49 protein-coding genes and 2 pseudogenes (2 of these 51 cut by a window edge) are annotated in these 57,671 nt (G+C 51.0%); 39 read left to right on the top strand and 12 right to left on the bottom strand.

Annotated features, from left to right (window positions below; translation table 11 throughout):
- The 18 genes from FCN80_RS12825 to FCN80_RS12740 form a co-directional block, all read left to right on the top strand.
- Positions 1 to 861, top strand: partial view of a YbfB/YjiJ family MFS transporter gene (locus tag FCN80_RS12825; RefSeq protein ID WP_136990552.1) — the 3' portion only. 261 nt of this gene lie to the left of the window's left edge; 861 of the gene's 1,122 nt are visible here — the last part of the coding sequence; the start codon falls outside the window, past its left edge; its stop codon occupies positions 859 to 861.
- 134 nt (positions 862 to 995) lie between these two features.
- Complete coding sequence (gene folE, locus FCN80_RS12820; RefSeq protein ID WP_136990551.1) at positions 996 to 1,661, top strand: GTP cyclohydrolase I FolE; 666 nt, start codon at positions 996 to 998, stop codon at positions 1,659 to 1,661.
- 69 nt (positions 1,662 to 1,730) lie between these two features.
- Positions 1,731 to 2,891 (top strand): DUF418 domain-containing protein YeiB, encoded by a 1,161-nt coding sequence (yeiB, locus tag FCN80_RS12815; RefSeq protein ID WP_136990550.1) that lies wholly within the window; start codon positions 1,731 to 1,733, stop codon positions 2,889 to 2,891.
- A 46-nt stretch (positions 2,892 to 2,937) separates the two neighbouring features.
- Complete coding sequence (gene eptA, locus FCN80_RS12810) at positions 2,938 to 4,590, top strand: phosphoethanolamine transferase EptA (RefSeq protein WP_306767879.1); 1,653 nt, start codon at positions 2,938 to 2,940, stop codon at positions 4,588 to 4,590.
- Positions 4,587 to 5,258, top strand: coding sequence for a two-component system response regulator PmrA (pmrA, locus tag FCN80_RS12805; RefSeq protein WP_136990549.1), 672 nt, complete (start codon positions 4,587 to 4,589; stop codon positions 5,256 to 5,258). Before eptA ends, pmrA begins: the two co-directional genes overlap by 4 nt.
- Before the next feature lie 2 nt (positions 5,259 to 5,260).
- Positions 5,261 to 6,346, top strand: a complete 1,086-nt coding sequence (gene pmrB / locus FCN80_RS12800; protein WP_136990548.1) for a two-component system sensor histidine kinase PmrB — start codon at positions 5,261 to 5,263, stop codon at positions 6,344 to 6,346.
- Between the two features lie 300 nt (positions 6,347 to 6,646).
- Positions 6,647 to 7,687 carry an HTH-type transcriptional regulator GalS gene (galS, locus tag FCN80_RS12795; protein ID WP_136990547.1) on the top strand — a complete coding sequence of 347 codons (1,041 nt, stop codon included), beginning with the start codon at positions 6,647 to 6,649 and terminating at the stop codon, positions 7,685 to 7,687.
- A gap of 233 nt (positions 7,688 to 7,920) precedes the next feature.
- Positions 7,921 to 8,922, top strand: a complete 1,002-nt coding sequence (gene mglB / locus FCN80_RS12790) for a galactose/glucose ABC transporter substrate-binding protein MglB (protein ID WP_136990546.1) — start codon at positions 7,921 to 7,923, stop codon at positions 8,920 to 8,922.
- 67 nt (positions 8,923 to 8,989) lie between these two features.
- Positions 8,990 to 10,510: a galactose/methyl galactoside ABC transporter ATP-binding protein MglA gene (mglA, locus tag FCN80_RS12785; protein ID WP_136990545.1), complete on the top strand. Its 1,521-nt coding sequence runs from the start codon at positions 8,990 to 8,992 to the stop codon at positions 10,508 to 10,510.
- 17 nt (positions 10,511 to 10,527) lie between these two features.
- Positions 10,528 to 11,538, top strand: coding sequence for a galactose/methyl galactoside ABC transporter permease MglC (gene mglC, locus FCN80_RS12780; protein ID WP_136990544.1), 1,011 nt, complete (start codon positions 10,528 to 10,530; stop codon positions 11,536 to 11,538).
- A 330-nt stretch (positions 11,539 to 11,868) separates the two neighbouring features.
- Positions 11,869 to 12,966, top strand: coding sequence for an ABC transporter ATP-binding protein (locus FCN80_RS12775; protein WP_136990543.1), 1,098 nt, complete (start codon positions 11,869 to 11,871; stop codon positions 12,964 to 12,966).
- The gene (locus tag FCN80_RS12770; protein ID WP_230492650.1) at positions 12,963 to 13,616 is read left to right on the top strand and encodes an ABC transporter permease; all 654 of its coding nucleotides are present in this window, start codon (positions 12,963 to 12,965) and stop codon (positions 13,614 to 13,616) included. Before FCN80_RS12775 ends, FCN80_RS12770 begins: the two co-directional genes overlap by 4 nt.
- Positions 13,613 to 14,359, top strand: coding sequence for an ABC transporter permease (locus FCN80_RS12765; RefSeq protein WP_136990542.1), 747 nt, complete (start codon positions 13,613 to 13,615; stop codon positions 14,357 to 14,359). Before FCN80_RS12770 ends, FCN80_RS12765 begins: the two co-directional genes overlap by 4 nt.
- A 3-nt stretch (positions 14,360 to 14,362) precedes the next feature.
- Entirely contained in the window at positions 14,363 to 15,244 is an 882-nt protein-coding gene (locus FCN80_RS12760; RefSeq protein WP_136990541.1) for an ABC transporter substrate-binding protein, read from the top strand.
- A 10-nt stretch (positions 15,245 to 15,254) separates the two neighbouring features.
- Positions 15,255 to 16,805 carry an HAL/PAL/TAL family ammonia-lyase gene (locus FCN80_RS12755; protein ID WP_230492649.1) on the top strand — a complete coding sequence of 517 codons (1,551 nt, stop codon included), beginning with the start codon at positions 15,255 to 15,257 and terminating at the stop codon, positions 16,803 to 16,805.
- Positions 16,784 to 17,989 carry a CaiB/BaiF CoA transferase family protein gene (locus tag FCN80_RS12750; RefSeq protein ID WP_136990539.1) on the top strand — a complete coding sequence of 402 codons (1,206 nt, stop codon included), beginning with the start codon at positions 16,784 to 16,786 and terminating at the stop codon, positions 17,987 to 17,989. The genes FCN80_RS12755 and FCN80_RS12750 overlap by 22 nt, the downstream gene beginning before the upstream one ends.
- A 5-nt stretch (positions 17,990 to 17,994) precedes the next feature.
- Entirely contained in the window at positions 17,995 to 18,888 is an 894-nt protein-coding gene (locus FCN80_RS12745; protein ID WP_230492648.1) for a 3-hydroxyacyl-CoA dehydrogenase family protein, read from the top strand.
- On the top strand, positions 18,885 to 19,655 hold the full coding sequence (locus tag FCN80_RS12740) for an enoyl-CoA hydratase/isomerase family protein (RefSeq protein ID WP_136990538.1): 771 nt from the start codon (positions 18,885 to 18,887) through the stop codon (positions 19,653 to 19,655). The genes FCN80_RS12745 and FCN80_RS12740 overlap by 4 nt, the downstream gene beginning before the upstream one ends.
- Positions 19,656 to 19,666: 11 nt before the next feature.
- On the opposite strand, the gene sanA is transcribed toward FCN80_RS12740, so the two are convergent.
- The 4 genes from sanA to FCN80_RS12720 all read right to left on the bottom strand — a co-directional run bounded on the left by sanA (position 19,667) and on the right by FCN80_RS12720 (position 22,781).
- Positions 19,667 to 20,452, bottom strand: coding sequence for an outer membrane permeability protein SanA (gene sanA, locus FCN80_RS12735; RefSeq protein WP_230492647.1), 786 nt, complete (start codon positions 20,450 to 20,452; stop codon positions 19,667 to 19,669).
- A 142-nt stretch (positions 20,453 to 20,594) separates the two neighbouring features.
- The gene (gene cdd, locus FCN80_RS12730) at positions 20,595 to 21,599 is read right to left on the bottom strand and encodes a cytidine deaminase (RefSeq protein WP_136990537.1); all 1,005 of its coding nucleotides are present in this window, start codon (positions 21,597 to 21,599) and stop codon (positions 20,595 to 20,597) included.
- 82 nt (positions 21,600 to 21,681) lie between these two features.
- Positions 21,682 to 22,380: a CidB/LrgB family autolysis modulator gene (locus FCN80_RS12725; protein ID WP_230492646.1), complete on the bottom strand. Its 699-nt coding sequence runs from the start codon at positions 22,378 to 22,380 to the stop codon at positions 21,682 to 21,684.
- Complete coding sequence (locus FCN80_RS12720) at positions 22,377 to 22,781, bottom strand: CidA/LrgA family protein (protein ID WP_136990535.1); 405 nt, start codon at positions 22,779 to 22,781, stop codon at positions 22,377 to 22,379. The genes FCN80_RS12725 and FCN80_RS12720 overlap by 4 nt, the downstream gene beginning before the upstream one ends.
- Positions 22,782 to 23,000: 219 nt before the next feature.
- Here FCN80_RS12720 and FCN80_RS12715 point away from each other — a divergent pair, with 219 nt between their 5' ends.
- Both FCN80_RS12715 and FCN80_RS12710 read left to right on the top strand, forming a co-directional pair.
- The gene (locus FCN80_RS12715; protein ID WP_136990534.1) at positions 23,001 to 23,627 is read left to right on the top strand and encodes a dual specificity protein phosphatase family protein; all 627 of its coding nucleotides are present in this window, start codon (positions 23,001 to 23,003) and stop codon (positions 23,625 to 23,627) included.
- Between the two features lie 138 nt (positions 23,628 to 23,765).
- A complete protein-coding gene (locus FCN80_RS12710; protein WP_136990533.1) occupies positions 23,766 to 24,671 on the top strand; it encodes a dihydrodipicolinate synthase family protein in 906 nt (301 codons plus the stop codon).
- A 69-nt stretch (positions 24,672 to 24,740) separates the two neighbouring features.
- Here the strand turns inward: FCN80_RS12710 and FCN80_RS12705 are convergent, their stop codons facing one another.
- Positions 24,741 to 25,964, bottom strand: a complete 1,224-nt coding sequence (locus FCN80_RS12705; RefSeq protein WP_136990532.1) for an MFS transporter — start codon at positions 25,962 to 25,964, stop codon at positions 24,741 to 24,743.
- 71 nt (positions 25,965 to 26,035) lie between these two features.
- Positions 26,036 to 28,066, bottom strand: coding sequence for a methionine--tRNA ligase (gene metG / locus FCN80_RS12700; RefSeq protein ID WP_136990531.1), 2,031 nt, complete (start codon positions 28,064 to 28,066; stop codon positions 26,036 to 26,038).
- 134 nt (positions 28,067 to 28,200) lie between these two features.
- Between metG and apbC the strand changes: the two genes are divergently transcribed.
- Positions 28,201 to 29,313 (top strand): iron-sulfur cluster carrier protein ApbC, encoded by a 1,113-nt coding sequence (gene apbC, locus FCN80_RS12695; protein ID WP_136990530.1) that lies wholly within the window; start codon positions 28,201 to 28,203, stop codon positions 29,311 to 29,313.
- A 23-nt stretch (positions 29,314 to 29,336) separates the two neighbouring features.
- Here apbC and FCN80_RS12690 read toward each other — a convergent pair whose 3' ends face one another.
- Positions 29,337 to 30,335: a sugar kinase gene (locus tag FCN80_RS12690; protein WP_136990529.1), complete on the bottom strand. Its 999-nt coding sequence runs from the start codon at positions 30,333 to 30,335 to the stop codon at positions 29,337 to 29,339.
- A gap of 395 nt (positions 30,336 to 30,730) precedes the next feature.
- On the opposite strand from FCN80_RS12690, the gene FCN80_RS12685 reads away from it, so the two are divergent.
- The gene (locus tag FCN80_RS12685) at positions 30,731 to 31,840 is read left to right on the top strand and encodes an AI-2E family transporter (protein WP_136990528.1); all 1,110 of its coding nucleotides are present in this window, start codon (positions 30,731 to 30,733) and stop codon (positions 31,838 to 31,840) included.
- 58 nt (positions 31,841 to 31,898) lie between these two features.
- Here the strand turns inward: FCN80_RS12685 and FCN80_RS12680 are convergent, their stop codons facing one another.
- From FCN80_RS12680 to FCN80_RS12670, 3 genes are all read right to left on the bottom strand, one after another.
- On the bottom strand, positions 31,899 to 32,861 hold the full coding sequence (locus tag FCN80_RS12680; protein ID WP_136990527.1) for an Rpn family recombination-promoting nuclease/putative transposase: 963 nt from the start codon (positions 32,859 to 32,861) through the stop codon (positions 31,899 to 31,901).
- Between the two features lie 163 nt (positions 32,862 to 33,024).
- Positions 33,025 to 33,201 carry a transposase gene (locus FCN80_RS12675; RefSeq protein ID WP_136990526.1) on the bottom strand — a complete coding sequence of 59 codons (177 nt, stop codon included), beginning with the start codon at positions 33,199 to 33,201 and terminating at the stop codon, positions 33,025 to 33,027.
- A gap of 77 nt (positions 33,202 to 33,278) precedes the next feature.
- A complete protein-coding gene (locus tag FCN80_RS12670) occupies positions 33,279 to 34,205 on the bottom strand; it encodes an Rpn family recombination-promoting nuclease/putative transposase (RefSeq protein ID WP_136990525.1) in 927 nt (308 codons plus the stop codon).
- A 310-nt stretch (positions 34,206 to 34,515) separates the two neighbouring features.
- Here FCN80_RS12670 and FCN80_RS12665 point away from each other — a divergent pair, with 310 nt between their 5' ends.
- Positions 34,516 to 34,998, top strand: a complete 483-nt coding sequence (locus tag FCN80_RS12665; RefSeq protein ID WP_136990524.1) for a hypothetical protein — start codon at positions 34,516 to 34,518, stop codon at positions 34,996 to 34,998.
- 108 nt (positions 34,999 to 35,106) lie between these two features.
- Here the strand turns inward: FCN80_RS12665 and FCN80_RS12660 are convergent, their stop codons facing one another.
- Positions 35,107 to 35,772, bottom strand: coding sequence for a phosphatase PAP2 family protein (locus tag FCN80_RS12660; RefSeq protein ID WP_136990523.1), 666 nt, complete (start codon positions 35,770 to 35,772; stop codon positions 35,107 to 35,109).
- A 282-nt stretch (positions 35,773 to 36,054) separates the two neighbouring features.
- Here FCN80_RS12660 and udk point away from each other — a divergent pair, with 282 nt between their 5' ends.
- The 3 genes from udk to asmA all read left to right on the top strand — a co-directional run bounded on the left by udk (position 36,055) and on the right by asmA (position 39,234).
- Positions 36,055 to 36,696 (top strand): uridine kinase, encoded by a 642-nt coding sequence (gene udk, locus FCN80_RS12655; protein WP_136990522.1) that lies wholly within the window; start codon positions 36,055 to 36,057, stop codon positions 36,694 to 36,696.
- 73 nt (positions 36,697 to 36,769) lie between these two features.
- Complete coding sequence (dcd, locus tag FCN80_RS12650; RefSeq protein WP_136990521.1) at positions 36,770 to 37,351, top strand: dCTP deaminase; 582 nt, start codon at positions 36,770 to 36,772, stop codon at positions 37,349 to 37,351.
- A gap of 41 nt (positions 37,352 to 37,392) precedes the next feature.
- Positions 37,393 to 39,234, top strand: a complete 1,842-nt coding sequence (gene asmA / locus FCN80_RS12645; protein ID WP_136990520.1) for an outer membrane assembly protein AsmA — start codon at positions 37,393 to 37,395, stop codon at positions 39,232 to 39,234.
- A gap of 66 nt (positions 39,235 to 39,300) precedes the next feature.
- Here asmA and FCN80_RS12640 read toward each other — a convergent pair whose 3' ends face one another.
- Positions 39,301 to 40,881: a TerC family protein gene (locus FCN80_RS12640; protein ID WP_136990519.1), complete on the bottom strand. Its 1,581-nt coding sequence runs from the start codon at positions 40,879 to 40,881 to the stop codon at positions 39,301 to 39,303.
- Positions 40,882 to 42,090: 1,209 nt separating this feature from the next.
- Between FCN80_RS12640 and FCN80_RS12635 the strand changes: the two genes are divergently transcribed.
- The 13 genes and pseudogenes from FCN80_RS12635 to FCN80_RS12575 form a co-directional block, all read left to right on the top strand.
- Positions 42,091 to 43,227, top strand: a complete 1,137-nt coding sequence (locus FCN80_RS12635; protein ID WP_136990518.1) for a polysaccharide export protein — start codon at positions 42,091 to 42,093, stop codon at positions 43,225 to 43,227.
- A 1-nt stretch (position 43,228) separates the two neighbouring features.
- Positions 43,229 to 43,666, top strand: a complete 438-nt coding sequence (locus FCN80_RS12630) for an arsenate reductase/protein-tyrosine-phosphatase family protein (protein ID WP_136990517.1) — start codon at positions 43,229 to 43,231, stop codon at positions 43,664 to 43,666.
- A gap of 16 nt (positions 43,667 to 43,682) precedes the next feature.
- On the top strand, positions 43,683 to 45,863 hold the full coding sequence (locus FCN80_RS12625) for a polysaccharide biosynthesis tyrosine autokinase (protein WP_136990516.1): 2,181 nt from the start codon (positions 43,683 to 43,685) through the stop codon (positions 45,861 to 45,863).
- Positions 45,864 to 45,901: 38 nt separating this feature from the next.
- Positions 45,902 to 47,185 carry a colanic acid biosynthesis pyruvyl transferase WcaK gene (gene wcaK / locus FCN80_RS12620; RefSeq protein ID WP_136990515.1) on the top strand — a complete coding sequence of 428 codons (1,284 nt, stop codon included), beginning with the start codon at positions 45,902 to 45,904 and terminating at the stop codon, positions 47,183 to 47,185.
- Positions 47,182 to 48,420, top strand: a complete 1,239-nt coding sequence (locus FCN80_RS12615; protein WP_136990514.1) for a glycosyltransferase — start codon at positions 47,182 to 47,184, stop codon at positions 48,418 to 48,420. The genes wcaK and FCN80_RS12615 overlap by 4 nt, the downstream gene beginning before the upstream one ends.
- Complete coding sequence (locus FCN80_RS12610; protein WP_136990513.1) at positions 48,413 to 49,738, top strand: lipopolysaccharide biosynthesis protein; 1,326 nt, start codon at positions 48,413 to 48,415, stop codon at positions 49,736 to 49,738. Before FCN80_RS12615 ends, FCN80_RS12610 begins: the two co-directional genes overlap by 8 nt.
- 56 nt (positions 49,739 to 49,794) lie before the next feature.
- Complete coding sequence (locus FCN80_RS12605; protein ID WP_170975387.1) at positions 49,795 to 50,634, top strand: glycosyltransferase; 840 nt, start codon at positions 49,795 to 49,797, stop codon at positions 50,632 to 50,634.
- A gap of 209 nt (positions 50,635 to 50,843) precedes the next feature.
- Positions 50,844 to 51,552, top strand: a pseudogene (locus FCN80_RS12600) (IS110 family transposase); the annotation flags it as partial.
- Between the two features lie 821 nt (positions 51,553 to 52,373).
- Positions 52,374 to 53,441, top strand: coding sequence for a glycosyltransferase family 4 protein (locus FCN80_RS12595; protein ID WP_136990511.1), 1,068 nt, complete (start codon positions 52,374 to 52,376; stop codon positions 53,439 to 53,441).
- Between the two features lie 415 nt (positions 53,442 to 53,856).
- Positions 53,857 to 54,678 (top strand): O-antigen ligase family protein, encoded by an 822-nt coding sequence (locus FCN80_RS12590; protein WP_230492645.1) that lies wholly within the window; start codon positions 53,857 to 53,859, stop codon positions 54,676 to 54,678.
- The gene (locus FCN80_RS12585; protein ID WP_230492644.1) at positions 54,671 to 55,672 is read left to right on the top strand and encodes a glycosyltransferase family 4 protein; all 1,002 of its coding nucleotides are present in this window, start codon (positions 54,671 to 54,673) and stop codon (positions 55,670 to 55,672) included. The genes FCN80_RS12590 and FCN80_RS12585 overlap by 8 nt, the downstream gene beginning before the upstream one ends.
- Positions 55,672 to 56,823, top strand: coding sequence for a glycosyltransferase family 4 protein (locus FCN80_RS12580; protein WP_136990509.1), 1,152 nt, complete (start codon positions 55,672 to 55,674; stop codon positions 56,821 to 56,823). Before FCN80_RS12585 ends, FCN80_RS12580 begins: the two co-directional genes overlap by 1 nt.
- 369 nt (positions 56,824 to 57,192) lie before the next feature.
- A pseudogene (locus FCN80_RS12575) lies at positions 57,193 to 57,671 on the top strand (IS5 family transposase) (it continues 366 nt past the right edge of the window).

Here is a 57,671-nt window from a genome sequence, read left to right as displayed (position 1 = left end):
ATCCACGACCCATGGTCGCACGGCGTGGTGCGAACGGCGGCCGGCATCGCCAGCGGCTGGTCCATGGTATTGGTCTCCGCCTGGACCCACGATCTGCTGCTTCGCCTGCGACGGCCGGCGCTCGGGGCGGCGGTGTTCGCCGGGCCGGGCAGCGGCATTTTCTTAAGCGGCCTGTTGGCGGTGATTATGGGGCATTATGGCATCGGCGCCAGCGAGGCCTGGCGGCTGTACGGTCTTGCCGCCTTGCTGCCCATCGCGGTGATAAGCTTCTTCCTTCCCCGGCGGGGGGCGTTGGCCCATCGGGCGGATATCGCCGCCACGCCCCATCTCGGCCGGCCGCTGAAAAAACTGGTTTGGAGTTACTCCCTGGCCGGTTTCGGCTATATCCTGCCGGCGACCTTTTTGTCGCAAATGGCGGCGCAACGGTTCCCCGACAGCGCTTTCGCGCCCTGGGTCTGGCCGGTGTTCGGCGCCGCCGGCGTGACCGGGATCGGCATAGGCATCCTGACCCGGCATTGCCTGTCGCCGGGCCGGCGGTTGGCCATTACCTTGTGGGCGCAAGGGCTGGGCGTGGCGCTGATGATAGGTTTGCCGGGGGTGGCCAGCCTGATTACCGGGGCCTTGCTTACCGGCGGCGGTTTTCTCAATGTGGTGCAATTGACGCTGGAATGCAGCCGCCGTCAGGCGCCGGAGCATACCCGCTATATGGCCGGCCTGCTGACCTGCGGTTACGGCATAGGCCAATTGACAGGTCCGGTTTTATCGGCCTTATCCACGTGGACGGTAGGGAGGCTGGAGCCGGCGCTGGCGGCGGCCCTGGCGGCGTTGTTGCTGGCCGGCGGGTTGGTCTGGCGGCAATAGCGGCGGCAACCTGTGATAATTTCATTTGCCATGCAAGACAATCACTGGATAATCGTCGCGCTCTCCTCTAGAGTGGGGAGCGCCGCTTGACGCGGCGGAGGTTAACAGCCGATATGCCTGCCGGAGAAAAAAACATGGTATCGCTGACGAAAGAAGCCCTATTGGTGCACGAGGCCTTAATGGCCCGCGGGCTGGAAACGCCGCAAAGCGGCGAAGTCCTGGAAGCCGAGACCCGCAAGCGCCTCATTGCCGAGCATATGGCCGGGATAATGAAGCTGCTTAATCTCGATCTGACCGACGACAGTCTGGCGGAAACGCCCCATCGCATCGCCAAGATGTATGTGGACGAAATCTTTTCCGGTCTCGATTACGCCAACTTCCCGAAAATCACCCTGATTGAAAACAAGATGAAAGTGGACGAAATGGTGGCGGTGCGCAATATCACCCTGACCAGCACCTGCGAGCATCATTTTGTCATCATCGACGGCAAGGCCACCGTGGCCTATATCCCGAAAGACAGTGTTATCGGCTTGTCGAAAATCAACCGTATCGTGCAGTTTTTCGCCCAACGTCCCCAGGTCCAGGAGCGGCTTACCCAGCAAATCCTGATTGCCCTGCAAACCCTGCTTGGCACCAACAATGTGGCGGTATCCATCGACGCGGTGCACTATTGCGTCAAGGCGCGCGGCGTCAAGGATGCCACCAGCGCCACCACCACCACGTCGCTGGGCGGCCTGTTCAAATCCAGCCAGAACACCCGCCAGGAGTTTTTGCGCGCGGTGCGCCATCACGGCGATTAAGCCGGAGTGCGAGGCTTTCGCCTGAAAAGCGCCTGACGCCAACCGACAACTGTTGATAAGAGGTCGCCTATGCGCGAGCGCATCGCCATGCTGGACGGCGCCCGGGGATTGGCTATCCTGGGCATCCTGCTGATGAATATCACCGCCTTTGGTTTGCCCAGCGCGGCGTATCTCAATCCCGCCTATGCGGGAAAACCCTCCGTCGCCGATGCCTGGAGCTGGGCCGCGATGGATTTGCTGGCGCAAGTGAAATTTCTGACCCTGTTCGCCATGCTGTTCGGCGCCGGCCTACAGATGCTTTTACCGCGCGGCAATCGCTGGATTCGCTCCCGGCTATGCTGGCTAATGGTGTTCGGGTTGATCCATGGGGTGTTTTTCTGGGATGGCGATATTCTGCTGGATTACGGTCTGGTGGGGCTGCTGTGCCTTGGGTTAATCCGGCAGGTGGACAGCTGGCGCGGCTTGCTGCTCGCCGGCGCCACGCTGTACCTTTTGGGCCTGGCCATCCTGCTGGCGCTGCAACATCTGTTGGCCTCTTCGCCGCCGGGCAACTTCTGGCAACCGGATCTCGCCGAACGGATTTACGAATATTACTGGCATACCACCGGCGGTCCCGAAGCCTGGCGGATCCGCCTGGGACTGGTACATAACAGCCTGGTCTCGCTGCTGTCGCAATACGGCTGGCTGATGGCCGGCGCCATGCTTATCGGCGCCGGGCTGATGCGCCACGGCTGGCTGGCCGGCGCGCTGCCCGCGGCCCATTACCGCAAAATGGCGTTGATCCTGCTGCCGCTGGGGGTGGCCATCAACCTGCCCGGCGTGATACTGCAATGGCACCTGCAATGGGATTATCGCTGGAGCGGTTTCTTGTTGCAGATCCCCCGCGAGCTTGGCGCGCCCTTTCAGGCGTTGGGGTATGTGGCCGTTTGTTACGGCTGGTGGCCGGTGTTGTCACGATGGCCGCTGGGCCGCTGGCTCGGCAATGTGGGGCGGATGGCATTGACCAATTATTTGCTGCAAACGCTTATCTGCACGACGATATTTGATCATTTCCAACAATTTATGGTTTACGACCGTAGCCATTTACTGTTGTTCGTCCCGCTGGTCTGGCTGGTGAATATTCTCTTTTCCGGGTTTTGGCTGCGCCTGTTTAGCCAAGGCCCTATGGAATGGCTATGGCGCAGGCTCACCCGTCTGACTGGCGGCAAGCTTAATGTTCAATTAATGTAGCATTGTTAATCTTTGGCCAGTTTTTCAGCATGGCCAACGCATTGAAATGTTCATGACGTCGTTTACCCGTTTCCGGCCCATGGTTCGTCCATGGGTTTTTACTATTTTTATTGCGCTGATTATCACAGCCTTTCAAAATTTCGTTTTCTTCAACAAAATACTGGGCCTCATAGACATCTCGTCGCCGCATAACCTGCTGTTTTTTGCCAGTATGCCCATTACGTTGTTTTTTGCGCTGAACATCCTGCTCAGTGTTATTCTCCTGCCTTATTTGCGTAAGCCAATCGTTATCGCGCTTTTCCTTCTCAATGCCGCGGCGCAATATTTCATGCAATCCTATGGGATATTGATTGACCGCGGTATGGTGCAAAATATCCTGGAGACCACACCGGCCGAATCCTTCGCGCTATTCTCGCCGGAACTGATATATTATCTGCTGATATTAGGCGTGCTGCCGTCACTGCTGGCGCTATGGATACAGGTTAAACCGGTGGTGATAGGGTGGCAAAACGCCGGTTTCTTTCTGCTGAACCTGTTATTTTCTTTATGTGTTATCGCGCTGGTGGCCACCTTTTTTTATAAAGATTATGCATCTTTAATGCGCAATAATCAGCAATTGATAAAAAGCCTGGTGCCCAGCAACATGGTCATGGGCGGCTATTCGTATTATAAGCATGACGTCAGCAGGAACATGCCGTTTGTACCTATCGGCCTGGACGCGCATAAATTGCCGCCCTCAGCGGATAACGGCCGGAAAAATCTGGTGATCCTGGTGGTCGGCGAAACTTCCCGGGCGCAGGATTTCTCGCTGGGCGGTTATGACCGGCCCACTAATCCGCTATTGGCGCGGGACAACGTGGTGTATTTCCCCCATACGGTTTCCTGCGGCACCGCCACGGCGGTATCGGTTCCCTGCATGTTTTCCGATAAGGGCCGCCGGCAGTTCAGCGGCGATGTCGCGGCGCATCGGGATAATGTGTTGGATATCCTCCAGCGCGCCGGGGTCAATGTGCTGTGGCGGGAAAACGACGGCGGCTGTAAAGGGGTTTGCGCCAGGGTGCCCAGCGAGGATCTCTCCCGCTGGCGCGACCTGCCGCAGCTGTGCGCCAAGGGCGTTTGCCGGGATGAAGCCTTGTTGTATCGCTTAAACGATTATATCGAAAAGCGCACGGGCGATACCCTGATCGTCTTGCACACCATCGGCAGTCACGGCCCAACCTATTATCAGCGCTACGGCGCCCGGCAGGCGGTCTTTACCCCAACCTGCGATACCAACGAAATACAGACCTGTTCCAATCGCGCGCTGGTCAATACCTATGACAACACCATCATCTATAGTGATTATGTGCTCGATATGACTGTAAAATTGTTGCAGTCCCATCAAGATAGGTTTAATACCGCATTGGTTTATTTGTCGGATCATGGCGAATCCCTGGGGGAAAATGGGTTGTATCTGCACGGTATGCCTTATGCCGTGGCGCCTGAGCAACAAACCCATATCCCCATGCTGATGTGGCTGTCTCCCGCCTATATCCGTGCGCAGGGCATAGCGGAGACATGTCTGCGCGACCGGGCGCGGACCGGGGATTATTCCCAGGATAATCTGTTTTCGACGTTGCTGGGTATGCTGAATGTCGGTACCGCGCTTTATCGGCCCGATTTGGATATACTTCACCCCTGTAGGATGACGCGGCCATGAAAATATTGATCATCGAAGATGATAAATTATTGCAGCAAGGCTTGCAGCTGGCGCTGCAACAGGAAGGGTACGCCAGCGATTGCGCCGGCGGTTTTCGCGAGGCGGACAATTTGATGGAAACGTCGCCCTACAGCCTGGCTATCCTGGATTTGGGCCTGCCGGACGGCGATGGCATGTCGTTACTGACCAAATGGCGAAAAAAAGGCATTGATGTGCCGGTACTGATTCTGACCGCCCGCGACGGTATCGAGGAGCGGGTCAGCGGCCTGGATTACGGCGCGGACGATTATCTTATCAAGCCCTTCGCGCTGACCGAGCTGATGGCGCGGGTGCGGGCCGTAATCCGGCGGCATCAAGGGGTAAGCAACAACCAATTGCGGGTGGAGAACATCTCGCTGGATCTCACCAGCCATGAAGTCACGGTGGACGGCAAACCCATTGATATCACGCCAAAGGAATTCGCCATTCTTTCCCGTCTGATGTTGCGCGCCGGTCATCGTATCCATCGGGAAATCCTGCATCAGGATCTGTACAACTGGGACGACGACCCCTCATCCAATTCCCTGGAGGTGCATATTCATAATCTGCGGCAGAAAATAGGCAAGGATCGTATCCGGACGCTGCGCGGTTTCGGCTACCTGTTAACCACCGGGGAAGAGGGGGAATAACCATGCGCAAACCAGACCGGCCCGCGCTGGTCAGTATGCGCTGGCGTCTCATTGTGGTGCTCGGCATCATCTTGCTGTGCTGCCAATTTATCACCGTCATTTGGTTGTGGCACGAAAGCAAAGAGCAAATTGATTTGCTGGTGAACCGCACCCTGGCGGAAAGCGTGCGCAACGACCATGTCAACCAGGAGATCCGGGAGGCCATCGCCGCCTTGAGTGTGCCGGCCCTGATGATGGTGATCGTGACATTGCTGTTTTGCGTCCAGGCGGTGAGCTGGGTGACGCAGCCATTGTCCCGACTGCAAAACGCCCTGGAAAAGCGTAGCGCCGAAGATTTCGCCCCTTTGCCGGAGCAAAGCAATATTCAGGAGGTCATCGCCGTGACCCGCAGCCTGAACCAATTGCTGGCCAGGCTCAATGATACGCTGCAACAAGACCGGCAGTTCACCGCCGACGTGGCCCACGAACTGCGTACTCCCCTGGCGGGCATCAGGCTGCATCTGGAGTTGCAGCAAAAACAGGCCGGGGTCGATAACGGACCGCTGATTGAGCGGGTGGACAATATGACCTTTACCGTTGAGCAATTGCTGATGCTCGCGCGCATCCGGCATGATTTCACCTCCGGGCACTACCAGACGGTGAAGCTGAAGGCGGATGTGGTGATGGCGCTTCGCGAGGAACTGGAGGAAATGGCGGCCGCGCACCGGCAGCGTCTGATATGGCGTCTGCCCGAGCGGGAACTGACGTTGCTTGGCAACGCGATCCTGATCCGGTTGCTGCTGCGCAATTTGGTGGAAAACGCCCATCGTTACAGCCCCAATGACAGCCGCATCGAAATCCGGCTATCGGAGAATGCCGGCGGCGTCCTTCTCCTTGAAGTGGTCGATGAGGGGCCGGGCATCGATCCCGATAAAGCGGTGGAATTAACCCGTAAATTCGTGCGGATGGACCAGCGCTATAACGGCATCGGGCTGGGATTGAGTATTGTGACCCGTATTACCCAGTTACATGACGGCCAATTCGAGCTGCTCAACCGGCAGGATGGGCCGGGCACCATAGCGAGGGTGACGTTGCCGTCTTCCGCCTGACGCCAATGTTAACACTGTCGACACGCTCGCAAAATTCCCACCCTGTTGATGTAAGCGCTTTCTGACCTGTGAGCTGTTTCACGCCGTATGGCCGATAATGTGGCTAATATGATCTTTTGCGTTTCCGGCGCGCCAGGCGCGCCGGGGCATCGGCGACGCCTCTGCCCAGCGCATTTCACCTGCCTTTACAATAAACATCCTGGAATGCCTGACAGCGCTCCGGCGCAAAAGATAAAGATGATGGGCAAGATGGGCAAGCCCGGGCGCTTTGGGGTTTACGGGATAACAACAGGGGACGACATGATCACCATACGTGATGTGGCGCGGTTGGCCGGGGTCTCGGTGGCGACCGTTTCTCGGGTATTGAATGACAGTGCCATTGCCAGCAAGGACGCCCGCGATCGGGTGATGAAGGCGGTGGATGAGCTCGGCTATCGGCCCAACGCCAACGCGCAGGCGCTCGCCACGCAAATCAGCGATACCATCGGCGTCGTGGTGATGGATGTCTCGGATCCGTTTTTCGGCGCGCTGGTTAAAGCGGTGGATACCGTGGCGCAGCGGCACAAGAAAAACGTGCTGATAAGCAACAGTTATCACCAGGCCGATAAAGAACGGCACGCCATCGAGGTGCTTATCCGCCAGCGCTGTAGCGCGCTGGTGGTTCATGCCAAGATCCTCACCGATGAAGAACTTATCCCCATCATGGCGCGCGAGCCGGGCATGGTGCTTATCAACCGGATCATCCCCGGCTATGAGCATCGCTGCGTGGGACTGGACAATATCACCGGCGCGCTGATGGCCACCCGCACGCTGCTTAAGCTGGGGCATCGCCATATCGGCTACATCGGATCCAACCATCCCATCGAGGATGAGCGCCAGCGGCGCCAGGGCTATCTACAGGCGATGCGGGAAGAGGGCATCGTGCCGCCGCAAAGCTGGCAGGTGGCGTTTTCGCCGGATTTGCAGGGCGGCGAAATGGCCATGGTGGAACTCCTCGGACGTAACCAGCAACTCTCGGCGGTGTTTGTTTATAACGACGCCATGGGGGTGGGCGCGCTGGCCACGCTGCGGGAAAACGGCATTGCCGTGCCGGCCCAGTTTTCCGTGGTGGGGTTCGATGATATCCCCATGTCGCGCTATACCTGCCCGCATTTAACCACGATCCGTTATCCCATCTTCGCCATGGCGGTGGCGGCCACCGAACTCGCCTTGCAGGGCACGGCGGGGCGGCTGAACGAAGAGCAATCCCATCTTTTCATGCCGACCGTGGTGCGTCGGCATTCGGTGGCGCCGTGGCGAAATGCGACCAGTGCCGCTTCTTCAACACAGGACGAGATGTAACCGCTTTCAAAGTGTGAGACTATTCACAGATTATTAACATTCAAATCTCTATGCTAGCGATGTTTTACGCCTGACATGGACAAATGGCTTGTTCAACCGGACGTTGAGTCATTTCGCTCCGCTTGGGCGATAACGTCGTTCGTCTGACCGGAGTGTGAGTTTTTGGAAAATCGTTTCGCCACGGATGGAAAGACCGCCTATGCGTAACCCTACATAATCTTCCGGAGAATCTAATGAATAAGAAGGCACTGACTCTCACCGCAATCACCGCCGGCCTGTTGTTTTCCGTCGCTGTCCGCGCCGCGGATACCCGCATTGGTGTGACAATCTATAAATATGACGACAACTTCATGTCGGAGGTGCGTAAAGCATTGGAAGGCGACGCCAAGCAAGTGGGCGGCGTGCAACTGCTGATGAACGATTCCCAGAACGATCAGTCCAAACAAAACGACCAGATTGACGTGCTGATCGCCAAGGGCGTGAAAGCGCTGGCGGTCAACCTGGTGGACCCGGCCGCCGCGCCGGTGGTAATCTCCAAGGCCCGCAGCGCCGATATCCCGGTGGTGTTCTTTAACAAGGAACCCAGCCGCCAGGCTATGGACAGCTATGACAAGGCCTATTATGTCGGCACGGATTCCAAAGAGGCCGGCGTTATTCAGGGCGAGTTGATAGCCAAACACTGGCGCGCCAATCCGCAATGGGATTTGAACAAAGACGGCGTGATCCAGTATGTGCTGCTTAAGGGCGAACCGGGCCATCCCGATGCCGAAGCCCGCACCACCTATGTTATCAAAACGTTAAACGATAAAGAAAAGATCAAGACCCAGCAATTGGCGCTGGATACCGCGATGTGGGATACCGCCCAAGCCAAGGACAAGACCGACGCCTGGCTTTCCGGCCCCAACGCCGACAAGATCGAAGTCGTGATTTCCAATAACGACGCCATGGCCATGGGCGCGGTGGAAGCGTTGAAAGCGCACAACAAAACCAAAATTCCGGTATTCGGCGTGGACGCCCTGCCCGAGGCCCTGGCGCTGATCAAATCCGGCGCTATGGCGGGCACCGTGCTCAATGACGCCAACAATCAGGCCAGAGCCACATTCGATCTGGCGAAAAACCTGGCCGCGGGCAAACCCGCCGCCGCCGGCACCCACTGGAAACTCGAAGACAAGATCGTGCGTATTCCCTATGTGGGCGTGGATAAAGATAATTTAGCGCAATTTACCAAAGAGTAATCCTGACTCCCCCCGGCATATTCCCATGCCGGGGATTTTTTTGTATCCATCCTAGCCGGGTATCATTATGGCCGAGATTACGACCGAACAGCCCAGTGAGTGGCTGCTGGAAATGACGGGGATCAGTAAATCATTTCCCGGCGTCAAAGCATTGGATAATGTGAACCTCAAGGTTCGCGCGCATTCCGTTCATGCATTAATGGGAGAAAACGGCGCGGGAAAATCCACTTTATTAAAATGCCTGTTTGGTATTTACAGCAAGGATGCGGGCAGCATTGTATTTCAAGGTAAAGAAATCAATTTTAAAAGCGCCAAGGAAGCATTGGAGCATGGTGTTTCCATGGTTCATCAGGAGCTGAACCTGGTATTGCAGCGCACGGTAATGGATAATATGTGGTTGGGCCGTTATCCGAAAAAAGGGCTTTTTGTCGATCAGAAGAAAATGTATCGCGATACCAAAGCGATTTTCGAAGAATTGGATATCGACATTGATCCCAACGAAAAAGTCGCCAATCTGTCGGTATCGCAGATGCAAATGATTGAAATCGCCAAAGCCTTTTCCTACGACGCCAAGATAGTCATTATGGATGAACCGACGTCGTCGTTAACCGAAAAAGAAGTCAATCATCTTTTCAGCATTATCCGCAAGCTGAAAGCCAAGGGATGCGGCATTGTCTATATTTCCCATAAGCTGGAGGAAATTTTTCAGCTATGTGACGAAGTCACTATCCTGCGCGATGGGCAATGGATCGCGACCCAGCCGGTGGAAGGCCTGACCATGGAGCAAATCATCGCCATGATGGTCGGACGCGAATTGAGCCAGCGATTCCCCGATAAGGAAGGCGAAACGGGCGAGATTATACTTAAGGTGCAAAATCTGACTTCGCTGCGCCAACCCTCCATTCGCGACATCAGTTTTGACCTCCATAAAGGGGAAATTCTCGGCATCGCGGGCCTGGTGGGCGCCAAACGCACCGACATCGTGGAAACCCTGTTCGGCATCCGCGAGCGATCCAGCGGGACTATTATGCTGCATGGCAAAATCGTCAAAAACGCTAACGCCAACGAGGCCATCAACAACGGTTTCGCCCTGGTTACCGAAGAGCGACGCGCCACGGGTATTTATGCCTACCTGGATGTGGGGTTTAATTCATTAATCTCCAATATCCGCAATTATAAAAACAAGCTCGGATTGTTGAATAACACGCGCATGAAGAGCGATGTCCAATGGGTTATCGATTCGATGCGGGTGAAAACACCCGGCCACAAAACCGCCATTGGTTCCTTGTCCGGTGGTAATCAGCAAAAAGTGATCATCGGCCGCTGGTTATTGACGCAGCCGGAAATTCTGCTGATGGACGAACCGACCCGCGGTATCGATGTCGGCGCTAAATTTGAGATATATCAATTAATTATTGAACTGGCCAAGCGGGGTAAAGGCATTATTATTATCTCGTCTGAGATGCCGGAGTTATTGGGAATAACCGACCGGATACTCGTCATGAGCAATGGTCTGATGGCGGGAATTGTCAACACCAAAGAGACCTCCCAAAACGAAATCCTACGTCTTGCCTCCGTGCATCTTTAATTTTAAGGGTTCTTATTATGAATGCGTTAAATAAGAAAAGCCTGCTCACTTATCTCAAAGAGGGCGGTATTTATCTGGTACTGCTGGTTTTGCTGCTGCTGATTATCTCGCAGGATTCCACATTTTTAAGTCTGCTCAATTTAAGTAATATTCTGACCCAATCCTCTGTCCGGGTGATCATCGCGCTCGGCATGGCCGGGCTTATCGTGACCCAGGGCACCGACTTGTCGGCGGGACGCCAGGTGGGCCTGTCGGCGGTGATCGCCGCCACGCTGCTGCAATCCATGGATAACGTCAACAAAGTCTTCCCCCATCTGCAAACCATGCCGATTCCGGTGGTGGTGGTGATTGTGTGCGTGGTGGGCGCGATCCTCGGCCTGGTGAACGGGTTGATCATCGCCTATCTGCGCGTCACGCCCTTTATTACCACCCTGGGCACCATGACCATCGTCTATGGCATCAACTCGTTGTATTACAACCTGGTCGGCGCATCGCCCATTGCCGGGTTCGACAACCATTTCTCCACCTTTACCCAGGGATATTTGCGGTTCGGCGAGTTTAAACTGTCGTATATTACCTTCTACGCGGCGATAGCCACCGTCATTGTCTGGATCCTGTGGAATAAGACCCGGTTTGGCAAAAACATTTTCGCCATCGGCGGCAACCCGGAAGCGGCCAAGGTATCAGGGGTCAACGTGCCGTTAAACCTGATCCTGGTCTATGCCTTGTCCGGGGCGTTTTACGCTTTCGGCGGCATGCTGGAGGCCGGCCGCATCGGCAGCGCCACCAACAACCTGGGCTTTATGTACGAACTGGACGCCATCGCGGCCTGCGTGGTGGGCGGCGTGTCTTTTTCCGGCGGCGTGGGCACCATCGCCGGCGTGGTGACCGGGGTCATTATCTTCACCCTGATCAACTATGGGCTGACCTATATCGGCGTTAACCCGTATTGGCAATATATCATCAAGGGAACCATCATCATTTTCGCCGTGGCGCTGGACTCGCTGAAGTACGCGAAGAAAAAATAATCCGGCCAACCAAGCGGCAACCTAAAGCATGCCGCTCACAGAACGCCCCGGCCGAAAGGCGGGGGCGTCCATCGCTGTAATTCCCCCTGTTGGCGTATCCGTTTCATCATCAATGTTACCCGCGATTCCCCCCTTTGCCTGGGTTCGGGGCACAGAGCCTCGTTTTGGTGCATTGCCCGCCGACATTAACGCAACCCGGCCGCCATTGCCCTGGTGTCCACCGTTGCGCATCGCTATGGCATGAACATTGCTTAATCTTATCTATCAACTCATCTATACAAGATTATACATTACATCGCATGTACCAGCGGCCAATGCATAGGACCGGGAATGATCTCTTTTGACAATGTGACCAAACATTATGAAGACGGAACGGTAGTGGTGGACGGCCTGTCGTTCGTCGCGCCAACCGGTAAATTGACCATTCTGGTCGGCCCGTCGGGATGCGGTAAAACCACCACCTTGCGCATGATCAATCGGCTGATCGAACCCTCCTCGGGGGGGATTTTTCTCAACGGCCAATCGGCCGCCGAAATGGATGTGGTGCAATTGCGGCGGCGCATCGGCTATGTCATCCAGAATGCCGGGCTCTTTCCGCATAAAACCATTGTTGATAACGTCGCGGTCACGGCCAGATTGAACGGCGCCGCTAAAACGGCGGCGCGCAAAACCGCCATGGCCCTGCTGGAGCGGGTCGGTCTCTCGCCGGCGTTGGCGCTACGCTACCCCTGGCAACTGTCGGGAGGCCAGCAACAGCGGGTCGGCGTGGCCAGGGCCTTGGCGGCCGACCCGGAATTCATGCTGATGGACGAGCCGTTCAGCGCGGTGGATCCTGTGGTTCGTGAGCAGTTACAGGAAGAGTTTCTCCGCCTGCAACGGGATATCGGTAAGACCATCATCATGGTCACCCATGATATTGATGAGGCCATGAAATTGGGGGATCAGGTGGCGGTGATGCGACCCGGCGGCAAACTGGCGCAGATAGCCGCGCCGGCCGAACTGCTGCGCGCGCCGAAAGATCACTTTGTCGCTGATTTTATAGGCCGGGACCGCGGCTACCGTCAGTTGAGTTTCAGCGCCATCCATCCGCAACTGACGGTGCGCCATGAGCCCAGCGCGGCCCTTTCAACGCCTATTGAGCAGGCGCGAGCTCTCGCCCAGGGCGATTGGCTGCTGGTGACCGAGGACAGCAGACCCTTGGGATGGGCGAATCTGACGCTGGTTCGCGATGTCCTCACCCACGCCGACGTCAATTTAGGCAGTACCTTCGCGCCGCTGTCAGGCACGCTGCGGCAATTAACCGATGCGGTGTTAAGTTCGCCCTGCCAGCGCGGCGCCGTGGTGGACGAGGAGGGAAAGCTTCGCGGGTCGGTGACGTTTGACGCGGTACTCGCCGCGTTGCGCGAGCGCAAGGAGGACAGACCGTGATCCGTTTTGACTGGCTGGCGCAACAGGCTCCGCAAATTCTAAGCCTGTTTGGCTGGCATCTGTACCTGTCGGTAGTACCGGTGCTGCTGGGGCTGGCGATCGCGATTCCCATCGGCGGACTGCTGCATCGCTGTGAGAAAATCAAGCCTTTTGCCCTCAACGTGTTCGGCCTGCTGTACACCATACCCTCACTGGCATTGTTCGTGCTATTGCCCGGGATCCTGGGCACCAAAATTCTCGATACCCTCAATGTAGTGGCGGCGTTGACCATTTATGCCGTTTCGTTACTGGTACGCACCGTCTGCGACGGTCTGGACGCCGTTTCGCCGGAAACCCGCCAGGCGGCCGAGGCGCTCGGCTACCATCCGTGGCAACGGTTCGTGCAGGTGGAATTACTGGTGGCCATCCCGGTTATCGCCGACGGGCTGCGGGTCGTGGTCGTCGCCAATGTCAGCATTGTCTCCATTGCCGCGCTGGTCGGCACGCCGCAACTTGGCAGCTTATTCACGCAGGGATTTCAACTGCATTTCCTGACGCCGATCTTTGCCGGCATCATCCTGTGCATCGCGCTGGCGCTGGCGCTGGATGGCCTGGTGCTGCTGCTGTCGCGCCGGCTTACCGCCTGGCGGCCGCAACGGAGCCGCTTATGATTGACTGGATAATGGACAGCCGTCATTGGCTGGGGGACGATGGCGCGATAACCCTTATCGTCCAGCATCTGACCTACAGCGCCATTGCGCTGGCCATGGCGCTACTGATCGCCTTCCCGGTGGGATGTTACGTTGGACATACCGGCCGCGGCAAAGTGGCGCTGGTGGGAATGGCCAATGCGTTTCGCGCGCTGCCGTCATTGGGGTTGATTATTCTGCTGGTAATTTTGTTCGGCCCGCTATTCGAGTCCGATCTCGCCTTTATTCTACCCTGCCTGATTGTGCTGATGGTACTGGCGCTGCCGCCCATCATGATTGGCGTGTATTCCGGGATCACCGCCATTGACCCGGCGGTGATCGATGCCGCCATCGGCATGGGGTATTCCCCCTGGCGCAGGTTGTTCCAGGTCGAGATCCCGTGCGCGCTGCCATTGATTTTGTCCGGCGTGCGCAGCGCCCTGCTACAAATTATCTCCACGGCGACCATTGCCGCCTATGTCTCGCTGGGGGGGCTGGGACGTCTGATTATCGATGGACGCGCCCAGAATGATTACGGGCAAATGGTGGCCGGCGCCGTCCTGGTGGCGTTGCTGGCGTTATTCACCGATTGCCTTTTTTCCGTACTTATCCGCCTGTTGGTCTCGCCGGGCCTGCGTCGCCGCGCCGCGAGAAAAACGGGACGGAAAAAAGCATGGCTTAACACCCAAGGTCCTTCCTCAATACACAACGTTCGGGAAAATTGAAAAATGAAAGTCGCCCAATTGCTTATCGCATCACTGTTCGCTACCGCATTGAGCCAGGCGCCGCAAGCGCTGTCGGCGGAAACCGGCACCATCATCGTCGGCTCCGCCGATTTTCCGGAAAGCCAGCTGTTGGCGACGTTGTATGCCGAAGCGCTGGCCGATAAACATATCAAAGTGGAAAAGAAACTGAATATCGGCAGCCGTGAAGTCTATATGCCGGCGTTACTGGACGGTTCCATTAACCTTATTCCGGAGTACAGCGGCGCCACATTAAGTTATCTGGATGAAAAGAGCCAAGCGCACAGCAGCGAGGATGTGGCGGCGGCGTTGGCCAAGGCGCTGCCCGCCAAAATCAAGATGCTGGATATTTCGCCGGCGCAAGACAGCGATGTCCTGGCGGTGACGGCCAAAACCGCCAAAAAATATCATCTGAAATCCATTGCCGATTTGAAACCCGTGGCGGGACAACTGGTGCTGGGCGGTCCGGCGGAATGGAAAACCCGCCGTGAAGGCGTCCGCGGGCTTGAAGACGTTTACGGTTTGAAGTTCAAATCGTTCAAAGTGCTTGATGTCGCCGGTCCGCTGACCTTGTCGGCGCTGGTAAACAACCAGATCCAGGCGGCGGACATGACATCCACCGATCCCGCCATGCACGCCAACCATCTGGTGGCGCTGGAAGATCCGTCGCACCTGTTCCCGGCGCAGAATATTGTGCCGCTGGTGGCCGCCGACAAACTGAGTCCCGAGCTGGAAAACACCCTTAATGCCATCTCCAAGACGCTCACCACCGAAGATCTAATTGAAATGAACGGCAAGCTGGCCAATTTCGCCAGCATTGATCAAGTGGCCCATGACTGGCTGGTACAGCATAAGTTGATTAAATAAGATGACGGCATTGAACGCTTTACCCCGGGTGACGCTGGGTAAGGGCGACACGTCATTGCGGGAAATCGTCGCCATTGCCGATGGCGCCCAGGTTGAACTGGCGCAAGACGCGCTGGCGGGCATGGCCGCTCTCCAGACGTTGATTCGCCAGGCCATTGATCAGGGCAACGTCATCTATGGCTTGACCACCGGGGTGGGGGATTTGGTGACGGCGCGCCTGGGGGCCGCCGATGTGGCGGCGATGCAACTCAACATGCTGAAAAGCCACGCGTGCGGTATGGGGGCGCCGCTGGCGCAACGGGAAGTCCGCGCGATGATGGCGGTGATGATCGTCTCGTTGCTGCAAGGCCACAGCGGCGTCGGTCCCGAGCTGGTGACAACCCTGGCGCGCATGCTGAATCAAGGCGTGATACCGTGGTCGCCCTCAAAGGGATCGGTGGGCTATCTTATCGCCACCGCCCATATCGGCCTGGCGGTGTTCGGCCACGGCCAGTGCGGGTATCAGGGAGCGCTGCTGCCTTCCGACCAGGCCCTTGCCCGCGCCGGCATTCCCTTGCGTTTACCGGGGCCGCGCGAAGGCCATGCGCTGGTGAGCGGCACCTACGAAATCACGGCGTTGGGGTGTTTGGCGGTTGCCGATTTCGCCGCTTTATTGCCGCTGGCCGATGCGGCGGGGGCGATGAGTCTGGAAGCGTTAAAGGGCAATACCCGAGGCTATGACGCGCGCCTGCACGCCTTGCGCCCCCATGCCGGCCAGCAAACCACCGCGCGGATCTTGCGCCGGTTGCTGACCGACAGCGATATTCTGGATAAATACCGTGATTATCGTGTGCAAGACGCGCTCAGCCTGCGCTGTATCCCACAGATTCACGGCGCGGTGCGCGACCAATTGGCTTTCTGCCATCAGGTCGTCCATACAGAGCTCAATTCCGTCACCGATAATCCGGTCTTTTTCATTGAAGACGGCCAATTGACGGTTTTGCCCGGCGGCAATGGCCACGGCGCGCCAATCGCACTGAGTCTCGATGCGCTGGCGATTGCCATTGCGGCGTTGAGCACCGCTTCCCAGGCCCGATCCGACCGGTTAACCAACAGCCACCTCAGCGGCCTGCCGCCCTTTCTCATAAACGCGGCGGGAGGCTATTCGGGGCTCATGATCCCGCCTTACGCGGCGGCGGCGCTGGCCGGGGAAAACCGCAGCCTGGCCGCGCCCGCCAGCGTGCATACCGTCACCACCTGCGCCGGCCAGGAAGATCATATCAGTCAAGGGGTAAACGCCGCGCGCAAATCCCTGGATGCCATTGCCAACGCGGTGGATATCGTGGCGATTGAAATACTTTGCGCGGCGCAGGCGCTGGATTTCCATCAACCGCTGCGGGCGTCCGCCGGCTCCCGGGCCGTCTTGTCGGTCGTTCGGCCCCATGTGCCGTTTTTAACGGAAGATCGTGAACTGTGGCGTGATCTTGCCGCCTTGCGTCAGCTTATTGTCGACGGCTCGCTAGGCGAAGCCTTGCGGCCCATTCTCGGGGAGGACGGTGAATGCCACTGGGAAGTCCGTTAACCGGCGTTAAGGTGCTGGATTTGTCCCGCGTGCTCGCGGGGCCTTATTGCGCCTCGCTGTTGGCCGATTTGGGGGCGGAGGTCATCAAGGTGGAAATGCCGGAGGGCGGGGATGATTCCCGCGCCTTCACACCCCATCTCGGCGGCGAAAGCACCTATTTCATGCTGCTTAACCACGGCAAGCAAAGTCTGACGTTGAACCTGAAACACCCTGAAGGGCGTGACCTGTTCTTGCGGTTGGTGGAACAGGCCGATGTGGTGGTGGAAAATTTTCGTCCCGGCGTAACGCAACGTTTGGGTATCGATTATGCGACGCTCAACGCCATTAACCCGCGCCTGGTCTACGCCAGTATTTCCGGTTTCGGCCAGCAGGGGCCTTTGGCCCACAAAGCCGCCTATGATCATGTGATTCAGGCCATGGCGGGGATCATGCAGGTGACGGGGCGCCCCGAGGGCGAACCGACGCGCGTCGGCGACGCCATCGGCGACGTGGTGGCCGGTTTGTATGGCGCCTGGGGCGTGCTGGCCGCGCTGTTGCAACGCGGCGTCAGCGGTTGCGGACAACATATCGATGTGGCGATGCTTGATACCATGATGGCGCTGCAAATGGTTTCGCTGACCCAGTGGATGGGCGGCAAGCCCTCGGCGGGCCGTATTGGCAACGCGCATCCCATCAGCGCGCCGATGGACAGCTACCGCGCCGACGACGGCTATGTGGTGATCGCCGTTGCCAATGACCGGCTATTCGCCCGCCTTGCGCAGGCGCTGGACGCCGTCGATCTGCCCAGCGATCCCCGTTTCGCAACGGATCCGCAACGGCTGGCGCATCAGAACGCGTTACGGGAACGGATTGAACATTGGCTTTGCGGTAAAACCGTCGCTCAGGCCGTGGCGTTACTGGATGAGGCCGGGGTTCCCGCCGCGCCGGTGTGGACATTGGAAGCGGCATTGGCAAGCCCCCATGCCCAGGCGCGTCAATTGCTCAAGCCTATCAAACATCCCACCGCCGGGGATATCGCCATTTTTACACAACCGGTGAAAATGAGCGGTATGGCGCCGCCCACGGACCTTCAGCCGCCCACATTAGGGCAACATACCCGGCAGATTTTGACCCAGAAACTGCAACTCAGCCAACAGGAACTTGAACGGTTGCAACAACAAGGCGTCATCGGAAAACAGGAGTGAGCATCATGTCCATTTCCCCGCAGCGGGTGGCCGTTATCGGCGCCGGTACCATGGGGGCGCGTATCGCCGCCGTTTTTGCCGCTAAAGGCTTCGCTACCCGCCTTTATTCCCGAAGCGAGGCCTCTTTGGCCAAAGCCCGCGTTCTGGTCCAATCCCTGGCGCCCGAGGCGGACATCGCATTCACCACATCGCTGGAAGAATGTCTGCAGGGGGCGGATATGCTCTCGGAAAATATTGCCGAACAAGTGGAGGTGAAACAAACGCTATTCCGGCAGATTGAAGAGCGGGTAAGGGAAGACTGCCTGTTGACGACCAATACGTCGAGCGTCCCGATAGGCGCATTGGCCTCCGTGCTGCATCGTCCCCAGCGGTTGATTGGCCTGCATTGGTTTAATCCGGCCGATGTCATGCCGATGGTGGAGGTCATTCGCGGCCCGCAAACCGACGAACACACGGTCGCCCGCACCCTGGCATTGTGCCAACGGCTGGATAAAACGCCGGTCAACGTCAATCAGGATGTGCCGGGATTTATTGTGAACCGCTTGCAATATGCGCTCTTGCGGGAAGCGCTGCATCTGGTGACGCAAGGCGTGGCGACGATTGACGATGTGGATCGCGCCGTGCAGTCGACGCTGGCCCCGCGCTGGTCGGCGATGGGACCGTTGAAACTGATGGATTGCGCGGGACTGGACACGGTCAGAAATGTGGCGGCAATCTTGCTGCCCGCCCTGTGCAACGACACGGGGTTGCCGGATTGGTTGCTTGATAAAGTGGCTCAGGGGCAACTCGGCATTAAAAGCGGTAGCGGTTTCTACCCGTGGGAAAGCGAGGACATCGCCCGCGCGCTGGGGCGCCGCGATGAGATTGTGCGTTTGCTAACGGAGAGGGCGCCGCGATGAGCCAGGAGATCTTGTGCCGGCAACAAGGCCCGGTGCTGCATATCACGTTGAATCGGCCGGAAAAACACAATGCGCTCAGCATTGGGATGTTGGATCAGATGATCGATGCCCTCGACCGGGCGGAGCGGGATGCGTCAATCCGCGCGACGGTGATTTCCGGCCAGCCGCGGGCGTTTTCCGCCGGCGCGGATCTCGGCGCCCTGGCGGCGGTTTCCGCCGTGGAACTTTACACCAGCGGTTTTAGTGAAAAATGGGACCGCATCGCCGGCATGGAAAAACCTCTTATCGCGGCGCTCTCCGGCTATACCCTGGGCGGGGGGCTGGAACTGGCGCTGCTTTGCGACATCGCCGTTGCGGATGATACGCTCGCCCTTGGATTGCCGGAAACGCATATCGGTATTATACCGGGTGCCGGTGGTACCCAGCGGTTGGTCAAGGCCGTGGGGAAATCGCTGGCCATGGAAATGCTGTTGACCGCCCGTCGTCTGACGGCGCAAGAAGCGCTGGCGGCGGGGATCGTCAGTCACGTCACCACCGCTGATCGCTTACTGCCCACCTGCCTGGCTATCGCCGATAAAATAGCGCGCGCGGCCCCGCTGGCGGCGCTAATGGTGAAACAGGCGGTGTCGGCGAGCTTCGAGATGCCCTTAAGCGCCGGCATACGCTACGAGCGGAGTTTGTCGGCGCTTATCGCCTCAAGCGAGGATCGACGCATCGGTTTGCGGGCGCTGAAGGGAAAAAATAAGCCGGAATTTACCGGCCGGTAGCGGTGAAGCGATTACCGCATATCCTGTAGCGCGTCGTCGGCCGGCTTGTCCTGTTTGGGTTGAAGTTGCAGCAATTGTTCCGGAGAGACCGCCGGATAGCCCTGGGTGCCTTCCGGAATTTCCCTGTGGGAGGGTATGGGAATCTGCGGGCCGAGAAAGCGGGGCTCCCGCTTCAAATAATACAAATCGAACAGGGCGCTGAGTCTGGCGCCCACTTCGCGCAGACGAACCGAGAAGATATTTTTCGGCGCGGGCACCGCGTAGCATTGCGCCTGAATACCCATATGCATGGCGATAAAAAGCGCCCGTTCGCAATGAAAGCGCTGGGTAATAATGGTGAAATCATTGGTATCAAAAACTTTCCGGGTGCGGATAATGGAATCCAGGGTGCGGAAACCGGCGTAATCCAGAACGATATCCCCGGCGGGCATACCGCGGGCAAGCAGATCCCGTCGCATGGTGACCGGCTCGTTATAGCTTTGCAGGGCGTTATCGCCGCTCAGCAGCAGGTAATCGGCTTTGCCGCTGTTATAAACGTTCAGGGCGCCCTGTATACGGTAGAGATAATATTCGTTGATGACGCCGGTGCGGATATATTTGGCCGTACCCAGCACCACTCCGACCTGACGGTGCGGTAAGAGACGCAAGTCTTCATAGATATACGGAGCGGTTTTCCAACTGATCCAGCGGTCCAGGCCCAGCGCCGCAAGCAGCAACACGCCCGCAATACCGATCAGGGAATATACCAGGCGCTTCCACATGCCGTAAGCCTTAATCGTATCCTGCTGCGATTTCATGCACTAAGGCTACTGTACCTCAACAGCCGACGCAAGGCGCGTAACCAATTGAAAGGCTTGGTGTCGGCATTTTGCGCAACCGGTCACGAAGGCGGCGGACCACCGCCTTGGCGCGGGACGGGGCGACCGGCGTCGCCGGCGCCTACTGCGCCAGAATGCCGCGATAGATTTGCCGGCAACCCAACGCGCGCAGGGTCGCCCTCGTGGCGTCCCAGAGAGATATCGGCGCATCGTCCCGTTCCGCCAGAATTGCGCGCCGGATTTCCCGGCTGGCGCCGCCGGCCATGTTCATCAGGATCAAGGCGGCCTGTAGCGGCGGCAAGCTGGGGTTGAAGGCGGCGTTTTCGGCATAGCGGCCGGCAAATATCCTGCCATCCGCCATTTGTAATGCCACGCCGCAATGCGCCTGGCTGTATGGCGCATGGCTTTGGTTGGCCGCCTGCAGCGCCTGTAGACAAAGCGGCGCGTCCGCCGGCAGGCTCTCTGCCGGCGGCGCATCCCAAGGCGGCGTCGTGGGTCCGGCGTGCAGCGACGGCATGGCGGGGCCGGCGCCGGACGGGGTCAAGTCCGCGGCCGCTTCCACCCGCGTCAGCCGATAGCCGTGACAGACTTTATCCATCAGCAAGCCTTCAATCCCCAGATCGCGCGGCCCGAACGCGTCGGGCAGATAGTGTCCCAGCGGCGTCGGGGAACGGCCGGGCAACTGGATGATCAGGTCGGCGCCGCTGTTAAGTTCATGCATAAACTGCCGGCAATGGCCGCAGGGCGTGTAATTGACCGTAATACGGGTCAGCCGGCGTTCGCCGCGCAGCCAGGCGTGGGTAATGGCGCTTTGTTCCGCGTGAACGGTTTGCGACAACGCCACACCGGCAAATTCCATGTTCGCGCCGAAATACAGGTTTCCGCTTTCGCCCTGAACGATGGCCCCGACCGGGAAGTGTGAAACACCGGCCTGGGCGCACGCGGCGGCCAGCGGCAGCAGGGCAAGGCACAAGCCATCAATGTCCAGTCCGCTGGCGGCGCACATTTTCGTCGCCTCGGACGCGCTGAATACGCCCTCGAAGCCGGAGTTGGCGAGCAAAGGGGACAAAGCCGCCCGCAGCCCCGGCGCCAGGGCCGCCAGCGGTGATGCTAAACGTGATTGCATGATGATTCTCCAGAGGCGCGTGGGGAACTCATTCTAATCGGTCAATGGAAAAATAATATGATCAATCTCTTATCGCGTTATATCAGTGAAAAACCGCCAGCAGAACGGGAAACAGAAAGGGCGCGAGCAGCGAGGTAATAATCCCGCAGATGACCAGCGCCAGCGAGCTAAAAGCGCCTTCCTGAAAATCCAGCTCGGCGCAACGGGCGGTACCGAGCGCGTGGGACGCGGTACCCATGGCCAACCCGCGCGACGCCTTGGTGGTGATTCCCAGGCGGTTAAGCAGACTGTGTCCCAGCACGGCGCCGAGTATGCCGACAAAAATCACGCAAACCGCGCTGATGGCCGGAATGCCGCCGATGGATTGCGATACCGCCATGGCGATGGGGGTGGTGACGGATTTAGGCAGCACCGAGGCGGCGATATCCGGCGTAGCGCCCATAAGCAACGCCAAGGCGGTACCGGTGGTCATGGCGGTCAAACTGCCCACCAGGCAAATACCGATAATGGATTTCCAGCGCGCGCGAATCTGATGCAGTTGTTCATAAAGCGGAAACGCCAGCGCCACCACCGCCGGTTGCAGCAGATCGTTGAGTACCCGGCTGCCGGCGAAATAGCGGGAGTAGGGTATGCCGGTTGCCAGCAGGAATGGGATAAGCACCACCATGGACACCAGCAACGGATTGAGCAGCGGCGAATGGAAACGGGCCGCCAATCGGCGGGCGGCGAAAAACACCAGCAGGGTCAACGGCAGGGACCACCAGATATTGGCTAACATCATTCATCCTCGCGCGGATGCGGGCGACCCACCACGGGGCGTTCGCGATGGATAAAATGGGAGCTATAACCCACCACCAGCATCACAATAAAGGTGCTCACCAAACATGACACCACGATCGGGCCGAATTGCGAGGATAATTCGTGGTAATAATTCATGACGCCGACGCCTATGGGCACAAAAAGCAGCGCCATATAGCGAATGAGCAGGTGGCAACCGGGTTTAAGCCATAACGGCGGGAGGATTTGCAGGGAAAGCAGGACAAACAAAATCAGCATTCCGAGGATACTGCCGGGGATCGTGATCGGCAACAACGCCGAGAGCGCGTTACCGATGAACAGACAAAGATAAATCAAGGCGAAAGCCCGGACCAGGGCCCAGCCATTCAACAACATATTACGCATTGTCGCAACCTTATTACTGACCGCATTCATCATACAATTAAACCGCGTCTGGCGCCACCGGGTACTGGGGGGTATCACGACATTGTCATGGATCATGGCTAAGGTGAACCGGCCGCCAGGCACGATGATTGCTGCCATACTATACCCTGACTGTGAATGTTCCGACCGTGAATGTTCGTCGGCGGAAATCCCGCCCCACCCTAGCCCCATGAGGTTCCTATGAAGATGAGACCGGCTCCGCTCCCGGAAAAGTGTATCACGCCGGCGTCCGTCGTTACGACCGGGCAAAGCGAAGATCATCCGCCGCGGCTGTGGCTGGTGGAGCGGCATGTGGGACCTTATGACGCCACGCTGTATATCGGCAACGGGCAGGCCGCCCGCGACGGCGCGCTGCTGGGCGCCCACGGTATCACCAGCGCGCTGAATGTGGCGGTCAATCTGCCGCCGTCGCCGGTAACGCTGCCGGATGGCATGCTGGTGCGGCACAGTCATGTGGGCCTGATTGAAGGCAGCGGCAACACGTTGCCGCATCTGATGGCGGCCATTCTGGCGCTGGGCGGCCTTTTGACGCAGGCCAGCCCGGGGCCGGCGGATTACCCTGACCATCGGCCGGGCAATATTCTGGTGCATTGTCTGGCCGGCCGCTGCCGGTCGGTAACGGTGGTGGCGCTGTTTCTGCATCTGGCGTTAAGCGATCGTTATCCGACCCTCAAGCATGCCTTTGATCATTTACGCGCCATTCGCGGGCAGGGCGGCGAATTGCCGTGCGGACCGCTGTGGCAGTTGGCCGTGCAGTGTCTGGGCAGCAATCTGGGGCATTGTCTGAAAGCTGCCTTGCCGGCTTGATACCGGGGTGCTTGCGTCCGGCAAAACTCTGCGCTGGCGCACGAAAAAAACCAGGCGAATCTGTTAACAAAGAAGACCTCATCTATTCCGGTAGATTTGCCGACCGGAGGATTTTAGCCGTCAGGAGAATGACTTCTTATGCCTACAACACGTTTTTATGGCGTTATACCGCCGGTACCCACCCTGTTCACCGCCGATGAAAAACTGGATGAAGCCAGTATGGCCCACTTGCTGGACAGCTTGTTGGACTCGGCGGTCAATGGATTGTTTTTTCTGGGCAGCGCCGGCGAATTCGCCCATATGTCGGAGGCGTTGCGTCTGCAAACCGCCGAATTTTGCGTCAACTATGTCAATAAACGCAAACCGGTCTTAATAGGCATTGCCCATTCCGGCACCCGGGAAACCATCCGTTACGGTCTGCATGCGCAAAAAATCGGAGCGGATGGGGTGGTGGCGGTCAATCCCTACTACAATCCCCTCAGCGAAAACAACCTTTTCCTGCATTACAAACACCTGGCCGACGCGGTCAGCCTGCCGATCCTGATGTACAACTTCCCCGCGCTTACCGGGCAAAATATTCCGGTGCCGGTGATTCGCCGCCTGGCGGAGGCGTGCCCGAACATCGTCGGCCTTAAAGACACCGTGGATACGTTAAGCCATATTCGCGAGACCCTTCACGAAGTCAAACCAGCGCGCCCGGATTTCGCGGTCTTCGCCGGTTATGACGAATATTTGTTCGGCACCCTGATCCTGGGCGGCGACGGCAGCATCCCGGCCAGCGCCAACTTCGCGCCCCAGCTTACCTGCGGTATCTACCAGGCCTGGCGGCGCCAGGATTACGCCGAAGCGGTGCGCTTGCAGCAGCGGTTGTCCTTTATTCCCGAGCTTTATACCTACGATGCGCCATTTTACAATGTCGTGAAATACGCCATCCAACTGGTGGGCGTGGATATCTCGGTGAATGCCCTGCAACCCGCCTCGCCGCTGAGGGAGGACGTGAAAGAAAACATCAGGGCGGCATTGCGGCGCAGCGGGGTGATTTAACGTAACGGCCGGGCAGGGCGGAAAGCGCGGCCAAGGCCGGACTCCGCCGATGCGGTGGCGTCGGGCCGGCTATGCGTCCGGCCGGGCGAAACGGAAACCGCGATAAAACAGCCCGAGACTCAGCAAAATGGCCACGATCAGCACGACGAACAAGGTATCCGGCGGTGCCCAGGTCAACAGGAAGCCGGTGACCACCGGGTTGGCCGCGCCGCCCAGGTTGGCCAGGTTTTGCATGCCGTAATAACTGCCTTTCAGATGCGGCGGCGCGATAAAATCGATAAACAGATATTCTACCGGGATGGTAATGATCTCGCCCAGGGAAAATATCGCCACGCCGATTATCCACAACGGCAGCGAGTGCTGCGCCAGCATAAAGCCCAGTAAGCCGACAATGAAAAACACATTGCCGGCCACCAGCCACGACAGCAACGCTTCCTGTTTGATTCTGCGGCTCAGGAGATACTGCAGGGTAATGACCACGGTGGCGTTGACCGGGAGAATGATGCCCACGACCCGATAGGCGAACGCATTGTCGAACGACACCATGAGATATTGCGAGAGACAATTGGCGAACTGGCTGAACACCATGCTGCCCAGCAATCCGCCCAGGGTAAAGTAAATGAGCCGCTTGTCATGACGCAGCAAGCTCAGGGTCTGGCGGAAATTGATCTTTTGCGCGGCGGACGGGGCATCGCCGCCGCTCATTTCGGCCGGCGGGCGCCCGAAACGGGACAGCAGCCACACCATAACGGCGGTGGCCAGCGCGCCGATGGCGCCGGAAAGATAAAACGGTATCACCGGGCCGATGGCGGCAGCCATCACGCCCAGCGGCGGTCCCACCGCCCAGCCGATATTCACCAGGGTATAATTCAGGGAGAATGCCCTGACGCGCGCGGCCACCGGCAACCATTCGGCAATGATCGCCTTAAGGGTGATGCTGAACTGGGAATAGGCGGTAATGATAAGCGCTTGCAGTAAAACCAGGCTCGGCCAGGTGCGACATTGCGGCAAAACAAAAAATGACAGGGTAAACAGGGACATGGCCGCGGCAATGACCGTTCTCTTATTGAACCGGTCCACCAAATAGCCGCCGTATAAACTGAAAATGATGCCCAGAGCCAGGCCGGCGCCCAGCACCAGGCCTATCCTGCCCGGCGTCAGCCCCAGTTGATCCGAGAGATACAAGGCCAGAAACGGCAACGACAGGCCGCGTCCGACAGTCAACGCGATAGAAGCCAGAAACAGTGCTTTGATGATGGGCGGAAATCCCTTCGCCAGCGGTACAGCGTCCATAATAAAACCCTTCCGGTTACCTGCTTACCTAATCCACAACATTGTCTGTATTCGGCCCGCCGCGCCGACGCTTACCTGACCGCCATGCCGGGCAGGGCGCCGGCGTCCGGGCTGAGCAGGAAAATATCCTTGCCGCCCGGTCCCGCCGCCAGCACCATGCCCTGCGATACCCCAAAGCGCATCTTGCGCGGCGCCAGATTAGCCACCATTACCGTCAATCGGCCAATCAGCACGGCAGGATCCGGATAGGCCGCGCGGATGCCGGAGAACACCTGGCGGGTTTCGCCGCCCAGCTCCAGCGTCAGCCGCAGAAGCTTATCGGAACCCTCGACGATCTCGGCGTGTTTGATGGCCGCGATACGCAGGTCCACTTTGGCGAAATCATCGAAGGCTATCGTCTCCAGCAGCGGCTCATCCGTCAGGGGGCCGGACGCCGGCGCGGCCGAGGCCGCCGCGTCTTCCCGGGATTCGGCCACCATGGCCGCCACCTGGGCCGGATCGATACGGCTAAACAGCGCCTTGAAGGCGTTGACGGTATGCCCGGTCAACGGCTCGGCAACGCCGTTCCATGTCAGTTCGGTGCTCAGGAAAGCTTCGGCGCGCTGTGCCAGGGACGGCAGCACCGGCTTCAGATAGGTCATCAGGACACGGAACAGATTGATGCCCATTGAGCAGATATCCTGTAGCTTCCGCTCGGCGCCTTCCTGCTTCGCCACCACCCAGGGCGCCTGCTCGTCCACATAGCGGTTGGCCAAATCGGCCAATGCCGTGATTTCCCGAATGGCCCGCCCGGATTCGCGGCTGTCGAACGCCTCGGCGATGCCGGCCGCCGCATCGGTAAAGGCGCGGTACAAAGCGGGATCGGCCACGGTATCGGATAACCGCCCGGCAAACCGTTTATTGATGAAACCGGCGTTGCGGGAAGCCAGGTTCACCACTTTGTTGACGATATCCGCGTTGACCCGCTGGACGAAGTCTTCCAGGTTCAAGTCGATATCGTCGATGTGGGACGACAGTTTGGCGGCATAATAATACCGCAGGCAATCCGCATCCAAGTGCTTAAGGTAGGTCGCGGCCTTGATGAAGGTGCCGCGGGATTTGGACATCTTGGCGCCGTTGACCGTCACATAGCCGTGAACGAACAGATTGGTGGGTTTACGAAAACCGCTGCCCTCCAGCATGGCCGGCCAGAACAGACTATGAAAATAAACGATATCCTTACCGATAAAATGATACAGCTCCGCATCGGAACCCGGCCGCCAGTAATCGTCGAAATCGATGTCGCCGCGTTTGACGCACAGATTTTTAAACGACCCCATATAGCCGATGGGCGCATCAAGCCACACGTAGAAGTACTTGCCCGGCGCGTCGGGAACTTCAAAACCGAAGTAGGGCGCGTCGCGGGAAATATCCCATTGCTGCAAACCGGCGTCGAACCATTCCTGCATTTTATTGGCGACTTGCTCTTGTAGCGCGCCGGAGCGGGTCCAGGCGTGAAGCATATCGCTGAACGCCGGTAAATCGAAAAAGAAATGCTCCGAATCCCGCATGACCGGGGTGGCGCCGGATACCGCCGATTTGGGATCGATAAGTTCAGTGGGGCTATAAGTGGCGCCGCACACCTCGCAATTATCGCCGTACTGATCGGGCGATTTGCAGCGGGGGCACGTACCCTTAACGAACCGATCGGGCAGAAACATGGCCTTTTGCGGATCGTAGAGCTGTGAAATGATGCGGGTCTTGATATAGCCGCCGGCCTTGAGCCGCTGATAAATCAGATTCGACAGCGCCCGGTTTTCGTCGCTATGGGTGGAGTGGTAATTGTCGAAGCTGACGCCAAAACCAGTGAAATCCGCCAAATGCTCCCGGTTCATTTCATCAATCATTTTTTCCGGGGCAATACCCAGTTGTTGCGCCTTGAGCATAATCGGCGTGCCATGGGCGTCGTCGGCGCAGATGAAATAAACCCGATTGCCGCGCATTCGCTGAAAACGGACCCAAATATCCGCCTGGATATGCTCCAGCATGTGGCCTAAATGGATTGAACCGTTAGCGTAAGGTAACGCACAGGTTACCAGTATTTTTTTCGCGACTTGAGTCATGGTGGAAATGCGCTTTTTCAGATGAAATAAAGAGTTTCTGATGGTAACCGATAGCCATGCCCGCCGTAAACAAGCTCGGCGGGATCTGTTATGCTATGTCCAACGGGTAAATACACCAAATTTAAGGAGCCGGGATGAATCCTCCATCACCCGAACATTCCACACCGGACGTACTGCGCGCCCAGGTGACCCAGGTCCTGGCGGCCTGGCGGCATCCAACCCTCAAACAGGGTCTGGACGAACTGAAGGCGCTGACGCACTGCGCCTTGCTGGACGGGGCGTTGCACATTGAGTTGACGTTGCCGTTCGCCTGGCGTAGCGCTTTTGATGAGCTGAAAGACACGGTCAGCGCCGAGTTGCTGAGTGTGACCGGCGCCGGCGCCATTGACTGGACGCTAAACCACAATATCGCCACCCTGCGGCGGGTCAAGGATTCGCCGGGGGTGAAGAACATTCGTAACCTGATTGCGGTCAGCTCCGGCAAAGGGGGCGTCGGCAAATCCAGCACGGCGGTCAACCTGGCGCTGGCGCTGGCGGCCGAAGGGGGACGCGTCGGCCTGCTGGACGCGGATATCTACGGCCCGTCCATTCCCGCCATGCTGGGCGCGGCGCACGAACGCCCCACCTCGCCGGACGGACAACATATGGCGCCCATCATGGCCCATGGTCTCGCCACGAACTCCATCGGCTACATGGTGACCGACGATAACGCCATGGTCTGGCGCGGCCCCATGGCCAGCAAGGCGTTACTGCAATTATTGCAGGATACCCTGTGGCCGGAGCTGGATTACCTGGTGCTGGACATGCCGCCTGGCACCGGCGATATCCAACTTACCCTGGCGCAGAATATCCCCGTCACCGGCGCGCTGGTGGTGACCACCCCGCAGGACATCGCCTTGGCGGACGCCCGTAAAGGCATCATCATGTTCGAAAAGGTCGGGGTACCCGTGCTGGGCATCGTTGAGAACATGAGCGTGCATATTTGCAGCCATTGCGGCCATCTGGAAGCCATTTTCGGCACCGGCGGCGCGCAAAAACTGGCGGAGCAATACCATTGCGCGCTGTTGGGCCAATTGCCGCTGCACATCAGTCTGCGGGAAGATCTTGATCGGGGCGAACCGACGGTCATCAGTCGTCCCGATAGCGAATTCACCGAACTTTATCGGCAATTGGCCGGCCAGGTGGCGGCCCAGTTGTACTGGCAGGGCGAGGTGATTCCCACTGAAATCGCCTTCAAGGCGCTGTAAGCGCGGCGGCGGCCTCGCCGGCATCATATCGACGAGGCAAGGCGCTCGCCGGCCATGGCCGCGGCCAGTTCCGCCCGATTGGGCAAGCCTTCGCTGTCGCCGGCCGCCTGAATGACCAGCGCGCCGATATGGTTGCCGCGCGTTACCGCCTCTGCCAGCGACAGCCCTTCCAACAGCGCGCTGATGACGCCAACCGCGAAACCATCTCCGGCGCCCACCGTATCCACCACCCGCTTGACCGGCACCGCCGGCACCATCCCTTGCCGGCCGTCGGCGGCTTGATAATAGGCCCCCTCGGCGCCGGTTTTAATCACCACCACATCGACGCCCCGCGACAGATAAAAGTCGGCGATGGCCGACGGCCGCCGATGGCCGGTCAAAATTTCGGCCTCCTTGATGCCCGGTAATACCCAATTCGCCTGGAAGGCCAGTTTATTCAACCGCGCGACCATCTCCCGCTCCGAACGCCAAAGCACCGGCCGCAGATTAGGGTCGAAAGATACGGTTTTACCTTGCCGCCGCATCCAGCCCGCGGCATAGTCGGCCAAAGCATAGGACTCATCCGACAGCGCCGCCCCGACACCGCTCAAATGCAGATGGCGCGCGGCGGCAAAATCTTCTGGATTAAAATCCTGGCGCGAAAGGTGGCTGGCCGCCGTCCCCTTGCGGAAATATTCTACGAGGGGATCGGTTCCATCGTCAGCGCGGGATTTGAGCTGAAAACCGCTGGGATAACGCGCATCGACCGTGACCGCCCGCCTATCGATATGTTCGTTGTCCAGGGTATCGAGAATAAACCGGCCGAATGAATCATCCCCAACCCGGCTTACCCATGCGGTACGCACCCCCAACCGCGACAGCCCTGTGGCGACATTAAGCTCGGCGCCCGCCGCCCGGCGGGAAAAAACATCGACTTGATGCAAGGGACCCGGTTGCTGGGCGACAAACATGGCCATGGCCTCGCCGAGGGTGATAACATCCAGTTTTGTCCCGGCAGCGCCGGGCGGGGATGATTCAGGCATACTCACTCCTTATCTCTTTTTTTGGGCGCGCGCCACACGTTAGTCGTTAGTCTCAGGCCGCTTAGGCCGTCACCCATAAGCCACACGTCAGAGTCCGCCGTTGAGGTTTCGCAAAACGCCAACCCAAACAGTGAAAAACATCATGAGGATATGAGTATGGAATCGGTTCCATATCACGACCATTATCGGAGATGAATTATTTGAGCGTGATCACATAAATAGTCCCTCACAGCGGGGGGATGTAAAGCCCTAACACGACGACGGCAGGACTTCCGCTCAGAGAAGCATTCACTTTCGTAAATCTTCAGACATACTTAGAGATGACCAGGGGCTATATGGCGGGATTAAAAAAATGACGTTTAAGCGTTAAACGGGGATGTTTCCGAGGAAAACATATGCGATTCAAAGGTCTTACAAAAGGATTTTTCATCCTGATTTTACTGATTGCGACTCTGGCTTTCCTGGATGTCCTGGCGCCGTATTCATCAGCGCTGTTATGGTCTGCCATCCTCGCCATCATTTTCCATCCGCTGTATGTCCGGCTCAGGTCGTGGCTTGGCGACCGCAATGGCCTGGCCTCCTTGCTCACGGTGGCGGTCATTTGCCTTATCGTGTTCGTTCCATTGGCCGTTATCCTGTCTTCGTTGGCGGTGGAATTCAACGCGGTGTATGGCAAGTTGCAGGGCAATTCCACTGTGATGCCCGGCATTGTGGCGGATGTTATGGGGCATTTACCCCACTGGCTACGTCATTTTCTTGTCCGGCACGGCATGGCCAACGCCGCCGAAATCCAGCAACAGCTATCGGATCTGGCCATGCGCGGCGGCCAATATCTGGCGGGCAGTGTTTTCCTTATCGGCAGGGGGACCTTCAGATTTGTTCTGGGGTTCGGCATTATGCTGTATTTATTGTTTTTCCTGCTTAAGGATGGCGCCTATCTGGTGGGGTTGATTCTAGAGGCGTTACCCCTGTCACGCTTCGTGAAACATCACTTGTTGATGAAGTTTGCCGCGGTATCCCGGGCCACGGTCAAAGGCACGGTCGTGGTGGCCGTGGTGCAAGGGGCATTGGGAGGATTGGCGTTTTCCCTGACCGGTATCGAAGGCAGCCTGCTGTGGGGATCGTTGATGGCGTTTTTGTCGCTGATACCCGCCGTCGGTTCGGCCATTATCTGGGTGCCGGCCGCCATTTATCTGTTCGCCTCCGGTATGTTGTGGCAAGCCATCTTCCTGGTGGCGTTCTTTGTGGTGGTGATAGGCCTTATTGATAATTTTCTGCGCCCGCTGCTGGTGGGGAAGGATACCAAGATGCCGGATTACCTGATTCTTATCGCCACGTTAGGTGGCATGGAGGTTTACGGTATCAATGGTTTTGTGATCGGGCCGCTTATCGCCGCGTTATTTATCGCCTGCTGGAATCTGTTGTCGGGGCGGGATAATGAGGGCAACGCGGAGGAGATTGCCGAAGAATTCATTGAAGAGGGCAAACATCGCCATGACGGCTGAGTTATGCCGCCTATGCCGATAAAGCGAAGCCCCCTACCCGAAAAAGGCTGTGGTAAAACTATGCCGTCAGATCCTTGATCTCCTGATCGGACAAGCCGGTGGCATCTTTAACTTTTTGGCGATCGATGCCCATGGACAATAAATCGCGGGCAATTTCCTGATTGCGCTCATGCCGACCTTGTTGCAAACCTTGGTGAATACCCTGTTGCATGCCTTGTTGCAAGCCTTGCTGTAGCCCTTGTTGCAAGCCTTGTTGTACACCTTGATGCCGCCACTGTTCCGCCAGGGTCATAATATCCTCCTTAAATTCCGGCGTCTTTTCCGTCAGAGTACGGATAAATGCCTCGCTGTCAAGGTGCTGGCCTTCCTGGGCAAGGTAGTGCAGCAGCGCCATCACCAGCGGTTTTTCCAGTTGGGCTTTGACCACGAGCCGGACGATATCCTGCAGGCGCTGGTTCAAATCCCGTGAGCGGATATGCTTTTGCACCAGCGCCAGCAGGCCCGCCTTGGGGTGGCGGTGAAATTCCTCATCCGGTATCACGGTGACATCCACTAGTGGGAAGGGCTGCCTATACAGCGTTTCGGCCCGCTCGCGGTCCTGTTCCCGGAAACAGTCCAGCCAACCGGTCTTGTGAGGATAGGGGCTATGCTCGCCGTGGTAAAACAACAAGGGGATAACCAGCGGCAGACGCTTGTGGCCGCGCTCCAGGTGCTGCTGCATGACCAGCAGGGCATAGCGCATCAAGCGGAACCCCATTAATCTATCGGGTGTCGACTGATGCTCGATAAGGCAGTAGATATAGGCTTGGCCCGAATCCATGCGCAGGCTGTAGAGCATATCGGAGATGCGGGCGCGGAGGTCCTCCTCCACAAAAGAGCTGTTGTGCCTGAGCAGGGTGGAGAAATCGCATTGTCGGCGCAACTCCTCGGGCAGGTGGTGTTGGAGAAATTCCCGTGCGACGCCGACATCGGCGAGGAATTTCCGAAACAAGGAGTCATGGGGCGTGAGAACAGTTGTCATGGCGCCACGATAACGGCGGGTGATTCCACGGGAGGTAAACCGCCGAATGCCGGCCAAGGAAACGGCACGTCTTTTGGTAAGAAATGGAATGCGCATCCCATTTCATTCAGTCGTGTTGTTTAATCGCTTCTTCGTTGAAGAAAAAATTACTTTTTAGCCCACATCAAGCTGATAACGCCTTTAACTCGAGCTCAGAAAGTCCGGTGGCGTCTTTGATTTTTTGGCGATCGATGCCCATGGACAATAAATCGCGGGCAATTTCCTGATTGCGCTCATGCCGACCCTGTTGCATGCCTTGCTGCATGCCTTGCTGCCGCCACTGTTCCGCCAGGGTCATCATATCCTCCTTAAATTCCGGCGTCTTTTCCGTCAGAGTACGGATAAATGATCCCAAAGTAAGTTATAAAAAAAGTTATATCAATAAGATAACGCCTTTAACTCGAGATCGGAAAGCCCGGTGGCGTCTTTGATTTTTTGGCGATCGATGCCCATGGACAGTAAATTGCGGGCAATTTCCTGATTGCGCTCATGCCGACCCTGTTGCAAGCCTTGTTGCATGCCTTGTTGCATGCCTTGATGCAGGCCTTGGTGCCGCCACTGTTCCGCCAGGGTCATAATATCCTCCTTAAATTCCGGCGTCTTTTCCGTCAGAGTACGGATAAATGCCTCGCTGTCAAGGTGCTGGCCTTCCTGGGCGAGGTAGTGCAGCAGCGCCATCACCAGCGGTTTTTCCAGTTGGGCTTTGACCACGAGCCGAACGATATCCTGCAGGCGCTGGTTCAAATCCCGTGAGCGGATATGCTTTTGCACCAGCGCCAGCAGGCCCGCCTTGGGATGGCGGTGAAATTCCTCATCCGGTATCACGGTGACATCCACTAATGGGAAGGGCTGCCTATACAGCGTCTCGGCCCGCTCGCGGTCCTGGTCCCGGAAACAGTCCAGCCAGCCGGTCTTGTAAGGATAGGGGGTGTGCTCGCCATGGTAAAACAACAAGGGGATAACCAGCGGCAGACGCTTGTGGCCGCGCTCCAGGTGCTGCTGCATGACCAGCAGGGCATAGCGCATCAAGCGGAACCCCATTAATCTATCGGGTGTCGATTGATGCTCGATATGGCAGTAAATATAGGCTTGGCCCGAATCCATGCGCAGGCTGTAGAGCATATCGGAGATGCGGACGCGGAGGTCTTCCTCCACAAAAGAGCTGTTGTGCCTGAGCAGGGTGGAGAAATCGCATTGTCGGCGCAACTCCTCCGGCAGGTGGTGTTGGAGAAATTCCCGGGCGACGCCGATATCGGCGAGGAATTTCCGAAACAAGGAATCATGGGGCGTGAGAACAGTTGTCATGGCGCCACGATAACGGCGGGTGATTCCACGGGAGGTAAACCGCCGAATGCCGGCCAAGGAAACGGCATGCCTTTGGGTAAGAAATGGAATGCGTTTCACAAGTGCTATGAAAGGGTTGCATTCCACCCCCAGCCACGTTGTCCGGCCCCGGCTAAGCAGGGCGGAAGGGGTTGCAGTTCACCGCCGTTAACGGTATTGTTGGTCTGCGCCTGCAAAATCAGGCGTGGGATTGGTCTCCCAAAAAACTTAGTGGCGGCATATGACGCACTTGCGTCTTTATTCACAACAACACTTAGTGGAGGCTGCCCCTTTGGCTACGACCCCGACTTCCGTTCACGCATTACTTTCCCATGCTATCCGTTCCACCACGGATTTCATCACACTGGCCGAACATTGCGACAGGCTTTCCGAGGCACTGCTGGAATGCCATGATGACGCGCTGTGTCAGGCGTTGCTCACACGGCTCTCTCAAGGACTGGCATTGTTGCGGCCCGCCCTGGATGCTCCCCTCCCGCCCAATCTGATTGAAAGCCTGACAGTGGATGAACTGCCGACGACCGCGCCTTGCTTTGAACCAGACTCCGACCTGCTTTGCGAATATTGTCAAATACTGGCGCAACTCTTGGAGGAGAAGGATTACAGGCCGGAAAGGGAGCCGCTTTTCAAGGGATTGCTGTTTGAACTCATGAACTACTTATCCGGCGAACTGCGGGCGCCGCGCTGGATACGGACCGCCGATGGGGTAAAAATTCTTGAAGAAGTGCTGTCGGCGGAGGAAGACAGGATGCCCTGAAAATGTCAACCCGCCTTCGGGCGGGTTGACCGGGGGCGCCCCTGTTCGTGCGGAACATCGGCGGGATAGCATTGACTCGTTTGCGGTCAACTACTGTGGTGTATTGGGCTACTGCGGTGTAATGGTCACGCCATCCCGGCCATGGTAGCCAACATCGCCCCGATGCAGGTAAGCGCGCGTATAAACATGTTGCACCGGCGCGATAGTCAGGGCGATCTGCTCCAGCAGACTCTGGGTCGGCGCTTTTTTGCCCTGCATCACCAACAGCAGCGGCAATATCAGCACGGCGGTCAACTGCCCGAGCGACAAGCGACGGATACGGGTGCCGCGGGAATATTGCAGCAGCAGAAACGACGCGCTGATGGTATAGCCGAGCGTCAGACCCGCCACCACTTCCGAGACGGAATGGGCATGCAAAATCACCCGTGAAATGCCGATAAGCAGCGCCAGCGCATAACCGCCGGCCACCGCGGCGATACGCGCGGCCCTCGGGGCGCGGCCGGTCAAAATCCAAAACATCACCGGCCAGATACTGGCCGACAACGCTGAATGACCGCTAAATCCGGTAAAATCGTAAGTCCGGCTGCCGATGCCCCAGCCCATAAAGGCCAATTTGGAGGCGACAACGATCGCGCCGGCGCCGCCGAAAAACAGCAACCACTGCCAGCAGGTGCGACGGGTGTCGGCTTTCCAGAGCAGCAACGCCACGATAATCACCGAGCAGGGCAACAGCAGCGTGCTATCGCCGAAAAATGTCAGCCAGCGCCAATTCATTCAGTTAACCGAATCCGCCATCATAAACCCAGGAAAACGCCGACATCATGGTCGGCGCGTGTCGTGGGCACCTGTGCCCAAAGCGATACTCTACGCAATCGCCAGGCGAGGCTCTAGCGTGATTTATCTTAAATTTGTGATACACCTATCAAATAGTACGCCATGTTGTGGGAGATTTACCTTGCCTCAACCGCTGGCATCAAGGGAACCGGCACTTTATAATTGCCGGCGACGTTTGCGTACGCCACGCAATTCCCTTCTTTTTATCAGGCCATTTACTGTATGACTGAGAAGTCCCACCCATGCGTCATCATTGGCATTGCCGGCGCGTCCGCGTCCGGCAAAAGCCTGATTGCCAGCACATTGTACCAGGAACTCTGCGAGCAGGTCGGCGATCAGCACATCGGCATCATCCCGGAGGACAGCTACTACCTGGACCAGAGTCATATGGTCATGAGCGAGCGGGTCAAAACCAATTACGATCATCCCAGCGCCATGGATCATAATCTGTTGTTCCAGCATTTACAGACGCTCAAGTCCGGTTCGTCCATTGAAATGCCGGTGTACAGCTATGTGGAGCATACCCGGCGGCCGGAAACCATTACCATGCCGCCGAAAAAAGTGATTATTCTTGAAGGTATCCTGCTGCTGACCGACGTGCGGCTGCGGGAAGCGATGAATTTTTCCATTTTCGTCGATACGCCGCTCGATATCTGCCTGCTGCGCCGGATGCGGCGCGATGTCAACGAGCGCGGCCGGGCAATGGAATCGGTGATGGAGCAGTATCAAAAGACCGTGCGTCCCATGTTTCTGCAATTTATCGAGCCTTCCAAGCAATACGCCGATATTATTGTGCCGCGCGGCGGTAAAAACCGGATCGCCATTGATATTCTTAAGGCGAAAATCAGTCAATTTCTGGAATAATGCGCCTCGCCCGCGGCGAGCGTCCCGCGGGCCTCGGCCGCTTACCATTCCGCGTTTTATGGAGAAACACGCGATGAGACTCTGCGATCGTGACATCGAAGCCTGGCTGGACGACGGCCGGCTGGAAATCAACCCGCGTCCCCCGGTGGAGCGCATCAACGGAGCGACGGTGGATGTCCGGCTGGGCAACCAGTTCCGGGTGTTTCAGGGCCATAACGCCGCGTTTATCGATTTAAGCGGCCCCAAGGACGATGTCACCGCCGCTCTGGACCGGGTGATGAGCGACGAGATCGTGTTGCCGGAAGGCGGCGCGTTTTTCCTGCATCCCGCCGAGCTGGCGCTGGCGGTCACTTATGAGTCGGTCCGACTGCCGGATAACCTGGTGGGTTGGCTGGACGGACGCTCCTCGCTGGCCCGGCTAGGGCTGATGGTGCATGTCACCGCCCATCGCATTGATCCCGGTTGGCAAGGTAGAATTGTGCTGGAGTTCTATAATTCAGGGAAACTGCCGTTGGCATTGCGTCCCGGCATGTTGATAGGCGCCCTGAGCTTCGAGCCGCTGAGCGGTCCGGCCGCGCGGCCCTATAACCGCCGCGTGGACGCCAAATATCGCAACCAGCAGGGAGCCGTCGCCAGCCGTATTGATAAAGATTGAGCACGCCGACGCAGGTTGCGCGAAAGATAAATGGGGACTGCATGAGAAGATTATTGACGACGCTGGTGATATTGCTGGCGGTCCTGTTGGTCGGCGTCACCGCGTTGGTGATGCTCATTAATCCCAACGAATTTCGTCATTACATGGTGGCCAAAGTAAAACAGCGCAGCGGCTATGATCTGGTGCTGGACGGCAATTTGCGCTGGCATGTCTGGCCGCAACTGAGCATCCTGGCCGGCCGGACGACGCTGACCGCCCCTGGCGCCAAACTGCCGGTGGTCAGCGCCGAGAATATGCGGCTGGATGTGGAGCTTTGGCCGCTGCTGTCCCACCAGTTGTCGGTGAAGCAGGTGATGCTCAAAGGCGCGGTGATTACCCTGACGCCGGACAGCGCCGAGCGCAAGCCGAAAAACGCCCCCATCGCGCCGCCGGCCGGCACGCTGGCGCCGGAACTCCGGGCCGGCTGGTCCTATGACATTGCCAGCCTGAAACTCACCGACAGTTTGCTGGTCTGGCAAAAGCAGCCCAACGAGCAGATCAATTTTCGCGATCTCAACCTGGACATCGAACAGAACGGCCACCGCCAGGGCGACATCACCTTCTCCAGCCGAATTAACCGCGATCAGCGCGATCTCACCTTGTCCCTTGGCGGCAAAATCGATATGAGCCGCTACCCGCGGCAGATCACCGCCCGCCTGAACAATGTCAGCTATCAGTTGCGGGGGACCGGCTTTCCGGCCGGCGGCATCAAGGGCGAGGGCGCGTTCAGCGCCGATTATTCACAGACTAACCGGACGCTTGATATCACCAATTTGTCCCTTAGCGCCAACGACAGCCATATCACCGGCCAGGCCAGCGCCAAACTGGATAGCATACCGGTATATCAACTGGACCTGAACGCCCAGCATCTGAACTTTGATGCCTTAACCGGCTATTCAGCGGACAATAGCGCCGGCAGCGGCGGCGATGCGGGCGGCTCCCGCGGCAGCCGGCCGATTATCATTTCCGCCGTGGACGATCGTTCGCCCTCGTTTCTTAACGGGTTTGACGGCCAGTTGAATCTGACCGCCGATCAGGTGACCTATCGGGGATTGAACATCACCGATTTCCAAGCCAGGGCCGATAACCGGCGCGGCCACCTGGTCGTCAACGCCCTGGACGGCAAAATGGGCGCGGGACGGTTTAGCTTGCCAGGTACCTTCGATAGCACCGGGCCGCAACCCACCTTCACGCTGCATCCGGATATCCACCAGGTGGCGCTGGGCCCCCTGTTGCAAGCCTTTTCCCTGCCGCAAACCCTGACCGGACAACTCTCGGTGCAAGGCGACATCACCGGCCGTTCGCTGACTGCCCGGGATTTCGCGGAAAACTGGCGGGGCGACGGCCGAATGGTCTTGGATCATGCCCGTCTGGAGGGGTTGAATATCTCGCAATTGATTCAGCGGGCGGTGGCGCGCAGCAACAACGGCATCGGCGCCGAGGAACAAAGCGAAAACTATTCCGAGGTCAAACAACTGACCGCTCAGGCCAGCTTACGGCAGGGCAATCTGCAATTAAGCGATCTGGCCGGCGAATCCGATCTGCTGGCCCTGACCGGCAACGGCACGCTTAACCTGCCGCAACGGCAATGCGACGTTAATCTCGATATCCGGGTGCTCAAGGGTTGGCAAGGCCCCCCGGACCGCGTGGCCGCGTTGATAAATACCCCTATCCCGTTACGGGTTTACGGGCCCTGGGATGCGCTGGGGTACGAGTTGCACGTGGATCAGTTGATGCGCCGGCAACTGGAAGATGAAATCCGGCGCCGGCTGAACGACTGGGCGCAAAAACACCAGAACTCCACGCGAAACAAAGAAGTGCAAAAACTGCTGGATAAGCTATGACGCCGTTTGGGGCCGAGGATGTCATGGGGGAGGGCGCCCTGGCATTCGCCCATTCGCAAGAGCGGTTTACACTTCGTAGTCCGCTTCGGCCAAAGGCGTTATCCGTACCTTGACTATACGGTGGCCGTCCATGGCGACGATAGTGAACCGATAATCGCCTATGGCGAGTTGCTCCCCCACGCTTGGGATGGTTTGGCTGTGTTCCATGATCAACCCGGCCAGGGTATGATAATCGCGATGCTCGTCCAATGGGAGGGTGATATAGCTCGCCAGATCTTCCAGCGGCAGATAACCATTGACCAGCAAGGTGCCGTCGGCGTTTTTCTGGATATCATGGCGCGGGTCGGCGTCCTCGTTTTCCAGGGGTAATTGTCCGGCGATGGTTTCCATGATATCGCTTAGAGTGATAATACCTTCCACCGAACCGAATTCATCCACCACAAAGGCGAAATGGGTGTGGGCCTCGCGGAACTGTTCCAGGGCGAGCAATAAAGACAGCTGTTCCGGGAATACCAGCGGCTGGCGGATAAGCGCGCGGATATCCAGCGGTTCGCCGCGCAGTTGCTGATTGAGTAAATCAATCACATGCACCACGCCCAATGGTTCATTGGCGGACGTATCTTCGGTGATAACCAGCCGGGTATGCTGGTTTTCGGTCAGTAATCGGGTAATGGCGTCCGGAGGATCGCGCAAATCGATATGCTCAATATCGTGACGCGAGGTCATCACGCTACTGACGGCGCGCTGGGCCAGTCCCAGTACCCGCTCGATCATCCGCCGCTCCTGCTCATTGAACACCTCCCGCCCCGCGCCTTCGTTATCGGCGACCATGGCGGAGGTATCGCTATCCAGTTCCGCTTCCTCGTGTTTGCCGCTCAGCAACCGCAGCACCGCCTCGGCGGTGCGCTTGCGCAGCGGCACGGAACCGGCCAGGAAGCGGCGGCGATTGAATTGCGCCAACTGGTTCAGGCACTCGATCATCACCGAGAACCCAATGGCGGCATACAGATACCCCTTGGGAATGGTAAAGCCGAAGCCGTCCGCCACCAGGCTAAAGCCTATCATCAACAAAAAGCTCAGGCAGAGGATAACGATGGTGGGATGGGCGTTGATAAACCGCGTTAGCGGCTTGCTGGCCCACATCATCAAGCCGATGGCCACCACCACCGCCGCCATCATGACCGCCAGGTGATCCACCATGCCGACGGCGGTAATGATGGAATCCAGGGAAAATACCGCATCCAGGATCACGATTTGCGTCACCACCGCCCAGAACCGCGCGCCCCTGCGTTGGGATTCCTGCTCCTCGTCCTTGCCTTCCAGCCGGTCATTGAGTTCCAGGGTGGCCTTGAACAGCAAAAACACGCCGCCCGCCAGCATGATGAGATCCCGCGGGCTGAAGGGATGCTGTAATACGCTAAAAAGCGGCGTGGTAAGCGATACCAGCCAGGACATGGATGCCAGCAGCACCAACCGCATGATCAGCGCCAGCGCCAGCCCCACCAGCCGAGCCCGGTTACGCTGCGTCGCCGGCAGCTTTTCCGCCAAGATGGCGATAAACACTAAATTATCGATGCCCAGCACCAGCTCCAGCACAATTAATGTCGCCAGCCCGGCCCAGATTGTCGGATCCGCAATCCACTCCATTGTAGAGGTATACCTTAGTTAAGTACGCATGATGTCACAAATCATGAAAGGTAATAGGGGAAAAGGCAATGTTGTTCATGTCGCCGAGCGTCAAGGGATAGGGAAACGGGCTTGTGTTACTAAAAAATGACGAAAATGCGAAATTTCACTATCGCAATTATAACTATGCAAATTAAATATTTTTTATTGATTTGAAGATTGTGGTTTGTAAAGGAACAAATCGATGAAAAATTGCCCGTTCATCGGCGAAAACGGCGAAAGGGTCAGAAAATAAGATTTTGTTATTTCTCAGCAAGATCCGGTGAAAAATCCACCGCTTAGCCGGGCGTATCGCGCACGGGGCCAATGGCAAAAAACTGAAATGGGTAGTCTTATTCCTAAAACGTGACGCAGCCGACAGGGAAACCTTGTAAAGAGATAATTAATAATTAGTATAACAACGAAGAGGCATATGTTGTGCCAATAGTGTCTTTTTTGGATAAAAAACGAGCGGTGAAATCTGGATTTGTGACTGAGCTAACACTCAGCGGCACGTAGCGGCGGGCCTTGGAAACCCCGGAATGTACATATTTTAAGCGTCAGCGATAGAGTACATTGGTAGCTACAAGCCAAGGGCGGTAGCGTGTTTTGAGAAAACTCAACGCGCACACTTCCCCAGCACAATTTATGCACCGCTTAAAAAATGACCTTGTCGACAGGCCGTATCCAACAATCCTAACCGGCAGCATCCGCGCCGGTCCATCTATGAATCGATACCGATTAAATGGTGGTATTTCCTTTTCTTGTGTTATCTCCACTGCATTCATCCACCCGTACTATCGGCGCGGCGACGACGGACTTTAGTGTAAAAAGATTTTTTTCCGCCTGATAGGTTAATTTTTGAGCGTCGGTTGCCGGGATCCACTAGGCGCGCCATACGTCGAGTGCCCACAACCGGCCAGCGCAGATAGGTTTAAGAGAGAATCATTGTAATGATAAGTTTAACAGTTGAATTTTTCAGCTATATTTGCTCAAGTAGTCCTATCTTTACGGTGAATGACAATCGATGAGATGCCAGGCGATGAGCGCGGACCACCAACACCAAGGACGTACTTTGCGGCACTGTACATTATTTTGGGGCTTTTTTGGCGTTAACACCCTATCGGAAGGCGGTATCAAAGACATGGATACGCTTTTTGGCCGAGCAACGACGAGAGTGATGAAAACTCAATGATGAAAACAAAACTTAAGTTGATGCCGCTTTTGGTGTCGGTAATGTTGGTTAGTGGTTGTACGGTGGTTCCGGGTATGAATATGTCCACAAGTGGGAAAACTATCATCAAAGAGGATGATTCAGATTTTGATATCGGTAAGTATGTAAATGTCTATAAGCTCACCCCAGCTGTCCTAGAACAGCTGAGGCCAGAGGTAAATGTTGCTAGAAATAATAAAACATTAGAAGAAGAAATATCAAAATACCAATATAGGGTCGGTATAGGTGATGTATTAAATATTACGGTCTATGAGCATCCAGAACTAACTACACCTGCAGGTACTTATCGTAGCGCTTCTGATTCTGGGAACTGGGTCCAAGCGGATGGAACAATCTATTACCCATATATAGGTAAAGTATATGTTGCGGGTCATACAATAAATGAAATAAGAGAAGAAATAAGTAAAAGACTTGCGCAATATATAGAGTCACCACAAGTTGACGTTAGTGTGGCCGCATTTAGATCGCAGAAAGCTTATGTTACTGGCGAAGTGAATAAATCGGGTGAACAAGCAATTTCGAATGTTCCATTAACTATTTTAGATGCAATTAATAATGCTGGTGGTTTAGGTACCAATGCGGATTGGAAAAATGTAATATTAACCCATAACGGGAAAGAAGAAATGATTTCTTTACAAGCACTAATGCAAGATGGTGATTTAGAACAGAACCACCTCTTATATGCTGGAGATATCTTATATATTCCAAGAAACGATGAACTGAAAGTCTTTGTCATGGGAGAAGTTACAAAACAAGCAACATTGAAAATGGATCGAAGTGGGATGACTTTGACAGAAGCGTTAGGAAATGCTGAAGGAATAAATCAAACAACATCAGATGCTACGGGTATCTTTGTTATCCGTCCTATATCTAAGAACAACAAATCAAATAAATTAGCAAATGTTTATATGCTAGATCTCTCAGATGCTACGTCCCTTATTCTGGCAACAGAATTTAAACTTAAACCATATGATATTGTATACGTCACTACTGCACCAATAACTCGCTGGAATAGAGTTATCAGTCAATTGGTGCCTACAATCAGTGGAGCTCGCAATATATCTGAAAGTGCTCAAGATGTGCATGATTGGTAAGATGAAACAGTTAAAAATACTTGTTGTTTGTACAGGGAATATCTGTCGATCCCCATTGGGAGAATGGTTACTAAAGTATTATACACATAATAATGAAATCATTTCTGCAGGAATTATTGCATTGAATAACATAACAGCAGATCCATATGCAATAGAAATTGCTAGACGACATAATCTAGACATTAGCGGCCATCATCCTCAAAAAATCACTTATGAATTGTGTAATAAATGTGAATTGATTTTGGTTATGGAAAGAAAGCATATAAATGAAATTTGCAAAATTGCACCATTAACCAGAGGGAAAATTTTGCTATTTGGTCATTGGAGCGGGAAGAGAAATATACCAGATCCATATAGGAAAAGTAAAGAAACCTTTGAATATATCTTTAAACTACTTGATGAAGATGCCCAAAATTGGGCTAGAGCATTAACTTATTGAATAATCAAGGATTAGAATGTCTGAAAAAGATATGATTTCACGAACAACTGGTGAAAGTAAGGATGAGCTCGATCTCGCCCGGATAATTGGGTTATTACTTGATTATAAGTGGGTAATTATCAGTATAATTTCCTTATTTGCGATAGCTGGTATATTATATTGTCTATTTGCGACGCCTATCTATAAGGCCGACGCATTAGTACAAGTAGAACCCACGATCGAAAATGATTTAATGAACGATCTAGCAAGCGTTTTACCGACTGCAAAACCAAGTTCGGATGCTGAAATCGAACTCATTAAGTCAAGGTTAGTTCTGGGGAAAACCGTTCATGATTTAAATTTAAATATTACCGCGGAACAAAAATTTGTTCCTATAATAGGGGCTGGATGGGCACGATTAATAGGTGAAACTACAGCAAAAATACTTATAACAAAATTAAACATCCCCGACGATTTAATTGGTGAAGAGCTTGAATTAGAATCTCTTAAGAATAACGAATATATACTATCGTATAACGATAATATACTATTAAGATGTAAAATTGGGCAATTCTGTAGTAAAAATGGTATAACAGACTACGTAGAAAGTATAATAGCAAAACCAGGCACTAAGTTTGCAGTTAAGAAAACCAGGCCATTAACGGCCATTAATAATTTAAACAAAGAGCTTTCCGTTTTAGATGCAGGGAAAGATACTGGAGTATTAACTTTAACACTAACCGGCGATGATAAAGTTAAAATTAAAAACATATTAAATAGTATAGCATTTAATTATCTCCAGCAGAATATTGAAAGAAAATCTGAAGAAGCAAATAAAAGTTTGCTCTTTTTAAAATCTCAATTACCTAAAGTAAGATCTTCTTTAGATCAAGCTGAAGATAGATTAAATAAATATCGGCAAGAACATGATTCAGTAGATTTATCTTTAGAAGCAAGATCACTTCTTGAACAGATGGTAAATATTGAAAATGAAATTAATCAATTGACAATAAAAGAAGCTGAAGTTTCTAAATTATATACTAAAAAACATCCTTCATATAAAACTTTACTGGATCAAAAGAAAGTTTTAGAACAGCAAAAAAATCAATTAAATCAGCAAATTAATACAATGCCAAAAACTCAGCAGGAGATATTACGATTAACAAGAGATGCTCAATCTGATCAATCTATATATATAGAACTTTTAAATAAACAACAAGAATTAAATATTTCTAAAGCTAGTACAATTGGTAATGTAAGAATTGTAGATAATGCCGTAACTCAGCCACAAGTAGTTGAACCACAAAAAATACTAATAATGCTTATTTCTGTGATTCTAGGTGCTATCGTCTCAACAGTCTATGTGGTAATCAAAAATCTCTTACATAGGGGAATAGAAGACCCTGCAGTATTAGAAGAGAATGGTATCACAGTTTATGCAAGTATACCATTATCAACTTGGCAAGTACAAAAGGATGCAGAATATATAAAAAAATATCAGAATAGAAAAAGCAATAAAGAAGCTATACGAAAGGAACTCCTTACAATAGGAAACCCAACTGACATAGCCATCGAAGCTATGAGAAGTCTTAGAACAAGTCTGCATTTTGCTATGTTGGAAGCAAAAAATAATGTGCTAATGATATCTGGAGCTAGTCCATCAATAGGGAAGACATTCGTCTGCACAAATATTGCCGCGGTATTCGCGCAAGCAGGAAATAATGTTCTTTTGATCGATGCTGATATGCGAAAAGGATATTTACACGAAATATTTGGATTAAATAATAATAAGGGCCTATCAGAAATTATATCAGACCAAATTTCGATTAATGAGGCTATCAAAAGTAATATAATTACTAACTTGAGTGTTATAACAAGAGGAAAAGCACCACCAAATCCCTCAGAATTACTTTTAAATGATAAGCTTGAGAAAATACTCACATGGGCGAAAAATGTTTATGATATTATTTTGATAGATACACCTCCCATTTTGGCCGTAACTGATGCTGCCATAGTCGGCCGTCATGCCGGAACTTCACTATTAATTACACGATATGGTATTAATACTTTGAAAGAAATTAAATTGAGCATAAATAGACTTGAACAAAATGGTGTTTATATAAAAGGGGCTATAATTAATTCTGTAATCAAAAAATCAAGTAATTATTATAATGATTATGGCTATTATGATTATGATTATAAATCAATAGACAGCTAACTATGAGCACAACATTTCTGTGAAGGGTGTAAAACAACATGAAATTGCTATTGGTTGGTAATCATACATGCGGGAACCGAGGTGATGGTGCAATTTTACGAGGACTTATTTCATCAATAAAGAGTATTAATGCTGAAATTGAGATAGATGTCATAAGTAGATATCCAATAAGTTCTACTTACCTTTTAGGTAGAAGAGTAGATAAAGATTTTTTATTTAATTCGGTAAAAAATAATAATAAAACAATTTTTAGAAAAATAAAATCAAAAATATTTGAAAATAAGGATTTTTATGATCTTTTCGATGAAGTAAAGAAAAATAGAACATTTGACAAAAAAACAGATATAAGCTCTATATATAAAAAGCTTATTGAGAAAATGCAAGATTATGATGCAATTATACAAGTGGGGGGGTCTTTTTTTGTCGATTTATATGGCGTACGTCAATTTGAACACGCACTTTGCGCGATGGCTGCAAAAAAACCCCTTTTTATGATTGGGCATAGCGTTGGGCCATTTACTAATGAAAAATTTAACCATGTTGCTGATTATGTATTTGAGAATGTAAATAAACTTATTTTGCGGGAAAATATAAGTTTTGAATTAATGAAAAGGAGTAAAATTTCTGTAAGTAAGGTCTTAGAAGGAACCGATACAGCATGGTTGGTTAATCCTGAAGATTGTGAGCGTGATGATTTGCGGAATAATATATCTCCAAAGTTGTTTAATATACTTTCTTCTGGGAAAGCAAAAATAGCAATAACCTTAAGAGAATTAGCTCCGTTTGATATAAGACTTAAAGTTACGCAAGAGCAATATGAAATTGCATTCGCTAATTTAGTAAAAAAAATTATTAAATTAGGATATCAAGTGATTGCTGTATCAACTTGTACAGGTATTGAAAGTTATAATAAGGATGATCGTATGGTAGGGTTACGTATAGGAGATAATATCAACGACGAAAATTATTATGTAGTAATGGATGAGGTGAATGATATTCAACTGGGACAAATATTGCAGTTTTGTAAGTTAACAATTGGCACCAGATTACATTCGGCTATTATTTCAATGAATTTTGGTACACCAGCAATCGCAATAAATTATGAGCATAAGTCTTTAGGAATTCTAAAAAATATTGGTTTAGAAGAACTTTCCATAGATATTAAAGAATTGATTGAGGGAAAACTTATTTCGCATATATCAAATATATTGGATAACATTTCAGAAACGAAAATTAATATTTGTGAATCAGTGCAGAAAGAAAAAGAAAAAGGGGTGGGAATAATCAAAGATATAATAAAAGCAATAGAGATATTAAAATGAAAATAATTTTTTTTATATCAAGATTCCCCATATTTTCCGAAACATTTGTATTGAATCAAATCGTTTCTTTCATTAAATTAGGGCATAATGTTCGCATAATTTCAATTTGGCCTGGAGATACAGATAAAAAACATCCATTATATGATGATTATAATTTGGGTGAAATAACAAGTTATTTATTACCCGCTGAAAAAAATAATAAAATTTTCAAGCTAGTATATAGACTTTTTAAAACGGTTACAAACATATATAAAAAAAATGTTCGTAATGGACTAAATAAAAAAAAATTTGGATCACAGACAAAAAAACTATTTTTATCAACTATTCTTGCGAGAAACAAAAAAAGTAGCGCAGATTTTTTTTTAGTTCACTTCGGCATAAATGGTATTATTGCTAGACAACTTCGTAGAGCTGGTTTATTTGAAGGAAAAATTGCAACAATTTTTCATGGAAATGAGATTTCAGAATATTCTTTAATAAATAAGCATAAAGCTGATTATGAAAAATTATTCAGCGATACAGAACTTATTTTACCCATAAGCTATAATTGGAGGAATAAATTAATATCTTTGGGGTGTGCAATACAGAAGATCATAGTGTTAAGAATGGGTATTGATCTTGAATCATTTAATTTTAATGAAATGATAGTTAAGAAAATTAATGAAGATAGTCCAATAAAACTATTAACAGTGGCAAGATTTGTTGAAAAAAAAGGAATATATTATGCCATCTGTGCTTGTAAAAAACTCAAAGAACAAAATTTCAAGTTTCATTATAAAATTGTAGGTTCAGGACCATTATTAGCCTCGTTAAAAGAAAAGATTTATTCTTTAGAACTTCAAAATAACATTGAAATTGTGGGTTTTAAAAATCAAACGGAAGTTAAAGAATTAATGAATGAAAGTAATTTTCTTTTACTACCTTCAATAACAGCGATGAATGGCGATCAAGAAGGTATACCAGTAGTCTTAATGGAAGCTATGGCGATGGGGTTACCTGTTATATCAACGTATCATAGCGGCATTCCTGAACTGATCGAAAATGAAAAATCAGGTTTTTTGGTTCCAGAAAAAGAGGCAAGCGCAATTTCTCATATTCTGATAGATCATGCTTATGATAAGAAAACATTAAGGGAAATAACAAAGTTAGCCCGTATAAAGATAGAAGAAGAATTTGATCAACAAAAAGTCAACACTTATTTAGCCAATTTATTGGAGTCAAAAATAGGTGAGTAACATAAGAAATCAGGCAATATGGATGTTTGGTGGAACATGTTTTAATGCAATACTGCAAATTTCTCAGTTAGGTATCCTGGCGAGGGTATTGCCCATTTCAGAACTTGGGGAACTTTCAATTATAAATGCAATACTCAGTGTTGCTATGGTACTACAAGATATGGGAATGAGTAGTTATTTAGTTCATCGGCAGGTCTTATCACGCAAAGAACAAAGTACAATATTTTGGGTGAATGTATTTATCGGTTTTTGCACTGGAGGAATATTACTGATACTAGCTTATCCAATCTCTTATTTTTATAATATTAAACAATTATTTTATTATATATCACTTTCTAGTTTAAATTTCTTTATCATTGGAGCTCTCTCTCAATATCAATCGCACTTTATAAAAATAAAAAAAGTTATTATACTGGCTAAAATTGAGATGCTAGCTAAATTTTTATCATTTTTATTTATAGTTATTTTTGTTAAAATTACAAATTTAGGTATTTATTGTGTAATAATAGGGCTATTCATCAATGCATTAATCAGGTTATTTTGCTTAATTATAAAATCAGAAAAATCATGGCATCCAACTTTTGAGTTTAACGTCAAAACATGCAAAGAAGCGATAAAATATGGTAGTTTTCAATTAGGATCGCAAACAATAAATCAACTTCGAACCCAAGCTGATTCATTTATTATCGGTAAAATACTAGGTCCAGAAATTTTAGGGATATATTCACTTGCAAAAGAATTGGTTTTGCGTCCATTACAGTTAATAACTCCTGTCATCAATAGGTTAGCTTTACCTCGATTTGCTGAAAATCAGCATTCTAATGTTGAGTTAAAAAAGATATATTTAAAGTCTACTTTTTTTATAGTCATAATATGCGCAATCGGCTATGCCTTTGTTTCTTTATTTTCCCCGACTATAGTAAGCATTCTTTATGGTAAAAATCACTTAAAAGTGGCTGCCATCTTACCTCTTATGTTAGTATTTGGAATGTTGAGACCAATGGGCGGACTAACTGGATCAATTTCGCAAGCAAATGGTAAAACGCATATAGAGTTTTTGTGGAATATTTGGGCTACAATGATAATGTTAGTTTGCTTGATAACGGCTGTTACATTCCATAATATCGGAGCCGTAGCAATATCTTTATCAGTATCTCAATTATTAATATCAGTATTTGTTCATCCACTTTTTATTAAACCAGTAGTCGGAATTGATTTTATTTCATATATTAAACAATGGATTTTTGTTGCTATTGCATTTGTTTTGTTAATTTATTTTATAAATTACAATGATCTTTATATTAACTTAATAAAATAATACGTTAAAATAAAGAGATGCATATTTTTTATTCAGCATATCATTCGAGGAAATTTATGGGTAATAAACTTGTCTCAGTTTATATTCCAACTCATAATCGGTCAAAGCTTCTTGAAAGAGCTTTACTTTCGGTTCTAAACCAGGATTATGAATACTTAGAGATTTTAATCTGCGATGACGGATCAAGTGACAATACTCATTCTTTAGTTGAGAACTATAAAAAGAAATACCAAAATATAATTTATTTAAAGAATGATCAACCCAAAGGAGCGTGCGCAGCAAGAAATCTAGGAATTTTTGCTGCTAAAGGTATATATATTACGGGTTTAGATGATGATGATGAATTTGTGAATAATCGTATAAGTACATTTGTTGATTTTTTTGAAAAAAACACATATGAGTTTATATGTTCTGGTATAACATTTAAAAATGGCAATCATTCAAAAAGCGGTTATGATCAAGAAAAAGTTATTCTCCTAGATGATTTACTTTATGAAAATATCGTAGGTAGCCAAGTTTTTACAAAAAGAGAAAATTTAGTTAGCATAGGCGGATTTGACGAATCCTTTAAAGCATGGCAAGATTATGATGCTTGGCTTCGCCTATGCGTGAAATGTGGTAATGGTTATAATATAGGTAGAGCAACATATATACAGCATCTAGAACATGAATTTGGCAGAATAACAACAAGTAATAAACTAGATATAGGCTATAGGCAATTTATAGAAAAACATAATTCGCTTTTAAAAAGACAACACAAAGAAAACTTATATTTAAATTATAAAATGGCAAAAAGTGAACCTATAACTTTAACTGATTTAATATCGAATTTAAATAAAAAAAATTTTCTTAATATATGTAAATACAAAGCCAGAAAAATCTTAAAAATGTCATGATGCAAGTTGGGTGCATTTAATACACATCCCCCGGCAGGGTAGTTGATACCCCACACTGAAAATTACACTGGGGGCAACGGAGCCTGATATAAAAAGTTATTCACCGGAGTATAAGCACTTGGAAGCGCTGGAACACCCGGATTCAAGATCGTCGCCACACGGCAACGCGTCCAGCACCGGCCAATAAAGTGGGCGCCAAAGAAGAGTATCAAATGCTGGCATGGATGGCGTGTTTTGGAACGGTGGCGCGTATCGGTGTCGAATGTACGGGCTCATATGGTGCAGGATTGCTGCGTTACCTTCAAATAGCCGAACTGAAGTCCTGGAGGTTACGGCACCAGACAAAATGGAACGTCGTAAGCGAGGCAAAAGCGACACGATCGATGCAGCAAGTGCCGCTCACGCCGCGTTCTCAGGTATACGTACCGTTACACCTAAAACACGTAGCGGAATGGTTGAAGCACTGCGCGTCTTGAAAATCTGCCGCAAAACGGCTGTAGCTGTGCGGCGTATTGCGCTACAACTGATTCTAAATGAATATCGTTTCAGCCCCGGATGAGTTACGTGATCAGATACGTCACCTCACGAGAATGCAGTTGATCCGTACCCTGGCCGCGTGGTGACCCGGTGTTACCGGCTATCGTAACATTCAGTCCTGTACCCGTTTCTTCCGGCAAAACAAATCGTCACAGACTTAACCGTGGCGGCGATCGTGTAGCCAGCAGCGCTTTGCATATCATTGCGATAGACCGGTTACGCTTGGATACGAAAACACAGGAGTATGTGGCAAAACGGGTAGCCGAAGGCTGCCCAAAAATGGAAGCGTTACGCTGCCAAAAACGCTATATCTCGCGTGAAGTCTATATGTTATTGAGTAATCAAAATCGCCAGGTTAATAGCACACAACTAACTACTTGACTCTTAGAAGGGTATCAATGGTGCACCGATGAAATCCCAGAAGTTGAAAGCGAAACTGGAAGAACCGAGCATTACGAGTTCGCACAGCCGGCCGCGGGTCAGCAACGATAATCCGTATGTGCAGTCGTTGTTCAGGACGTTAAAGCATGTTCCATCGTGGCCGTCATAAGGTTTCCTGGATGTGGCTGAAGCCAGGTATTGGGTCGAGGTCTTCAGTGGGTAGAATAACAAAGAGAAGAGCATTGATATAGCGCCATCGGTTATGTCACACCGGAACAACGGCATCAGGGAGAAGATATAACCCTGTGGGCAAAACGAAAAGCGTTATATGAAACGGCCAGAAAAGCTCGACCGGAACAACGGTGGTCAACCTCATGCCGTCAATGGCAACGGGTTGAGGTAGTGATGCTGAATACAGATAAGATGGAAACCGGGTTGAAAACGGCAGCGTAAAAACGAATAAGGGTGCCAACTTCGTTGACAGCTACCGACATAATGAAATTATCCTATCATCCATTTCATGCAGTCTAAGTAATGGAACAGTATGAGAAGATACATTTTTTATTATTATAAAATCTTCAATAAGAAGCTTTGAAACCAACAAATTTCATTAAATTTCTTTAAAGTAATAAAATTGCTCAGTATCATTTGATAATAAAAAAGCATTAGCTCTTTGATCTGAAGGCTTAAATTCAAATATTTTATAATCTTATAATAAAATATACTCTGTAATATTTATAGTACGTAATTATCAATTTCATAAACTAATTCATTTCAACCTAAAAAGCATACTATAATTTTCAATAAGTTATAGCAAAATTATGACTAAGATGCGAAAACTAAAAGACCTTAAAATTGCAGTGTTATTCCCATCATCTATAATGGGCGGTCATGAACTAATGGCCTTAACCCATATTGATAGATTGTATAAAAAGGGAGTTGATATTAATATTTTTATTCCGAAAGATAATGCCCAGATGATAAATTATTGTATTGGAAAAAATAGAAAATATCAACTCCATAATATCTGCCATAAACGGTTTGATATTATTCATACTTTTTTTAATATTGGGCGCTTAATAAAAACCAGGTCCTATCTTAAAAAGTTAGGTATTGAATATGACGAAATAGTGATTGTTCAGGGTGATATAGAACTTGGCTCTATATTTTTACGAGCAGCCGAACATCTCAATATGAATGTTGTTTCTTATATTCCTTACGCACATTCATTTAAGAAAATGAAATCCCATTTATCCCTTTTAAAGGATATTTTAAGCCGTAAAATTTATAGAATTTGTATGCGTTATATAACAATTTCTACTTGTTTTAAAGACGATTTAAAATGTTTGAACTCCTCATCAGAAATTAAGGTAATGAGAAATATTATACCAAACGTACCCTTATCCGAAATTCGAGGAAAAGGTTATTGCTTCCTGGAAGACTATAAGAAAGTTAATATTCTTTTCCCTGGAAGGATAAGTTTTCGTCAGAAGGGCCATGACATTTTTATTGAGGCATTGAAATGCATTGAACGGAGAGAGAAAGTAATAAATGTTTTTTTCGTTGGTGATGGCCCGGATAAAAACAAATTAATTAAAATGTGCTCTAATTTACCATCTTTTATCAATATTAAATTTTGCGGATGGATAAATGATTTATGGGTCGAAGGCTATAAAATGGATCTAGTTATAATAGCATCAAGGTATGAGGGCGTCCCATTAGTTATGTTAGAAGCACTTCGGAGGAATATTCCTATTATAGCATCCAGCCGTGATGGGATGAAAGATTATCTTAGTGAATCTAGGACGTATATGTATAAATATGAAAAGGATGCAGCAAAGGAACTCAGTAAAAAAATAAATGCTTTTCTTTATAGTAGTTGTAAATGAGGAAGTGAAATGGTATGGAAATAACAAACTCATCTAATCAGAATAGGTATTTAACGTTTTCTTTCATTTTGATTTTCTTTATGGCAATTGCTTGCCAATTAACAGATATTACCGTGGGGCCAATAAAAGTTTGGGAATTAATGGCATTATCAATATTTCCTTTTTTTTTGCGGAAAATAGAAAATAAATTAATAATTTTTTTTTTATATTTATAATTTTTTTAATTTTATCTTTTATTAAGGCCATCACAACTGATACTCACTTTTATAATTATGGCGGGCTCAAAAGAACATATATTATATCTGTGGTCAGGTTTATTGAACTCACCTTATGCTTAATCGTTGCATCAATACCATATAATATAAATAGGATTTATAAAATATCGAGAAAAAGAATTATATCAATCTTTTTAAACGTGAATGCATTATTTACTTTAATTGTTTTGTCTCTTTTTGTTGTAGATTATGTCTTTAGTACTGCCTTTGTTTCTTATGGATCGACGCATAGATTAAGAGCTTTTTATGTCGAGGGTGGGCCATATGGTTTGTATTTAAGCACACTTTTTTTTCTTGAATGTTTATACTGTAAAAGAAAAGTTTTTTGTATTATATTTCTGTGTGCTTTAGTTTTGTCACAATCGAAAGCAGGAATATCTTCAACTGCTCTGTATCTTTTCTATATAATGCTTCTAAAAAATCGTTTCTTAAGAAGTTTTATAAAACCTAAAAATTTTATTAGATTTGTGATTTTTATTTTTATATCTTTCCTTTTAAGTGGTTATATAGTTTATAAAGTTTCTCAAGAATATATAGAAGAATTGGACAATATCTCAACTTCTTTAAATCAACGTGATGATGACCCTTCATTAGTTATGGGTAGAATTGCAGCAACATATATAGGCCCTAATATAATAAAAGATAATCCTCTAATAGGTATTGGATTAGGTGCTTATTCGCTTGTAAGGAATGATTCAAAATATAGAGGACCTTTCCCTGTTGTTCAAGCATGGGACTTGACAGGGTTAGGTGGTTTTCTGAATTTATTAATAGAAAATGGTATAATTGGTCTGTTATTATTTATTCTATGTATATTTTTATATTTTAAATATGATGTTAATGGAATAACATATATACTTTTATTTGCATTGCCCTTTTTATTAGGCGCTCAACTATATATGGTTTATCCATGGTTTTATTTAGGGTTATATAGTATATCGAGGTATTCTATTGATGAATAGAGATATAATTTTTGATGAAAGGTGGTCCGATTTTGGTGGAATAGGGACTTTTTCTAGAGAAATACAGCAAATTGCTAAATTTACAAATGCAAATTTTCATGGCAATCCTATTTCACCTTTCGATTGTGTAAGAATGTCATTTTATATAATCACATTAAAAGCTGGTTGCATATTCTTGCCTGGATATATCCCACCACTATTTTCAAAGATTCCATACGTTTTTACAATTCACGACTTGAATCATATTGATAGAGATGAAAACTCTAGTTTACTTAAACGAATTTTTTATAAATTTATAATTAAAAGGGGGTGTAAAAAGGCTAAAAAGATTTTTACCGTATCTGAATTTTCACGGAAAAGAATAATTGATTGGGCAAAAATTGATCCACAAAAAGTTATAAATATAGGAAATGGGGTATCTTCACAATTCAACGAGAATGTTATTCCTAAAAAGTTTGATTTTCCCTATATTTTATGTGTAAGTAACCGGAAGTTACATAAAAATGAAGAAATGACTATAAAATCTTTCGCAAATGCAAAATTATCATCAGATTATAAGCTTGTTTTCACTGGGAAATGTGATGAAAGTTTACATGAACTCATAATAAAGATGGATTTAGGCGATAAAATTTTTTTTACTGGATTTGTAGAACAACATGACTTCCCATCTTTATACAAAGGGGCTGATGCTTTAATTTTTATTTCTCTTTACGAAGGATTTGGATTGCCGATAATTGAAGCGATGGCTTGTGGTACACCGGTCATCACTTCTAGATGTTCCTCTCTACCTGAAATAGCTGGGGAAGCTGCGTTACTTGTAAATCCATTAGATCTGCACGAGATATCAAAAGCAATTTCGTTACTTACATATGATAAAAATCTTCGAAGTGAATTGATAAAAAAGGGTTTAATGCAGGCTAAAAAATTTACATGGCAAGCAACCGCAATGAAAGCTAAAGCAAATTTAGAGCAAATTATTTATGGAGTAAGTTAATGCAAAACAATAAAATTGCATTAGTTTCAGATTGGTTAGTAACTTTTGCTGGTGCAGAAAAAGTTTTAAATGAGATATTGAAAATATATGACGGCGCAGATTTATTTTCTGTTATAGACTTCTTGTCTGATGATGATAGAGCAAAGATACTCAACAAAAAAGCCACTACAACATTTATTCAGAGATTGCCGTTCGCTAAAAAAAAATATAAGACTTATTTACCATTTATGCCGTTTGCTATAGAGCAACTCGATGTCACTAAGTACGATATTATTATATCAAGTAATCATGCAGTTGCAAAAGGAGTTATTACTGGTCCGGACCAACTACATATTAGTTATGTACATTCACCAATTAGATATGCTTGGGATCTTCAATTTCAATACCTTAAAGAAGCAAATCTAAACAGTGGTATAAAATCATTTTTTGCTAAATATATTTTACATAAAATGCGTTTTTGGGATTCAAGAACTGCAAATAATGTTGATTATTTTATTGCCAATTCATACTTCATTTCAAGGCGAATTCAAAAAATTTATCGAAGAAATTCTCATGTTATATATCCACCTGTTGATGTAAATAAATTTACTATTCATGAGAATAAAGATAATTACTTTATGACTGCTTCAAGAATGGTCCCATATAAAAAAATTGATTTAATCGTTGAAGCTTTTTCGGCTATGCCAGATAAAAAATTAGTGGTTATCGGGGATGGCCCTGACATGGATAAAATAAAACGTAAGTCTTCTAAAAATATCGAAGTCCTAGGCTTTCAGCCCGATAATATACTTAAAGATTATATGCAGAAAGCTAAAGCTTTTGTTTTTGCTGCAGAAGAGGATTTTGGTATATCTCCAGTTGAAGCTCAAGCGTGTGGAACTCCAGTTATTGCTTATGGGAAAGGGGGAGCACTAGAAACTATAAGGCCACTAGGTGTTGTGAATCCTACAGGCCTATTTTATTATCAACAAGATGTAAAATCTCTAGTCGAGGCTGTAAATCTTTTTTTGCAAAATGCGGATAGTTTCAAACCTACAAACTGCCGCAATAATGCAGAAAAATTTAGCAAAGAGGTGTTTAAAACAAATATTTCTACATTTGTTGAACAAAAGTGGGAAGAATTTAATGCTTCAAAAAAGTTAACTTATTAAATTAAAGTTTATTATTAATTCTTTGTGGCTTAAATTATAATAATTTGATCTTCTTACTGCAAACAGTGCCAGTCTAAACTGAGCTATCCGGTCTTTCTTCCTGTCCACAAAGAGGCTCATTGTCATGAAAAAGACCCGCTATACCGAAAAAGTGATCATAAGTAAATGTTGGTAGTCACTCCGTTCCTGTAAATAATTTTCTGTCCGCTTTTCAAACCGCTATTGTTGAGCCGAAATCGTGATATATCGTAACCAATCGGTGAACTCACATTGCGTTGAGGAAGTAGCGTTATAGACTGGTCGGTATTAGGCTGTGTCCCTTAATCGTCTGAGCTATAGTAACTGTCTGTTTCCACGACATATTGAACTATGGCTCGCTACGACCTTCCCGATGAAGCATGGTCCATCATCAAGCCCCTGTTGCCTCCTGAACCTGCGACACGACGGGCCGGACGTCCATGGGCTGAGCATCGTAAAATCATCAATGGCATGTTCTGGGTGTTGTGTTCCGGCGCTCCATGGCGCGATTTACCCGAACGATATGGGCCATGGAAAACGGTTTATAACCGCTTTAACCGGTGGTCAAAGTCAGGCGTGATTAACATCATTTTCAACAGGTTGCTTTCACTACTTGATGCGAACGGCTTTGTTGACTGGTCTGCTACAGCACTGGATGGCAGTAATATCCGGGCGCTCAAATGTGCCGCAGGGGCTTAAAAAAACATCCCGATATCGACGGAGATAATGGGCTGGGTCGCTCTCGCGGCGGTTTTGGCACCAAAATCCATCTGGCAACAGACGGAAACGGCCTCCCGTTAAATATCGTGCTAAGCCCCGGGCAGGCTCAT

The organism is Martelella alba, assembly GCF_005217455.1.
Classification (GTDB): Bacteria; Pseudomonadota; Gammaproteobacteria; order Enterobacterales; family Enterobacteriaceae; genus Acerihabitans.
Note: the sequence above shows the minus strand (reverse complement) of the source record. Positions and strands in the feature narration are given on the sequence as shown.

Bases quoted from the DNA above. Each gene is read 5' to 3' on its own strand.
- folE (WP_136990551.1), top strand. From the start codon at position 996: ATGGTATCGCTGACGAAAGAAGCCCTATTGGTGCACGAGGCCTTAATG.
- yeiB (WP_136990550.1), top strand. From the start codon at position 1,731: ATGCGCGAGCGCATCGCCATGCTGGACGGCGCCCGGGGATTGGCTATC.
- eptA (WP_306767879.1), top strand. From the start codon at position 2,938: ATGTTCATGACGTCGTTTACCCGTTTCCGGCCCATGGTTCGTCCATGG.
- pmrA (WP_136990549.1), top strand. From the start codon at position 4,587: ATGAAAATATTGATCATCGAAGATGATAAATTATTGCAGCAAGGCTTG.
- pmrB (WP_136990548.1), top strand. From the start codon at position 5,261: ATGCGCAAACCAGACCGGCCCGCGCTGGTCAGTATGCGCTGGCGTCTC.
- galS (WP_136990547.1), top strand. From the start codon at position 6,647: ATGATCACCATACGTGATGTGGCGCGGTTGGCCGGGGTCTCGGTGGCG.
- mglB (WP_136990546.1), top strand. From the start codon at position 7,921: ATGAATAAGAAGGCACTGACTCTCACCGCAATCACCGCCGGCCTGTTG.
- mglA (WP_136990545.1), top strand. From the start codon at position 8,990: ATGGCCGAGATTACGACCGAACAGCCCAGTGAGTGGCTGCTGGAAATG.
- mglC (WP_136990544.1), top strand. From the start codon at position 10,528: ATGAATGCGTTAAATAAGAAAAGCCTGCTCACTTATCTCAAAGAGGGC.
- FCN80_RS12775 (WP_136990543.1), top strand. From the start codon at position 11,869: ATGATCTCTTTTGACAATGTGACCAAACATTATGAAGACGGAACGGTA.
- FCN80_RS12765 (WP_136990542.1), top strand. From the start codon at position 13,613: ATGATTGACTGGATAATGGACAGCCGTCATTGGCTGGGGGACGATGGC.
- FCN80_RS12760 (WP_136990541.1), top strand. From the start codon at position 14,363: ATGAAAGTCGCCCAATTGCTTATCGCATCACTGTTCGCTACCGCATTG.
- FCN80_RS12750 (WP_136990539.1), top strand. From the start codon at position 16,784: ATGCCACTGGGAAGTCCGTTAACCGGCGTTAAGGTGCTGGATTTGTCC.
- FCN80_RS12745 (WP_230492648.1), top strand. From the start codon at position 17,995: ATGTCCATTTCCCCGCAGCGGGTGGCCGTTATCGGCGCCGGTACCATG.
- FCN80_RS12740 (WP_136990538.1), top strand. From the start codon at position 18,885: ATGAGCCAGGAGATCTTGTGCCGGCAACAAGGCCCGGTGCTGCATATC.
- sanA (WP_230492647.1), bottom strand. From the start codon at position 20,452: ATGAAATCGCAGCAGGATACGATTAAGGCTTACGGCATGTGGAAGCGC.
- cdd (WP_136990537.1), bottom strand. From the start codon at position 21,599: ATGCAATCACGTTTAGCATCACCGCTGGCGGCCCTGGCGCCGGGGCTG.
- FCN80_RS12725 (WP_230492646.1), bottom strand. From the start codon at position 22,380: ATGATGTTAGCCAATATCTGGTGGTCCCTGCCGTTGACCCTGCTGGTG.
- FCN80_RS12720 (WP_136990535.1), bottom strand. From the start codon at position 22,781: ATGCGTAATATGTTGTTGAATGGCTGGGCCCTGGTCCGGGCTTTCGCC.
- FCN80_RS12715 (WP_136990534.1), top strand. From the start codon at position 23,001: ATGAAGATGAGACCGGCTCCGCTCCCGGAAAAGTGTATCACGCCGGCG.
- FCN80_RS12710 (WP_136990533.1), top strand. From the start codon at position 23,766: ATGCCTACAACACGTTTTTATGGCGTTATACCGCCGGTACCCACCCTG.
- FCN80_RS12705 (WP_136990532.1), bottom strand. From the start codon at position 25,964: ATGGACGCTGTACCGCTGGCGAAGGGATTTCCGCCCATCATCAAAGCA.
- metG (WP_136990531.1), bottom strand. From the start codon at position 28,066: ATGACTCAAGTCGCGAAAAAAATACTGGTAACCTGTGCGTTACCTTAC.
- apbC (WP_136990530.1), top strand. From the start codon at position 28,201: ATGAATCCTCCATCACCCGAACATTCCACACCGGACGTACTGCGCGCC.
- FCN80_RS12690 (WP_136990529.1), bottom strand. From the start codon at position 30,335: ATGCCTGAATCATCCCCGCCCGGCGCTGCCGGGACAAAACTGGATGTT.
- FCN80_RS12685 (WP_136990528.1), top strand. From the start codon at position 30,731: ATGCGATTCAAAGGTCTTACAAAAGGATTTTTCATCCTGATTTTACTG.
- FCN80_RS12680 (WP_136990527.1), bottom strand. From the start codon at position 32,861: ATGACAACTGTTCTCACGCCCCATGACTCCTTGTTTCGGAAATTCCTC.
- FCN80_RS12675 (WP_136990526.1), bottom strand. From the start codon at position 33,201: ATGATGACCCTGGCGGAACAGTGGCGGCAGCAAGGCATGCAGCAAGGC.
- FCN80_RS12670 (WP_136990525.1), bottom strand. From the start codon at position 34,205: ATGACAACTGTTCTCACGCCCCATGATTCCTTGTTTCGGAAATTCCTC.
- FCN80_RS12660 (WP_136990523.1), bottom strand. From the start codon at position 35,772: ATGAATTGGCGCTGGCTGACATTTTTCGGCGATAGCACGCTGCTGTTG.
- udk (WP_136990522.1), top strand. From the start codon at position 36,055: ATGACTGAGAAGTCCCACCCATGCGTCATCATTGGCATTGCCGGCGCG.
- dcd (WP_136990521.1), top strand. From the start codon at position 36,770: ATGAGACTCTGCGATCGTGACATCGAAGCCTGGCTGGACGACGGCCGG.
- asmA (WP_136990520.1), top strand. From the start codon at position 37,393: ATGAGAAGATTATTGACGACGCTGGTGATATTGCTGGCGGTCCTGTTG.
- FCN80_RS12640 (WP_136990519.1), bottom strand. From the start codon at position 40,881: ATGGAGTGGATTGCGGATCCGACAATCTGGGCCGGGCTGGCGACATTA.
- FCN80_RS12635 (WP_136990518.1), top strand. From the start codon at position 42,091: ATGATGAAAACAAAACTTAAGTTGATGCCGCTTTTGGTGTCGGTAATG.
- FCN80_RS12630 (WP_136990517.1), top strand. From the start codon at position 43,229: ATGAAACAGTTAAAAATACTTGTTGTTTGTACAGGGAATATCTGTCGA.
- FCN80_RS12625 (WP_136990516.1), top strand. From the start codon at position 43,683: ATGTCTGAAAAAGATATGATTTCACGAACAACTGGTGAAAGTAAGGAT.
- wcaK (WP_136990515.1), top strand. From the start codon at position 45,902: ATGAAATTGCTATTGGTTGGTAATCATACATGCGGGAACCGAGGTGAT.
- FCN80_RS12615 (WP_136990514.1), top strand. From the start codon at position 47,182: ATGAAAATAATTTTTTTTATATCAAGATTCCCCATATTTTCCGAAACA.
- FCN80_RS12605 (WP_170975387.1), top strand. From the start codon at position 49,795: ATGGGTAATAAACTTGTCTCAGTTTATATTCCAACTCATAATCGGTCA.
- FCN80_RS12595 (WP_136990511.1), top strand. From the start codon at position 52,374: ATGACTAAGATGCGAAAACTAAAAGACCTTAAAATTGCAGTGTTATTC.
- FCN80_RS12585 (WP_230492644.1), top strand. From the start codon at position 54,671: ATGAATAGAGATATAATTTTTGATGAAAGGTGGTCCGATTTTGGTGGA.
- FCN80_RS12580 (WP_136990509.1), top strand. From the start codon at position 55,672: ATGCAAAACAATAAAATTGCATTAGTTTCAGATTGGTTAGTAACTTTT.